This window comes from Azorhizobium sp. AG788, from assembly GCF_943371865.1.
Lineage (GTDB): Bacteria > Pseudomonadota > Alphaproteobacteria > Rhizobiales > Xanthobacteraceae > Azorhizobium.
The window spans coordinates 57,672-114,761 of the sequence record NZ_CALRWL010000005.1 but is presented as its reverse complement, the minus strand read 5'-3'; the positions used below and the strand labels follow the sequence as shown (position 1 = coordinate 114,761).

53 protein-coding genes (1 of these 53 cut by a window edge) are annotated in these 57,090 nt (G+C 66.6%); 42 read left to right on the top strand and 11 right to left on the bottom strand.

The genetic code is table 11. From position 1 onward, the window contains the following. From lipA to AAG816_RS05215, 3 genes are all read left to right on the top strand, one after another. Positions 1–479, top strand: partial view of a lipoyl synthase gene (gene lipA, locus AAG816_RS05225; RefSeq protein WP_341988478.1) — the 3' portion only. It extends 475 nt beyond the left edge of the window; only the last 479 of its 954 coding nucleotides appear in the window; the start codon falls outside the window, past its left edge; its stop codon occupies positions 477–479. A 4-nt stretch (positions 480–483) separates the two neighbouring features. Continuing rightward, entirely contained in the window at positions 484–942 is a 459-nt protein-coding gene (locus tag AAG816_RS05220; RefSeq protein ID WP_341988477.1) for a type II toxin-antitoxin system RatA family toxin, read from the top strand. Between the two features lie 97 nt (positions 943–1,039). Continuing rightward, a complete protein-coding gene (locus tag AAG816_RS05215) occupies positions 1,040–1,618 on the top strand; it encodes a hypothetical protein (protein ID WP_341988476.1) in 579 nt (192 codons plus the stop codon). A 34-nt stretch (positions 1,619–1,652) separates the two neighbouring features. Here the strand turns inward: AAG816_RS05215 and AAG816_RS05210 are convergent, their stop codons facing one another. Both AAG816_RS05210 and AAG816_RS05205 read right to left on the bottom strand, forming a co-directional pair. Then, on the bottom strand, positions 1,653–2,147 hold the full coding sequence (locus AAG816_RS05210) for a CinA family protein (protein WP_341988475.1): 495 nt from the start codon (positions 2,145–2,147) through the stop codon (positions 1,653–1,655). Continuing rightward, positions 2,144–3,322 (bottom strand): bifunctional 2-C-methyl-D-erythritol 4-phosphate cytidylyltransferase/2-C-methyl-D-erythritol 2,4-cyclodiphosphate synthase, encoded by a 1,179-nt coding sequence (locus tag AAG816_RS05205; protein WP_341988474.1) that lies wholly within the window; start codon positions 3,320–3,322, stop codon positions 2,144–2,146. The genes AAG816_RS05210 and AAG816_RS05205 overlap by 4 nt, the downstream gene beginning before the upstream one ends. 209 nt (positions 3,323–3,531) lie before the next feature. On the opposite strand from AAG816_RS05205, the gene dusB reads away from it, so the two are divergent. From dusB to AAG816_RS05145, 12 genes are all read left to right on the top strand, one after another. After that, the gene (dusB, locus tag AAG816_RS05200; protein WP_341988473.1) at positions 3,532–4,566 is read left to right on the top strand and encodes a tRNA dihydrouridine synthase DusB; all 1,035 of its coding nucleotides are present in this window, start codon (positions 3,532–3,534) and stop codon (positions 4,564–4,566) included. Further along, positions 4,563–5,690, top strand: a complete 1,128-nt coding sequence (locus AAG816_RS05195) for a nitrogen regulation protein NR(II) (RefSeq protein WP_341988472.1) — start codon at positions 4,563–4,565, stop codon at positions 5,688–5,690. The genes dusB and AAG816_RS05195 overlap by 4 nt, the downstream gene beginning before the upstream one ends. A 7-nt stretch (positions 5,691–5,697) precedes the next feature. Next, a complete protein-coding gene (gene ntrC, locus AAG816_RS05190; protein ID WP_341988471.1) occupies positions 5,698–7,140 on the top strand; it encodes a nitrogen regulation protein NR(I) in 1,443 nt (480 codons plus the stop codon). 169 nt (positions 7,141–7,309) lie between these two features. After that, on the top strand, positions 7,310–9,547 hold the full coding sequence (locus AAG816_RS05185) for an EAL domain-containing protein (RefSeq protein ID WP_341988470.1): 2,238 nt from the start codon (positions 7,310–7,312) through the stop codon (positions 9,545–9,547). A 209-nt stretch (positions 9,548–9,756) separates the two neighbouring features. After that, positions 9,757–11,988 carry a PAS domain-containing sensor histidine kinase gene (locus AAG816_RS05180; RefSeq protein ID WP_341988469.1) on the top strand — a complete coding sequence of 744 codons (2,232 nt, stop codon included), beginning with the start codon at positions 9,757–9,759 and terminating at the stop codon, positions 11,986–11,988. Between the two features lie 3 nt (positions 11,989–11,991). After that, entirely contained in the window at positions 11,992–13,356 is a 1,365-nt protein-coding gene (locus AAG816_RS05175; protein ID WP_341988468.1) for a sigma-54 dependent transcriptional regulator, read from the top strand. Positions 13,357–13,515: 159 nt separating this feature from the next. Beyond that, complete coding sequence (gene trkA, locus AAG816_RS05170; protein ID WP_341988467.1) at positions 13,516–14,892, top strand: Trk system potassium transporter TrkA; 1,377 nt, start codon at positions 13,516–13,518, stop codon at positions 14,890–14,892. A 17-nt stretch (positions 14,893–14,909) separates the two neighbouring features. Continuing rightward, the gene (locus AAG816_RS05165; RefSeq protein WP_341988466.1) at positions 14,910–16,328 is read left to right on the top strand and encodes a TrkH family potassium uptake protein; all 1,419 of its coding nucleotides are present in this window, start codon (positions 14,910–14,912) and stop codon (positions 16,326–16,328) included. 126 nt (positions 16,329–16,454) lie between these two features. Further along, a complete protein-coding gene (locus AAG816_RS05160) occupies positions 16,455–17,315 on the top strand; it encodes a D-amino-acid transaminase (RefSeq protein ID WP_341988465.1) in 861 nt (286 codons plus the stop codon). Between the two features lie 171 nt (positions 17,316–17,486). Next, a complete protein-coding gene (gene hfq / locus AAG816_RS05155) occupies positions 17,487–17,744 on the top strand; it encodes an RNA chaperone Hfq (RefSeq protein WP_341988540.1) in 258 nt (85 codons plus the stop codon). An 84-nt stretch (positions 17,745–17,828) separates the two neighbouring features. Beyond that, positions 17,829–19,154, top strand: a complete 1,326-nt coding sequence (gene hflX, locus AAG816_RS05150; protein ID WP_341988464.1) for a GTPase HflX — start codon at positions 17,829–17,831, stop codon at positions 19,152–19,154. A 757-nt stretch (positions 19,155–19,911) separates the two neighbouring features. Beyond that, on the top strand, positions 19,912–20,652 hold the full coding sequence (locus tag AAG816_RS05145) for a hypothetical protein (protein WP_341988463.1): 741 nt from the start codon (positions 19,912–19,914) through the stop codon (positions 20,650–20,652). A 117-nt stretch (positions 20,653–20,769) separates the two neighbouring features. On the opposite strand, the gene AAG816_RS05140 is transcribed toward AAG816_RS05145, so the two are convergent. The 3 genes from AAG816_RS05140 to mazG all read right to left on the bottom strand — a co-directional run bounded on the left by AAG816_RS05140 (position 20,770) and on the right by mazG (position 22,459). Next, the gene (locus AAG816_RS05140; RefSeq protein ID WP_341988462.1) at positions 20,770–20,931 is read right to left on the bottom strand and encodes a hypothetical protein; all 162 of its coding nucleotides are present in this window, start codon (positions 20,929–20,931) and stop codon (positions 20,770–20,772) included. 132 nt (positions 20,932–21,063) lie between these two features. Next, on the bottom strand, positions 21,064–21,348 hold the full coding sequence (locus tag AAG816_RS05135) for a helix-turn-helix domain-containing protein (protein WP_341988461.1): 285 nt from the start codon (positions 21,346–21,348) through the stop codon (positions 21,064–21,066). A gap of 277 nt (positions 21,349–21,625) precedes the next feature. Continuing rightward, positions 21,626–22,459 (bottom strand): nucleoside triphosphate pyrophosphohydrolase, encoded by an 834-nt coding sequence (gene mazG, locus AAG816_RS05130; protein ID WP_341988460.1) that lies wholly within the window; start codon positions 22,457–22,459, stop codon positions 21,626–21,628. Positions 22,460–22,588: 129 nt separating this feature from the next. Between mazG and AAG816_RS05125 the strand changes: the two genes are divergently transcribed. Both AAG816_RS05125 and AAG816_RS05120 read left to right on the top strand, forming a co-directional pair. Next, a complete protein-coding gene (locus AAG816_RS05125; RefSeq protein WP_341988459.1) occupies positions 22,589–23,104 on the top strand; it encodes a TrmO family methyltransferase in 516 nt (171 codons plus the stop codon). Further along, positions 23,101–23,742 (top strand): hypothetical protein, encoded by a 642-nt coding sequence (locus tag AAG816_RS05120; protein ID WP_341988458.1) that lies wholly within the window; start codon positions 23,101–23,103, stop codon positions 23,740–23,742. The genes AAG816_RS05125 and AAG816_RS05120 overlap by 4 nt, the downstream gene beginning before the upstream one ends. On the opposite strand, the gene AAG816_RS05115 is transcribed toward AAG816_RS05120, so the two are convergent. The 5 genes from AAG816_RS05115 to AAG816_RS05095 all read right to left on the bottom strand — a co-directional run bounded on the left by AAG816_RS05115 (position 23,700) and on the right by AAG816_RS05095 (position 28,548). Then, positions 23,700–24,734 carry a TIGR01620 family protein gene (locus AAG816_RS05115; protein ID WP_341988539.1) on the bottom strand — a complete coding sequence of 345 codons (1,035 nt, stop codon included), beginning with the start codon at positions 24,732–24,734 and terminating at the stop codon, positions 23,700–23,702. The genes AAG816_RS05120 and AAG816_RS05115 overlap by 43 nt on opposite strands. A gap of 39 nt (positions 24,735–24,773) precedes the next feature. Next, entirely contained in the window at positions 24,774–26,231 is a 1,458-nt protein-coding gene (locus AAG816_RS05110; protein ID WP_341988457.1) for a YcjX family protein, read from the bottom strand. Positions 26,232–26,233: 2 nt separating this feature from the next. Beyond that, on the bottom strand, positions 26,234–26,758 hold the full coding sequence (locus tag AAG816_RS05105; RefSeq protein WP_341988456.1) for a histidine phosphatase family protein: 525 nt from the start codon (positions 26,756–26,758) through the stop codon (positions 26,234–26,236). A 201-nt stretch (positions 26,759–26,959) separates the two neighbouring features. Beyond that, the gene (locus AAG816_RS05100) at positions 26,960–27,628 is read right to left on the bottom strand and encodes a class I SAM-dependent methyltransferase (protein ID WP_341988455.1); all 669 of its coding nucleotides are present in this window, start codon (positions 27,626–27,628) and stop codon (positions 26,960–26,962) included. Continuing rightward, positions 27,625–28,548 (bottom strand): NAD(P)/FAD-dependent oxidoreductase, encoded by a 924-nt coding sequence (locus AAG816_RS05095; RefSeq protein WP_341988454.1) that lies wholly within the window; start codon positions 28,546–28,548, stop codon positions 27,625–27,627. The genes AAG816_RS05100 and AAG816_RS05095 overlap by 4 nt, the downstream gene beginning before the upstream one ends. Before the next feature lie 98 nt (positions 28,549–28,646). On the opposite strand from AAG816_RS05095, the gene AAG816_RS05090 reads away from it, so the two are divergent. The 4 genes from AAG816_RS05090 to dksA all read left to right on the top strand — a co-directional run bounded on the left by AAG816_RS05090 (position 28,647) and on the right by dksA (position 32,456). Then, positions 28,647–29,069, top strand: a complete 423-nt coding sequence (locus AAG816_RS05090) for an Rrf2 family transcriptional regulator (protein ID WP_341988453.1) — start codon at positions 28,647–28,649, stop codon at positions 29,067–29,069. Between the two features lie 287 nt (positions 29,070–29,356). Beyond that, a complete protein-coding gene (locus AAG816_RS05085; RefSeq protein ID WP_341988452.1) occupies positions 29,357–30,850 on the top strand; it encodes an FAD-dependent oxidoreductase in 1,494 nt (497 codons plus the stop codon). A 105-nt stretch (positions 30,851–30,955) separates the two neighbouring features. Continuing rightward, the gene (locus tag AAG816_RS05080) at positions 30,956–31,813 is read left to right on the top strand and encodes a MipA/OmpV family protein (protein WP_341988451.1); all 858 of its coding nucleotides are present in this window, start codon (positions 30,956–30,958) and stop codon (positions 31,811–31,813) included. A 226-nt stretch (positions 31,814–32,039) separates the two neighbouring features. Continuing rightward, positions 32,040–32,456, top strand: coding sequence for an RNA polymerase-binding protein DksA (gene dksA / locus AAG816_RS05075; RefSeq protein ID WP_341988450.1), 417 nt, complete (start codon positions 32,040–32,042; stop codon positions 32,454–32,456). Between the two features lie 157 nt (positions 32,457–32,613). Here the strand turns inward: dksA and AAG816_RS05070 are convergent, their stop codons facing one another. Then, on the bottom strand, positions 32,614–34,620 hold the full coding sequence (locus AAG816_RS05070; protein ID WP_341988449.1) for a flagellar biosynthetic protein FliO: 2,007 nt from the start codon (positions 34,618–34,620) through the stop codon (positions 32,614–32,616). Between the two features lie 306 nt (positions 34,621–34,926). Between AAG816_RS05070 and AAG816_RS05065 the strand changes: the two genes are divergently transcribed. The 21 genes from AAG816_RS05065 to AAG816_RS04965 all read left to right on the top strand — a co-directional run bounded on the left by AAG816_RS05065 (position 34,927) and on the right by AAG816_RS04965 (position 56,602). Next, entirely contained in the window at positions 34,927–37,470 is a 2,544-nt protein-coding gene (locus AAG816_RS05065) for a response regulator (RefSeq protein WP_341988448.1), read from the top strand. A gap of 326 nt (positions 37,471–37,796) precedes the next feature. Beyond that, positions 37,797–38,162, top strand: coding sequence for an NADH-quinone oxidoreductase subunit A (locus tag AAG816_RS05060; RefSeq protein ID WP_341988447.1), 366 nt, complete (start codon positions 37,797–37,799; stop codon positions 38,160–38,162). Beyond that, a complete protein-coding gene (locus AAG816_RS05055; protein ID WP_341988446.1) occupies positions 38,153–38,737 on the top strand; it encodes an NADH-quinone oxidoreductase subunit B family protein in 585 nt (194 codons plus the stop codon). The genes AAG816_RS05060 and AAG816_RS05055 overlap by 10 nt, the downstream gene beginning before the upstream one ends. A gap of 32 nt (positions 38,738–38,769) precedes the next feature. Beyond that, positions 38,770–39,408: an NADH-quinone oxidoreductase subunit C gene (locus AAG816_RS05050; RefSeq protein WP_341988445.1), complete on the top strand. Its 639-nt coding sequence runs from the start codon at positions 38,770–38,772 to the stop codon at positions 39,406–39,408. 11 nt (positions 39,409–39,419) lie between these two features. Continuing rightward, a complete protein-coding gene (locus AAG816_RS05045) occupies positions 39,420–40,628 on the top strand; it encodes an NADH-quinone oxidoreductase subunit D (RefSeq protein WP_341988444.1) in 1,209 nt (402 codons plus the stop codon). Continuing rightward, a complete protein-coding gene (locus AAG816_RS05040; protein ID WP_341988443.1) occupies positions 40,625–40,984 on the top strand; it encodes a hypothetical protein in 360 nt (119 codons plus the stop codon). Before AAG816_RS05045 ends, AAG816_RS05040 begins: the two co-directional genes overlap by 4 nt. After that, entirely contained in the window at positions 40,984–41,853 is an 870-nt protein-coding gene (gene nuoE / locus AAG816_RS05035) for an NADH-quinone oxidoreductase subunit NuoE (RefSeq protein ID WP_341988442.1), read from the top strand. The genes AAG816_RS05040 and nuoE overlap by 1 nt, the downstream gene beginning before the upstream one ends. 3 nt (positions 41,854–41,856) lie before the next feature. Beyond that, complete coding sequence (nuoF, locus tag AAG816_RS05030) at positions 41,857–43,158, top strand: NADH-quinone oxidoreductase subunit NuoF (protein ID WP_341988441.1); 1,302 nt, start codon at positions 41,857–41,859, stop codon at positions 43,156–43,158. Positions 43,159–43,162: 4 nt separating this feature from the next. Next, entirely contained in the window at positions 43,163–43,516 is a 354-nt protein-coding gene (locus tag AAG816_RS05025) for a pentapeptide repeat-containing protein (RefSeq protein WP_341988440.1), read from the top strand. Then, positions 43,513–45,591, top strand: a complete 2,079-nt coding sequence (gene nuoG, locus AAG816_RS05020; protein ID WP_341988439.1) for an NADH-quinone oxidoreductase subunit NuoG — start codon at positions 43,513–43,515, stop codon at positions 45,589–45,591. The genes AAG816_RS05025 and nuoG overlap by 4 nt, the downstream gene beginning before the upstream one ends. 91 nt (positions 45,592–45,682) lie before the next feature. Next, positions 45,683–46,702: an NADH-quinone oxidoreductase subunit NuoH gene (gene nuoH / locus AAG816_RS05015; protein ID WP_341988438.1), complete on the top strand. Its 1,020-nt coding sequence runs from the start codon at positions 45,683–45,685 to the stop codon at positions 46,700–46,702. A gap of 64 nt (positions 46,703–46,766) precedes the next feature. Then, positions 46,767–47,255, top strand: a complete 489-nt coding sequence (nuoI, locus tag AAG816_RS05010; protein ID WP_341988437.1) for an NADH-quinone oxidoreductase subunit NuoI — start codon at positions 46,767–46,769, stop codon at positions 47,253–47,255. A gap of 237 nt (positions 47,256–47,492) precedes the next feature. Continuing rightward, entirely contained in the window at positions 47,493–48,104 is a 612-nt protein-coding gene (locus AAG816_RS05005) for an NADH-quinone oxidoreductase subunit J (RefSeq protein WP_341988436.1), read from the top strand. A gap of 12 nt (positions 48,105–48,116) precedes the next feature. Continuing rightward, complete coding sequence (gene nuoK / locus AAG816_RS05000) at positions 48,117–48,425, top strand: NADH-quinone oxidoreductase subunit NuoK (protein WP_029005218.1); 309 nt, start codon at positions 48,117–48,119, stop codon at positions 48,423–48,425. A gap of 4 nt (positions 48,426–48,429) precedes the next feature. Beyond that, complete coding sequence (gene nuoL / locus AAG816_RS04995; protein WP_341988435.1) at positions 48,430–50,355, top strand: NADH-quinone oxidoreductase subunit L; 1,926 nt, start codon at positions 48,430–48,432, stop codon at positions 50,353–50,355. A gap of 2 nt (positions 50,356–50,357) precedes the next feature. Further along, complete coding sequence (locus AAG816_RS04990) at positions 50,358–51,872, top strand: NADH-quinone oxidoreductase subunit M (RefSeq protein WP_341988434.1); 1,515 nt, start codon at positions 50,358–50,360, stop codon at positions 51,870–51,872. Positions 51,873–51,886: 14 nt separating this feature from the next. Beyond that, the gene (nuoN, locus tag AAG816_RS04985) at positions 51,887–53,317 is read left to right on the top strand and encodes an NADH-quinone oxidoreductase subunit NuoN (protein ID WP_341988433.1); all 1,431 of its coding nucleotides are present in this window, start codon (positions 51,887–51,889) and stop codon (positions 53,315–53,317) included. A gap of 3 nt (positions 53,318–53,320) precedes the next feature. Then, entirely contained in the window at positions 53,321–54,091 is a 771-nt protein-coding gene (locus AAG816_RS04980) for a biotin--[acetyl-CoA-carboxylase] ligase (protein WP_341988432.1), read from the top strand. An 8-nt stretch (positions 54,092–54,099) separates the two neighbouring features. Further along, the gene (locus AAG816_RS04975) at positions 54,100–55,767 is read left to right on the top strand and encodes a ribonuclease J (protein WP_341988431.1); all 1,668 of its coding nucleotides are present in this window, start codon (positions 54,100–54,102) and stop codon (positions 55,765–55,767) included. Between the two features lie 144 nt (positions 55,768–55,911). After that, complete coding sequence (mce, locus tag AAG816_RS04970) at positions 55,912–56,316, top strand: methylmalonyl-CoA epimerase (RefSeq protein WP_341988430.1); 405 nt, start codon at positions 55,912–55,914, stop codon at positions 56,314–56,316. Positions 56,317–56,326: 10 nt separating this feature from the next. After that, positions 56,327–56,602, top strand: coding sequence for a DUF1467 family protein (locus tag AAG816_RS04965; RefSeq protein WP_341988429.1), 276 nt, complete (start codon positions 56,327–56,329; stop codon positions 56,600–56,602). Positions 56,603–57,090: the final 488 nt, after the last annotated feature.

Sequence of the window (57,090 nt, the reverse complement as noted above, 5' to 3'; positions counted from 1 at the left end):
CCGATTTCCTGCGCAAGCCAGGCGCCATCGAAGTGGTGGTCGCGGCCCGGCCGGATGTGTTCAACCACAATCTGGAAACCGTGCCCGGCAATTACCTGACCGTGCGTCCGGGCGCGCGTTATTTCCATTCGCTGCGGCTGTTGCAGCAGGTGAAGGAACTGGACCCCACCATCTTCACCAAGTCCGGCATCATGGTCGGCCTGGGCGAGGAGCGGAACGAAGTGCTCCAGCTGATGGACGATCTGCGCTCGGCTGAAGTGGACTTCATGACCATCGGCCAGTATCTCCAGCCCACCCGCAAGCACCACAAGGTGGAGCGCTTCGTGACCCCGGATGAGTTCAAGGCGTTCGAGACGGTGGCCTATGCCAAGGGCTTCCTGATGGTGTCGTCGAGCCCGCTGACCCGCTCCTCGCATCACGCGGGAGATGATTTCGCCCGGCTGCGCGCCGTGCGCGAGGCCAAGCTCGGTCGGAGCTGAGTTCGTGCCCTCCTTCTCCAGCCAGCGGGTGGTGCGCCACTCCGCCATGAACATGTTCGATCTTGTGGCGGACGTGGAGCACTATCCCGAGTTCGTGCCGCTGTGCCAGGCCCTGCGCGTGCGCCGCCGCTCTGAGAGCGGGGAGGGGGTAGAGATCCTGGTGGCGGACATGACGGTCGCCTACAAGCTGATCCGCGAGACCTTCACCTCCCGCGTTAGCCTCGACCGGCCGCGCCGGGTGATCCATGTGGAATATCTGGACGGGCCGTTCAGCCGCCTGGACAACCGCTGGGAATTCATCGCAACCGGCGACACCCAGTGCGAGGTCCGCTTCTCGATTTCCTACGAGTTCCGCTCCCGGACCTTGGGCTTGCTGATGGGGGCGATGTTCGATGCCGCCTTCCGCCGCTTTGCCGATGCGTTTGAGAAGCGTGCCGACGAGGTCTATGGCAAGACAAGCTGACATATGGCAACCTGAAGCAGTGGTCTTTGGGATGCTACACGCAAGCTCCGGTGGCTAGCCTCCATTGTTCCTGTTACAGGGACCCGCAGGGGGAAACATGAACACAGTCGCACGCAAGATAGCCGTCGTTCCGCGAGGCCGCGTGCCCTACGCGCCAATCCCTGCTGTCAGCCCGCGCAAGCCATACTTCTTTCGCCGCTTCGCTGTCCTTTTGGCGTTCATCGCGGTGGGAGGGTTCTTCTACGCCCTGACCCAAGTTCGAACCGTCGCCGATGACCGGCGGTTGGCGAATGCCCATACCGCCGATGAGATCGTGAGGATCATCCTTGGCGACTCCGCCCGCCTTGCGGTGGTCAATGACACGCGCAGCATCTCGATCCACTACGATCTCAGCCCCTGGTCGATCACTCGGTCCTCGCTGCGCTCGTCTTACATCGGCAATGTGATGCGCTTGGTGCCGATCCTGTTTGAGCGTGTCCCGGAATCGGCGCAGGTGGAAGTCGTTGCGGACAACATCTTCGCGACTATTCAAGGCCGTGAGGTGCGCCAGCCCGCCTTCAGCCTGTTGTTCACCCGCGCCACCGCCGCAAAAGTCGACTGGGCGAAGGTGAGCCCGTTCGAAGTCATCCGCGGCGCCGATCGGGCATGGGCCACCCCATCCATGGGCTGGCAGTAACCGCCGTTCCTGACCCCTCTCCCTGTCGCGCGGGTTAGAACCGCGCCAGCGTTTCCAGAAGGTCCAGCGCCACCAGCACCGAGCGACGGCGGATTTCGCCGCGCCCGATGTCGCCGAAGCGCTCTTCGCGGTGGAGGACCGGCCCGCCCTTCTTGGCGGCGGCGAAATGCACCAGGCCCGCCGGCTTCTCCGCTGATCCGCCCCCCGGTCCCGCAACACCGGTGATGGCCACCGACAGTCCCGTCCCCGCCGCTGCCAGCGCGCCCCGCGCCATGGCCCCCGCGGTCTGCTCGCTGACCGCCCCATAGGTGGCGAGCATGGCCTCCGGAACCCCCAGCATCTGCTGCTTGGCGAGGTTGGAATAAGTCACGAAGCCCCGGTCCACCACGTCGGAAGACCCGGCGACGGCGGTCAGCGCGCCGGCCACCAGTCCGCCGGTGCAGGATTCGGCGGTGGCGATGGTGAGGCCGGCGGCGCGGCAGGTCTCCAGCACCTGGGCCGCGCGCGCTTCGATCTGCGGGTCGATCATGGCAATTCCTCCAGGGGCAGGCGCACAGTCGCCGAGGCCATGGCCGCGATGCCTTCCCGACGCCCGGTGAAGCCGAGGCGCTCGGTGGTGGTGGCCTTGATGCTGATCCGACCCACCGGCACGCCGGTGATGGCCGCGATGATGGCCCGGATGGCATCGCGATGCGGCCCCACCTTCGGCGCTTCGCAGATCAAGGTGAGGTCCAGATGGGCGATCAGCCCGCCGCGCTGGCGGACCCTTTCCACCGCAAATGCCAGGAAGCGGTCGGAGGTCGCGCCCTTCCACTGCGGATCGGAGGGGGGGAAGTGGGCGCCGATATCGCCATCCGCCAATGCCCCCAGAACGGCGTCGGTCAGGGCATGGAGGCCCACGTCCGCGTCGGAGTGGCCATCGAGGCCCTTGTCGAAGGGGATGGCAAGGCCGCCCAGCATCACATGGTCGCCCGGCCCGAAGGCATGAACGTCGAAGCCGGTGCCGGTGCGCACGTCCGGCCGGTCGGCGAATGCGATGGCCGTGGCGCGGGCGAGATCATCTGGACCTGTCAGCTTCACGTTTTCCGCCTCTCCGGGGAAGGTTGCGACCGCATGCCCGGCCCATTCCATGACGGCGGCATCGTCGGTCAGATTGTCGATATCCGCGGCGGCAGCGGCGCGATGCGCGGCCAGCAGGGCCTGGAAGCCGAACGCCTGGGGTGTCTGGACTGCCCGCAGGCTGGCGCGATCGGGGGTGGCGCAGACGCGGCCATCGGCGTCCACCTGCTTGATGGTGTCGGTGACCGGGAGGACGGGGATTGCGGCGGCGTGCGTGGTGGCGGCGGCAATGGCGCGGGTGACCAGGGCATCCGAGGCAAAGGGGCGGGCGCCATCGTGCACCAGCACGATATCAGGAGCGGTCGCTGCCAACGCTTCCAGCCCGGCATGCACCGATTGCTGGCGACTCGCACCCCCGAGGGTGGGAGGCCGAATCTTGGGAAGGTGCGCGGCGGACCGACCATAGGGCTCCGCGTCGTCGGGGTGGATGACCACCTGAAGCTGATGCACATCCGGATGGTGCGCGAACAGTCGCAGGGTGCGCCGCAGCACGGTTTCGCCGCCGAGGCTATGATATTGCTTCGGCACCGAGCCGCCGGCCCGCGTGCCGCGCCCCGCAGCAACCACAATAACAGCGCATGCCATGGACTTGAGGATCTCGCTTCAGACTGTTCCCTGTCCTTGAACCGCGCCCACAGCGGCGGCGCAAGGGATATCCCGCAGGCAGTGGCGAGCCGATCCCGAAGGCATTCCGCGCGTCGTGCAGGCAGACCTAGGGGAATTCTCCCGGTGTGCACTTGCACAAATGCTTTGAATGTCTAGAATGTAGGCAACCACTGGATGGCCTAATTTCTGTGCAAGATCCTCTTTTTCCATCGCTTTCGCCGTTGGCGATCGGGCCCCACCGGGTCACTGCGCCGGTCATTCTCGCGCCTATGGCGGGAATCACCGATGCGCCGCTGCGGCGGATGGCCCTGCGCTACGGCGTCGGACTGGCGGTGTCCGAGATGGTGGCGAGCGAAGCGCTGATGTCCGGCCATGCGGAAATGACCTTGCGAGCCGACGGTGCCGGCGTTGAAGTGCACGCGGTGCAACTGGCCGGCAACGAACCCCATTGGATGGCGGAGGCGGCCCGGCTGGCGGAAGCTTCGGGCGCTGCGATCATCGACATCAACATGGGCTGCCCCGCCAAGCGGGTGACCACCGGCGCCGCGGGCGCGGCCCTGCTGCGGGATCTGCCGCTGGCCACCCGTATTCTGGAAGCGGTCCGTGCCGCCGTCAGCATTCCGGTGACGCTGAAGACGCGTCTCGGTTGGGACGGCGATGCCGTGGTCGCGCCGCACCTGGCGGCGCGCGCCGAGGCGGTGGGGATCGCCATGATCACCATCCATGGCCGCACCCGGTGCCAATTCTATACCGGCACCGCCGATTGGGCGGCGATCCGTGCGGTCAAGGATGCGGTGTCCATCCCGGTCGTGGCCAATGGCGACCTCACCCGGCTCGACCATGTCGTCCCGATGTTGGCGGCCTCCGGCGCCGACGGGGTGATGATCGGGCGCGGTGCGCAGGGGCGGCCCTGGTTCCCCGGCGCCGTGGCGCATTATCTGAAGACCGGTCGGGCGCCCGGCGCCATTAGTCTGGACGAGCAGCGCGATGTGCTGCTGGAACTTTATGACGGCTGGCTGTCGCTCTACGGCATCCCGCTCGGCATCCGTCAGGCCCGCAAGCATGTGGGCTGGGCCTTGGAGGCCGCGGCGGACACCGCCGGGGTCGGCGCCGAATGGGCCAAGGCCTGGCGTGGCCGCATTCTCACATCGGAGGAGCCCGCCGTGGTGACGGCGGAGATCCGCTCCGCATTCGACCAACTCGCCTGGAGGGCGGCTGCATGAAGGCGGACCTGAAACGCCGGCCAGACGTGGAGGCGAGCCTGACGCGGGCCATCCTCGACGCCGTGCCCCATCCGGTGGTGACCATTTCCGACGATGGCAAAATCGTCGATGCCAATGTGGCCGCCGAAGCCTTCTTCCAGGTCAGCGTGCCGCTGCTGCGCCGCCGGCCGTTCTCGGAATTCGTGCCCTTCGGCACGCCGCTGCTGAGCCTGATCGATCAGGTGCGCACCCGCGGCGCGCCGGTGAACGAATATCGCGTCGATCTCGGCACGCCGCGCAATGGTGGCGAACGGGTGGTGGACATCCATGTGGCCCCCATGTCGGAGCAAGCCGGCCATGTGGTGGTGATGCTTCAGGAGCGCACCATCGCCGAGAAGATGGATCGCCAACTCACCCATCGCGGCGCCGCCCGCTCCGTGAGCGCGCTGGCCTCCATGCTGGCCCATGAGATCAAGAACCCGCTGTCCGGCATCCGCGGCGCCGCGCAATTGCTGGAGCAGTCCGCCGGCGACGAGGACCGGGCGCTGACCCGCCTGATCTGCGACGAGGCCGACCGCATCGTGAAACTGGTGGACCGCATGGAGGTGTTCTCAGACGAGCGCCCCATCGAGTGCGAGCCGGTCAACATCCATGCGGTGCTTGAACATGTGCGGACCCTGGCTTCATCCGGCTTTGCCCGCCATATCCGCTTCATCGAGGAATACGACCCCTCGCTTCCGCCGGTGTTCGCCAATCGGGACCAGTTGGTCCAGGTGTTCCTGAACCTGGTGAAGAATGCCGCTGAGGCGATCGAGAGCGACCAGGATGGCGAGATCCATCTGACCACCGCGTTCCGTCCCGGCGTCCGCCTCACGGTGCCCGGCGCGTCCAGCAAGGTCAGCCTGCCGCTGGAATTCTGCGTCCGCGACAATGGCAAGGGTGTGCCGGAGGATCTGGCGCAGCACCTGTTCGACCCGTTCGTGACCACCAAGCCCACCGGAAGTGGCCTTGGCCTTGCATTGGTTGCGAAGATCATCGGCGATCATGGCGGCATCGTTGAATGCGATAGCCAGCCCCGCCGCACCACCTTCCGCGTGCTGTTGCCCATGTATCGCGGCAACCGCGCCTCATCCGAGGACAACTGAGGTGTCTATGCCCACGGGAAGCATCCTGGTCGCCGACGACGATGCCGCGATCCGCACGGTCCTCAATCAGGCCCTGTCGCGGGCCGGATATGAGGTGCGCTCATGCGGGAATGCGGCCACCCTGTGGCGCTGGGTGAGCCAGGGCGATGGCGATCTCGTCATCACCGACGTGGTGATGCCGGACGAGAACGCCTTCGATCTGCTGCCGCGCATCAAGAAGGCGCGCCCGGATCTGCCGGTCATCGTCATGAGCGCGCAGAACACCTTCATGACCGCCATCCGCGCCTCTGAGCGCGGGGCCTATGAATATCTGCCCAAGCCCTTCGACCTGAAAGAGCTGATCTCGATCGTTGGCCGCGCACTGGCGGAGCCGAAGAAGGCCGAGAAACTGGCCATCGGGCCCGATGACCAGGAGAACATCCCGCTGGTGGGCCGCTCGCCCGCCATGCAGGAAATCTACCGCCTCCTGGCGCGGCTGATGCAGACCGACCTGACGGTGATGATTGCCGGCGAATCGGGCACCGGCAAGGAACTGGTGGCCCGCGCCCTGCACGACTATGGCAAGCGCCGTAGCGGTCCGTTCGTAGCCATCAACATGGCCGCCATTCCCCGCGACCTGATCGAATCCGAGTTGTTCGGGCACGAGAAGGGCTCGTTCACCGGCGCCACCACCCGCAATCCCGGCCGCTTCGAGCAGGCGGAAGGTGGAACGCTGTTCCTGGACGAGATCGGCGACATGCCCATGGAGGCGCAGACCCGTCTCCTGCGCGTGCTCCAGCAGGGGGAGTATACGACGGTCGGCGGGCGCACGCCCATCAAGACCGACGTGCGCATCGTGGCGGCGACCAACAAGGATCTGCGCACGCTGATCCAGCAGGGCCTGTTCCGCGAGGATCTGTATTTCCGCCTCAACGTGGTGCCGCTGCGCCTGCCGCCGCTGCGGGAGCGCTCCGAGGACGTGCCGGACCTCGTGCGCCACTTCTTCCTCCAGGCCGAGCGCGAAGGCTTGCCCGCCAAGCAGGTGGATGTGGCGGCCCTCGACCGGCTGAAGCGCTATCGCTGGCCGGGCAATGTGCGCGAGCTGGAAAATCTGGTGCGGCGCCTTGCGGCTCTGTATCCGCAGGAAATCATCAGCACGGGCATCATCGAGGCCGAACTGTCCGAGCCGGTGCCCACCACCATGTCGGAAGACGGCCCGGTGGATGCGACGCTCGGGGCCTCGGTGGAACGGCACCTCACCACCTATTTCTCCGGCTTCGGCGAAGACCTGCCGCCGCCGGGGCTCTATCACCGCATCTTGCGGGACGTCGAATACCCGCTGCTGTCGGCGGCCCTCGCTGCGACACGGGGCAACCAGATCAAGGCCGCCGAACTGCTCGGGCTTAACCGCAACACGTTGCGCAAGAAGATCCGCGACCTGGACATTCAGGTGATCCGCACCAGTCGCTGAAGGCCGCCCGCCATGGCGGGCGGACTGGATAGCGTGCGGACAATATGCTGAAATCTCTCGGTTTCTGGTCTTTCCGGGAGGTATGAGTTGCGGCCGCGCGCGAGACCTGTAACGTACCCGAGGGGCGGTTGAGGGAGCGCAAGTTTCCCATCTGAGGTGGAGTCGGCCGGTGGGCGGCTGCGTCTACGATCCCGCGATCTGGGGGCGTCGTATGGCGGGTGGGCAGCCAGAGAAACTCGCGGATGTCTTCACCGAGATCATCTCTGCGGCCAATGGCAAGGGCGATCTGTCTTGCCTCAGCCCCGAGTTGCTGAGGCGTCTGGCGCAGGTGTGCGACCTCCAGCGGATTTCGCTGTTCCAGGTCCATGAGGCGCCGGGAATGGGGATTTCGTCCACCTGCCGGGTGGATTGGACGGTGCCCGGCCTTCCTTCCATGGTCCGTGGCACACACCCGCCCCTTACAGTCGCCGGTGGTGATGAGGTGTTGCAGGACTGGGCCGGGCGGCGGCGGCGCGGCGAGATCGTCTTGGGACTCACACGGGATCTCAACGGCTACGTCCGCGCCTTTTTCGAACACCATGGCATCGTGAACTTCCTGACGGTTCCGGTCATGGTTCATGGCCGGTGGTGGGGGCATTTCTGCGTCGATGCCGCAGATGCGGATCGCGTGTGGACGCCCGCTGAACAGATGACCTTCCACAGTATTGCGGAGGTGGTGGCGGGCACGGTGTCCCGCTCCGACGCCGAACGGACGGTCAGTGAGGCCAGCCGACAGGTGATGCTGGATACGGCGATCGATGCGGTGGTCATTGCCGATGAGGCCGGGGCCATCATCGAGTTCAATCGCGCAGCCGAACAGGTGTTCGGCTATGCCCGCTCCGATGTGCTGGGTCGCCTGATGACCGAAACCATCGTGCCTGCCCACTACTGTCAACGTCACAAGGATGGGTTTGCGCGCTACCTCTCCTGCGGCGAAAGCCGCATCCTGCAACGTCTCGTGGAAGTGGAGGCGCTCCGCGCCGATGGCACGCTGATTCCGGTCGAGTTGACCATCAGCGAAATCCGCACCGATGGCGGACGGATATTCGCGGCCTACCTGCGGGACATTTCCGAGCGCCGCAAGGCGCAGATGGAATTGGAGCGTCTGGCCTATTTCGATAGCACCACCGGCCTGCCGAACCGGGCCGGCCTGTTGCGCCTGTGTGCGCGCAAGGCCCCCCTGGCCACGGGGGCCGTGGTGGTTCAGTTGCGGGACCTGGCAGTTCTTGCCGCCAGCCTCGGCGACGACTGGGCGGAGCCAATGGTGGTGGAGACCGCTCGCATCCTGGGCGATCTGCTGCCGGATGAGGCGGCTCTTGCCCGTACCGGGGAAAGCGAATTCGCCGTCGTGCTCTGGAACCCCGGGATGGCGGCGGATGTGGGCAAACGCCTGCAGGATCGCCTGCGCACAGCGGTCGCAGTCACCGGGCGCCGATTCTATTTGCGCGCCGATATTGGCGTGACGGAGCGGCAAGGCGCGGTCGCTGACCTGCTTCGGGATGCGCAGATGGCGTCTCGCGATCGCCCGGACGGCGCCGTGCGGCTGTTCGAGGAGGCCATCCGGGTGGATCATCACCGGCGTCTGGAACTGGAGACGGCGCTGCGGGATGCGGTGCAGCATCGTCAGTCCGAACTGTCGTTGAACTACCAGCCGATCGTTGAGCTCCACAGCGGGAGGATCGCCGGGTTCGAGGCCCTGGTGCGATGGCACCCTCCTGGCCGGGCCGCCGTCTCGCCGTGCCTTTTCGTCCCTTTGGCAGAGGCCTCCGGCCTTGCCCACAGCCTGGGCGAATGGGTGTTGGACACCGCCTTGGGCGATTGCGCGGGCTGGTCCCGGCGGCGCGACATGGCCGGCTCCGGGTCGCGGCACGTGGCGATCAATCTGTCGGCCGCCCAAATGGCCGCGCCGGACTTGGCGGAACGGATCATGGCAGGCCTTACGCGCTGGCATCTGGATGGAGGCCTGGTCCGCTTCGAACTGACCGAGACCTCCATTCTCAGCCAGCCGGATCAGGCGATCGCGACCTTGGGGCGTCTGAAAGGGCTCGGCTGCTCCACCGCCATCGACGACTTCGGAACCGGCTATTCCAGCTTCAGCTATCTCCAGCGACTGCCGGTAGACACGCTGAAGATTGATCGCAGCTTCATTCAGCATCTGGTGACGGACAAGCGCACGCAGGAGATCGTTCGCGTCATGGTGGTTTTGGCCCATGGTCTGGGGATGAGCGTGGTGGCGGAAGGCATCGAAGCGCTCGAGACCCACCATGCGCTCGTGGACCTGGGATGCGACTTTGGGCAGGGCTATTTGCTCGGGCGCCCCATGCCGCTGGCCATCGCGCAGGCTTTGCCGGATCGTCTCCGACTCTGAAACAGGGGTTGCTGACGGGAAATGGTGGGTGGCGCTGGCGGCTGTCACATTTTTGCACCAGTGTCGTTCCACTGCATCAGTGTTGCCCGACTCACACGGGTGGCAGGGACGCGGCGTGGGTCAACCGACCCCGCGGTCGTCTGGGAAGGTAATCGCGCGTTGCGTTCCGGCGGTCCGCCGGCGTCTCGTGCCCAGGAGTGGCGTGGCTTATGACCCCATCGGCGGTGGACGAGACGCCTGGCAGCGGCCCGATTACGCCCCCGAGCGTCGCTTCCGGCCTGTTTGCGCCCGCCGTGGTGGCGCTGGCGCTGATTTCCGCGCTGGCCACCTTCCTGATCCTCATGGGGCTGACCCCGGTGGTGCCGACCCATCAGGTGGTCATCAGCGTCCTGGCGGTGAATGCCGCCGCGGTGTTCGTGTTGAGCACCATGGTGGGACGCGAGGTCTGGCGCATCGCCAAGGCGCGCGCCCGGGGCCGCGCGGCGGCACGACTGCATGTGCGCATCGTCAGTCTGTTCGCGGTGGTCTCGGTGGTGCCGGCGATCCTGGTGGCTGTGGTGGCCAGCCTGACCCTGGATCGCGGGCTAGATCGCTGGTTTTCCATGCGCACCCAGGAAATCGTCGCCAGCGCCGTCTCCGTGGCCCAGACCTATGTGCGCGAGCATGCCCTGAATATTCGCGGCGATCTGGTGGCCATGAGCGCCGACATGACCCGCATGAAGCAATTGTTCGATACCGATCGCGCCCGCTTCACCCAGATCTTCACCGCCCAGGCCGCGTTGCGGAACCTGCCAGGCGCCATGCTGATCCGCCGCGACCTGTCCGTCGTCGTGCGGGCGGATGTGAATATCGGTCGCGAGTTCCTGGTGCCGAGCAATATCGCCATCGGCGAGGCCACCGCCGAGCAGCCGGTAATCTATTTGCCCTCGGACGCGGATTTCGTCGGCGCGGTGATGCCTCTGCGTGACTATGAGGATCTTTTTCTCTATGTGGCGCGCCCCATCGACCCGCGCGTCATCGGCTATCTCAAGGCAACCCAGGAGACGCTGGCCGATTACCAGAGCCTGGAGGAGCGCCGCTTCGGCGTGCAGGTCGCGTTCGCGCTGATGTACATGGTCATCACGCTGATCGTGCTGCTCTCCGCGGTGTGGCTCGGGATCAATTTCTCCAAATGGCTGGTGGCCCCCATCCGTCGGCTGATGTCCGCCGCCGACCATGTGGCGGCGGGAAATCTGGATGTGCAGGTGCCGATCTATCGGGCCGAAGGCGATCTTGCCACCCTGGGCGAGACCTTCAACAAGATGACCCAGGAATTGCGCAGCCAGCGCGAGGCGCTCATTGGCGCCCGCGACCAGATCGACAGCCGCCGACGCTTCACCGAGGCGGTGCTTTCGGGCGTCGGGGCCGGGGTCATCGGCCTGGATTCCGACGAGCGCGTGACCATCCTGAACCGCTCCGCCGAGCGGCTGCTGGGCGTGACCGAGGTCGAGGCACTGAACCGCCCCCTGGTGGATGTGGTCCCCGAGATCGCCGGTTTGCTGGCGGAGGCGGAAGTGGCGCGTCAGCGCATCGTCCAGGGCAATGTCACCATCAATCGCGAAGGCCGGGACCGCACGTTCGCGGTGCGGGTGACCACGGAGCAGTCCTCCGAGGCCGAGCATGGCTGGGTGGTGACGCTCGATGACATCACCGAGCTGATTTCCGCGCAGCGCACGTCCGCCTGGGCGGACGTGGCCCGGCGCATCGCCCATGAGATCAAGAACCCGCTCACCCCGATCCAGCTGTCCGCGGAGCGGCTGAAGCGCAAGTTCGGCCGGCATGTGACGCAGGATCGCGACGTGTTCGACCAATGCACCGATACCATCATCCGCCAGGTGGGCGACATCGGCCGCATGGTGGACGAATTCTCCTCCTTCGCCCGCATGCCCAAGCCGGTGGTGGACAGCCAGGATCTGGCGGAGATCACGCGCCAGACCGTGTTCCTGATGCGGGTCGGCCATCCGGAAGTCGCATTCGAGGCGGAAATCCCCCCCTCTCTCCCGGCGCGCTTCGATCGGCGCCTGATTTCGCAAGCCTTGACCAACATCCTCAAGAATGCCGCCGAGGCCATTGATGCCGTGCCGGCGGACGACCGGGGCCAGGGACGGATCCGGATCAAGACGGAACGCGTCGGAGACGATTTGGTGATCGACATCATCGATAACGGAACCGGGTTGCCGCAGGAGAGCCGCAACCGGCTCTTGGAGCCTTATGTGACCACCCGGGAAAAAGGCACCGGCCTTGGCTTGGCCATCGTCGGCAAGATCATGGAAGAGCACGGCGGCGGCATTGAGCTGTACGACGCTCCCGAAGGGCGCGGCGCCTGGATTCGCCTGCGCATCAGCGCGGACGGGCCCAAGCCCGAGGTGCCCACGCGCGCCGCCATCATTGGAAGGAACTGAGCCATGGCCCATGACATCCTGATCGTCGACGACGAGCCGGACATCAGCGGCCTGGTGGCCGGCATTCTGGAAGACGAGGGCTATTCGGCCCGTACCGCCCGCGACGCCGACAGCGCGCTGGCGGAGGTGGCCTCGCGCCGGCCGAACCTGATCTTTCTCGACATCTGGCTCCAGGGCAGCCGGCTGGACGGCCTGGAATTGCTGGACGTCATCAAGCGCGAGCACCCGGAAGTGCCGGTGGTGATGATTTCCGGCCATGGCAACATCGAGACCGCGGTCGTCGCCATCAAGCGTGGCGCCTACGATTTCATCGAGAAGCCGTTCAATGCTGACCGGCTGGTGGTGGTTACCGAGCGGGCGCTGGAGACCCTGCGCCTGCGCCGCGAGGTCCGCGAGCTGAAGCAATTGACCCAGCCGCACACCATGGTCGGCCGCTCCAGCGTCATCCAGCAGTTGCGGGCCACCGTGGACCGGGTCGGCCCCACCAACAGCCGTATTCTGATCATCGGCCCGTCGGGCTCGGGCAAGGAGTTGACGGCGCGCCTGGTGCATGCGGCATCCGCCCGCGCCCAGGGGCCGTTTGTGGTGATCAACGCTGCCGCCATCACACCGGAGCGGCTGGAGTTCGAACTGTTTGGCGTGGAGGAAGGCGAGGGGCGCGAACGGCACCGCGGGGCGCTGGAAGAAGCCCACGGCGGGACGCTGTTCCTCGACGAGATCGCCGACATGCCGCGCGAGACCCAGAATCGGGTGTTGCGGGTGCTGGTGGAGCAGACCTTCACCCGCATGGGCGGCACCGAAAAGGTGCGCGTGGACGTGCGGATTATCTCCTCCACCGGGCGCGACCTGGAGGCGGAGATTGCCGCGGCGCGGTTCCGCGAGGATCTCTATCACCGCCTCAGCGTGGTGCCGATCCGTGTGCCGCCTTTGGCCGAGCGCCGCGAGGACATCCCGGATCTGGTGGATTTCTTCATCGAGCTGATTTCCCAGACCACCGGCCTTCAACGCCGCAAGGTGGGCGAGGACGCCATGGCGGTGCTTCAATCCCACGATTGGCCGGGAAATGTGCGCCAACTGCGCAACAATGTGGAGCGCCTGCTGATTCTCGCCGGCGGCGATCCGGATGCGGAAGTCACCGCGTCCATGCTGCCGCCGGACGTGGGAGCGCTGGTGCCCAGCCTGCCCAATGGGAATGGCGGCGAGCATCTTATGGGGCTGCCGCTGCGCGAGGCTCGCGAAGTGTTCGAACGGGAGTATCTTGCGGCGCAAATTAACCGCTTTGGCGGCAACATCTCGCGGACCGCGGAATTTGTCGGCATGGAGCGCTCGGCTCTGCATCGAAAGCTCAAGGCTCTCGGCGTAGGCTGAGAGCCGGGGAACGGGTAAGGTTCAAACTTCGGGGCCGGGTGGGCAAGCACGGGCAGCAGAGTCGCCCACGCCATCGGGCTCCGACCTATGGGGAAAGACCGGTTCACCCTTGAGATGGCATCCGTCTCAAGCGTGAAGCGGCCTTTGGGGGAAAAGCCAATGAAGGTCGTGATCTGCGGGGCGGGGCAGGTGGGGTTCGGCATCGCCGAGCGCCTCGCTGGCGAGCAGAACGACGTGTCCATCATCGATGCCGATCCGCGCCGTATCCAGATTGCCACCGAGCAACTGGATGTCCGCGGCGTGGTGGGGCACGGCTCGCATCCCGATGCGCTGGCCCGGGCCGGCATCGAGCAGGCGGACATGCTCATCGCCGTGACCCTGCATGATGAAGTCAACATGGTGGCCTGCCAGGTGGGCCATTCGCTGTTCAACGTGCCGACCAAAGTGGCCCGCATCCGCGCGCAGACCTATCTGCAGCCGGAATGGCGCGCCATGCTCTCGCGCGACCATCTTCCCATCGACGTGGTGATCTCGCCCGAGATCGAGGTGGGCGAGATGGTGCTGCGGCGGCTGTCGCTGCCCGGGGCCATCGATACCGTGACCTTCGCCGACGGGTCGGTGGTAGTGGCTGGAGTCCATTGCGGCGACGACTGCCCGGTGGTGGATACGCCGCTGAGCCAATTGACCCAGTTGTTCCCAGATCTGGCGGCGACCATCGTCGCCATCAACCGCGGCGGCAAGGTCCAGGTGGCCCGCTCCAGCGATCATCTGCTGACCGGGGATATCGCCTATTTCGTCGCCCAGGCGGATCAGGTGAGCCGCACCCTGTCCATTTTCGGCCATGACGAGATCCCGGCCAAGCGGATCATCATCGGCGGCGGCGGCAATATCGGGCTCTATGTCGCCCAGGAACTGGAGAAGCGCAATTCTGCGGCCAAGATCAAGGTGATCGAGCATTCCCGCGCCCGCGCGCAGGAGATTGCCGAGACCTTGTCGCGCTCGGTGGTGCTGAATGGCGATACCCTTGCCCGCGAGATCCTGGACGAGGCCGGCGTGTCCGATGCCGACACCATGATCGCGCTGACCAATGACGACCGCATCAACATCCTCTCGTGCCTGTTGGCCAAGCAATTGGGCGCGCGGCGCATTCTCGCGCTGCTGAATGAGCAGGGCTACGCCACCTTTGCCCGCGGCCTGGGCATCGATGCCCATGTGAACCCGCGCCAGATCACCGTGTCCAAGGTGCTCCAGCATGTGCGCCGTGGCCGGATCCGCGGTGTCCATTCGCTCCTGGACGGTGCTGGCGAGATGATCGAGGCCGAAGCCCTGGAGACCTCGCCGCTGGTGGGGCGCCCCTTGCGCGACATCGATCTGCTCGACGGCTTGCGCATCGGCGCCATCGTCCGCAATGGCGTGGTGATGCTGCCCAAGGGCGATACGGTGGTACGGGCGCAGGACCGGGTGGTGCTGTTTTCCGTGGCCGAGCGCATCAAGCGCGTGGAACAGCTGTTCCGCGTCAGCCTCGAATTCTTCTGAGAGCTGCGATCCCGTCCATGGCCTCCGCCATCCGCCTGTTTGCCTTGGTGCTCGCGCTGGTCGCGGCGGCGGCGCTCGTGCCGGTGGCGGTTTCGCTGTTTGCGCATGAGGCGGTCGCCGCCAGCTTCCTGGCCACCACCATCGCCTGCACCTTTCTGGCCGGGGCGGTCTATTTCTCGGTTCAAGGGCAGGCCTCCCGCATGCGGCGGCTGCATCTGTTCGGGGCGGTGGCGGCGCTCTGGGTTCTGGTGCCCTTGGCCTGCGCCCCGGCCATCGCCTTTGCCGGCCAGATGAGCTTTCGCGCCGCCCTGCTGGAGGCGGTGTCCGCCTTCACCACCACCGGCGTGTCCTCGGTCGCCGACGGGCCGGCCAGCCTGTTTCTCTGGTTTGCCCTGCTGCAATGGGCGGGCGGCCTGCTGACCATCATCGCCGGCATCGCCGTGCTGGCGCCGGCGGGCGCGGGCGGCCTGCCGGATCGGGCGGTGTCCATCGGCGAGGCGCACGAGGCCATCGACCTCATGGATGCCCTGCGTATCGTCGGACCCATCTATGCCGGCGCCACTGTGCTGGCGTTTCTGGCCATGCTGGCCACCGGCCAGTCTCTCTATGCCGCCTTGTGCCTGGCCAGCGCCGTCACCTCCACCGGCGCCCACCTGCCGCCCGAGGCCCATGAGGCCGTCTTCGCCGGCACGGCGGTGAAATGGGTGCTGCTGCCGTTCCTGTTGTGGTCCGCCACCAGCGTGCGCTGGCACAAGGCCCTGGTGTCGCGGCGGATCAATGCCGCCCCCGAGCAGGGCGAGAGCTTGATTCTGCTGGCCTATTTCCTGGTTCTGGGCATCGTCTTCGCCGCCTTCTTCTTTCGCGGTTTGGCGGGGCGCCCGGTGTCGGAGGCGGTGCCGGACGGGCTGTTCATGGCCGCCTCCCTGATCTCCACCACCGGCCTTGCGCCCTATGCCGGGGCCTATGCCCATGTGCCCGCCGGCCTGGTGCTGCTGGTGGCGCTGGTGGGGGGCGGGGCGCTGTCGGTGGCGGGCGGGCTCAAGATCCTGCGGGTGCGGGCTATGTTGTTGCGGGCGCGGGGAGATTTGCTGCGGCTGGTCTATCCCAATCTGGTGCAGCCCTCGCGCACCGGGGAGGGGGGCGTGGGCTCGGCCATGCGCGGGGTCTGGGTGGGGGCGATGGCCCTGCTGATGACCTTCGGCGCGGTGCTGATCCTTATGGCCACAGGGTTTGTGAGCTTCGATGCGGCGCTCACCGGGGCGGTGGCGGTCATCAGCAATGTCGGGCCGATCTATGATCAGGCCGGGCAGGGGTGGCCGGGGTTCGATGGGCTGAACCCGCTGGCGGCGCTGGCGGCAGGTGTCGGCATGATCGCCGGACGGCTGGAGACGGTGGGGCTGTTTGTCGTCATCCATCTGATATTCTGGCGGAATTAGGCGCGCGGCGATGAATGGCGCGGTCCGCCCCCTCGATTTCCGGCCCCGGCCTTGCCGGCGCCGGCAGTTACACATGTGACGTCTGTCGCATCACAAGTTCCCCGAAATTCACCACGGAACAGTCCCATGTCACGCATCGCTTACGTCAACGGACAATATGTCATTCACGCCGATGCCAGCGTGCATGTGGAAGATCGCGGCTATCAGTTCGCCGACGGCGTCTATGAGGTCTGCGAGATCCGCGACGGCCATCTGGTGGACGAGCGCCGCCATCTCGACCGCCTCGACCGCTCCCTGCGCGAACTGCGCATCGACCCGCCCATGGATCGCGGCCCCCTCGGCGTGGTGCTGCGGGAGGTGGTGGCGCGCAACCGGGTGCGCAACGGCCTCGTCTATCTCCAGGTGACCCGCGGCGTCGCCCGCCGCGACCATGCCTTCCCCGCCGCCGGCACCCCGGCCAGCCTGGTGGTGACCGCCCGTTCGGTGAACTTCGCCGCTTCGGACAAGGGCGCCGAAGTGGGCATCAAGGTCATCACCGTGCCGGACAATCGCTGGGAGCGGGTGGACATCAAGACCGTGGGCCTGTTGCCCAACGTGCTGGCCAAGCAGGCGGCCAAGGAGGCCGGCGCCAAGGAAGCCTGGTTCGTGGATGCCTCCGGCCATGTGACCGAGGGCTCCTCCACCAATGCCTGGATCGTCACCGCCGACGGCAAGCTGGTGACCCGCTCGGCTGAGAGCGGCATTCTGCGTGGCATCACCCGCACGGTGCTGTTCGATCTGGCGGAGAAGGAGCAGCTGCGCATCGAGGAGCGGGCCTTCACCCGCGAGGAGGCGATGGGCGCCCGCGAGGCCTTCATCTCGTCCGCCACCAATCTGGTGATGCCGGTGGTGATGATCGACGGCCAGGCCATCGGCGAGGGCACCCCCGGCCCCATGTCCCGCCGGCTGCGGGAGCGCTATCACGCTTATGCCGAATTTTCCGTGTGAGAAGCCCCTGACCCCATCATGTTGCACGGCAAAATGATGTTGCACTGGCGTCCTGTTGTGCGATGCTAGTGTGCTTATTCCCGCCCCCGCATGGCAGCGACGCCCGGCCCCCAGCTCGGCGCCGCGCTCTGGGGAAAGGGCGGGGCAACGCCGAAAGAAACGGACATCAAAATGGCGGCGGAACGTACACAAAATCTGCAAGACACCTTTCTCAATCACGTGCGCAAGAACAAGGTTCCGCTCACCATCTTCCTGGTGAATGGCGTGAAGCTTCAAGGCGTGGTAACGTGGTTCGACAACTTCTGCGTCTTGCTGCGGCGCGATGGCCACTCTCAGCTGGTCTACAAGCACGCCATCTCGACCATCATGCCCGGCCATCCGGTGCAGCTGTTCGATCCGACGGACGAAGTCGCCGCGGAGAAAGCGTGACAGTCGGAGAAAGCGTGACAGAAAGCGTGATCCTGAGTGGAGTCTAAAGCAGAGCGGGGCGCAAGCGCGGGTGGGGCCAAGGGCGTGGATCGCCGCGCCCCCCCGACCCGTTGCGCCGTCATCACCCCCTTCCTCAACAAGAAGTCCGCCAAAGGCCATGTGGACCGCCGCAGCCCGGAGGCCCGCCTGGCGGAAGCCGTGGGGCTGGCGGCGGCCATTGATCTGGATGTGGTCTATGCGGGCCTCATCTCCCTGTCGGAGGTGAAGCCCGCCACCTATCTGGGCTCCGGCAAGGTGGAGGAGATCCACGACATCGTGCACGACCAGGAGGTCGGGCTGGTGTTCGTGGATGCGGCGCTCTCCCCGGTGCAGCAGCGCAATCTGGAGAAGGCGTTCGAGGCCAAGGTGGTGGATCGCACCGCCTTGATCCTGGAGATCTTTGGCAGCCGCGCCCGCACCAAGGAGGGCACGCTGCAGGTGGAGCTGGCCCATCTGAACTATCAGCGCTCGCGCCTGGTGCGCTCCTGGACCCATCTGGAGCGCCAGCGCGGCGGCTTCGGCTTCTTGGGCGGCCCCGGCGAGACCCAGATCGAGGCCGATCGTCGGCAGATCGGCGAACGCATCCTGCGCATCGAGCGCGATCTGGAGCAGGTCAAGCGCACCCGTGCGCTGCACCGCACCAGCCGCAAGCGCGTGCCTTATCCGGTGGTGGCGCTGGTGGGCTACACCAATGCCGGCAAGTCGACTTTGTTCAACCGCCTGACCAAGGCGGAGGTGATGGCGCAGGACCTCTTGTTCGCCACCCTCGACCCCACCTTGCGGGCGGTGGACCTGCCCCATGGCACCCGCATCATCCTGTCCGACACCGTGGGCTTCATTTCCGAACTGCCCACCCAATTGGTCGCCGCCTTCCGCGCCACCCTGGAAGAGGTGATCGAGGCCGACGTGATCCTGCATGTGCGCGATGTCTCCCATCCCGACACCGACGCCCAGGCGGCGGACGTGCGCGATGTGCTGACCGAGCTCGGCATCGATCTGGAGACCGGCCGGGTCATCGACGTGTGGAACAAGGTGGATCTGCTCACCCCCGAGGACCACGAGCGCCTCACCAACACTGCGGTGCGCACCGACGCCACTGAGCGCCCGGTGCTGGTCTCAGCCCTGACGGGGGAGGGGGCGGAGGCCCTCTTGTCCATCGTCGAAGGCCGCATCACCGCCGGACGGGTGACGCTGAAGGTGACCATCCCCGCCGAGGATGGCGAGGGCCTGGGCTGGCTCTATCGCCACGGCGAGGTGCTGGCCCGCGAGACTGACGAGGACGGCGTGCTGCGCGTCTCCCTGCGCATCCTCCCCGAGCGGGCGGCGCTGGTGAAGCGGCGGTTCGGGGCGGCGAGTGTAAGGCCGGGGTGAGCCCCTCGATTGTCCTCGCGTCTCAGGTTTGGCTGTCCTCGCGGCAGCTTGCCGAAAATGGCATTTGCGCTGAGTGCGGGGAGAGGCAGTTCTTGCGTCGATGGCGTCTTTCCTGCCGAGTTCCCTTGTCTGCGGCTATGTGCATTTCGACACCACATGGCACCAGTGTTTCTGCGCCACCCTGTGGCTGGGCCTGCCCGACCCACGACCGGCCTGGGCATTCACGTCCATCTGCGCAACCACTTTTGTGACCTGCCTACTACGAGCCACCCTCGCACCCGCGGGGGCGCAAGCATGTCAAGCTCAAATTCGAGGTATACATCGTCATCTCCGCCTTGCCGGTGATCCGCAAGGGGTGATGTTGGTACTAGCCGAGGCGAGCAGCTGGAGCAGGCGGCGCTGGTGGAAGCTGCGGTTCAGAGCGGCGAGTGTCGGGCCCTGGTGCGGTTTTGACCCATCGACGAAACAGAAGGTTCCGCTTCCGGGTATGTTTAACGCCACATTCCAAGCGACTGATGTTAGGCTGTTTGCGGACCGTCCACCAATGGTCTCGTAGAATATGGCAACATACTTATTCGCAAAGTTCTAACGGCCGCAATTGCCTCGAAGCGATAAATATTACCTAATCAGTAGTGTCGCACAGCAGTAAGAACCGCGCGGATAACTGCATTTATTTCTATATTAATTAAGCGATTTGATGTATTTTAGTGATGAGTTTATTAGGTGTTCTCCTTTGGGTTGATTGTAGGGGGCGGCATTGAATCCTGTGGACTGGGCTCAGATCATAAGTGCGATTGCCACCACGGTGGCGGCGGGGGCGGCTGCCTACACAACCCGTCTGGCTCTTAAGCAGCAGCGCTTCCAATTTAGTCCCCATTTGCAGATCGCAGGCGAATCTTTTCAAGTCCGAATGTGTCAGGAATCATTTAAGCGCGTATTTTGGGAAGAGCCCACTAAAGAGGCTTCGTATTTGAATGGCGGAACTGTTGATTATCGATTCCGTCTGACAAATACGGGTTCCGGTTCTGCGCAGGACATACGCATATTTGCTCAATTCGATCTTGAGTCAGCTTATCAGGATGTTTCTCGGAAACTAGCGCGATGCGCTCCGGGCATTGAAATACTGCAGGAAGAGTGGGGTGCTGGAGTGTTTGTTGATGGAAAACATATTGGTGGATTTAAAAATCCAGATCAAGCTTTTGGTTTTATTGATTATATTCGGCCATGCAGAGAGGATCGCGTAGAAGAGTTTTTTTTGATTGACCCTACGCTAAGCTTCTTTTCTCTTGTGTATGGGTATTATATTATGTGGGAGCTGATGAATAGCAATATGCGGCTGCCTGAACAGGTGATATATGTAGATTTTATTGTAAAATTTACTGATTCAGGTGGTCAAGAATGCGAGCAGCGGCACGCGCGGCAATTAGTCATTTCCGGGGGGCGCTGTAACAGTGATATGTCGGATGGAGTAATTGTTGTGAGTTTGCGTTCGCGCTAATTTGCGTCCAAGCAGATGAGAACTAGTGTAGTGGATGAATCTATGCATTGATTGACATAACTGGAGATTATCGCTTGCGCGGGCTGCGAGAACGCGTGGCAGCGACGATGTTGGATTTCAGGAAGGTGTGTCTTCGCCATTTATTACTGATAGGGCGCGTAAAGCCGAAGCTTCCCTCAGCCCGCCCAACCCCGCCAGCGCTCCCGGCACCTGATCGAGCCCGGTCAGCCCCAGCAGGGCCAGCGTGACGTCCAGTTCGGCGCGCAGGATCTCAAGCACTCACACGGTGCCCGCCGTGTCGTCCGCCGCCAGACCATAGAGCGGCCCATCAGGCCGCCGTCGGGGCCCAGCGCCAGATATTTGCCCACGTCGCGGCTCTCCGCGATGACAATCACCATGCCCCGCCGCCCCCTACGCCACCGCCTTCGCCACCATCTCCGGATGCAGGCCGATGACGCGCACATAAGCGATGGCGAAATCCGGGGCGGTGGCGCGGGCTTGCTCCCAATCGCGCAGCGTGCCCACCGGAACCCGGAAGCGGGTGGCGAACTCCGCTTGCGACAGGCCAAGCCCGGTGCGGGTCTTGCGGATCAGGCGCGCCCGCTGGCCGCGATCCAACGCCTCGGCGGTCACAGTGAAATCTTCGCTGTCGGCGGGGTCAGCCGGCAGCGGCATAGGCTCGTTCTTCACCGGCATGGCTCCTGCGCACCGGCATGAAGCGGGGCACATCTCCCCGCCAGACGATAGGCATCAAGAGTATACGGGATTTCCGTAGGCGCGAGCAAAGCGCAGAGCGGCACTCACCATCCCTTACGTCGTCATGCCCGGCCTTGTGCCGGGCATCCACGCCGCGCCGTTCGCGATGACGGGTTGAAGCCCATCCCAGCGGCGCCGCGTGGATGGCCGGGACAAGCCCGGCCATGACGGGGAGAGGTCCGGTCAGGAGCATCCGGCCGAACGCATCCGCCAAGCCTCAGCCCGCGTCCCGCTCCCCCCGCTTCGCCTCGCCCCACAGCGCCTCCATCTCGTCGAGGGTCGCCTCCTGCGGGCGTTTGCCCTGGGCGGCGAGGGCGGCTTCCACATAGCCGAAGCGGCGGGTGAACTTGTCATTGGTGCCGCGCAGCGCCGCTTCCGGGTCCACCCCCGCATGGCGGGCGAGATTGACCGCCGCGAACAACAGATCCCCCACCTCGTCCTGAATGGCGGCAATGCCCCCCTGAGCCAGCGCCTCGGAGACTTCGGCGGTTTCCTCGCGGATCTTGTCCAGCACCGCGCCGGCATCGTTCCAGTCGAACCCGACCCGGCCGGCCTTCTCCTGCAATTTCAGCGCCCGGGTCATGGCCGGGAGCACCACCGGCACCCCATCCAGCACCCCGCCGCCATCCTCCGGCGGCAGGCCGGCGGCCATGCGGCGGGCGGCGCGTTCGGCTTTCTCGGCGGCCTTGATCTCGCTCCAGGCGCGCTTGACCGCGTCCGGGGAGAGGTCGCGCGTGTCGCCGAACACATGGGGATGGCGGCGGATCAGCTTGGAGGTGATGGCCTCCACCACGTCGCCCAGTTCGAACGCGCCCTGCTCCTGCGCCAGGCGGGCATGGAACACCACTTGCAGCAGCAGGTCGCCCAGTTCGTCTTTCAGATCATCCAGATCGCCGCGGGCGATGGCGTCCACCACCTCATAGGCTTCCTCGATGGTGTAGGGGGCGACGGAGGAAAAATCCTGCTCCAGATCCCACGGGCAGCCGGTCTGCGGCGTGCGCAGCGCGGCCATGATCTCCACCAGGCGGGCAAGGTCGCGGGAGGGCTGCATGGGGATCTCCGGAAAAAGGTTGCCGTCCTTATGCCGGGGGCGGGGCAGGGGGGAAAGAGGCGAGATGACCTCCCCCTGGCCCTCCCCTTGCCGGCGCGAGCGGCTATGATGGGCGCAAGGAGAGAATTCATGTCCGCATCCGTTTCCGCCGTGCCGCCCCCTCCCGCCCGCAGCGACGGCATCCGGCCGGGGGAAGTCATGGTGGACTTGCCGCCCGCTTATGACGCCGGCCTGTTCTTCATCGGCGCCATCCGCACCCCGTTCGCCGATCGCGCCGCCTGTCCCAAGCGGGCCGAGCCGGACGGGCCGGTGTGTACCCTGGAGATCGATCCGCGCTGGCGCGAGGCCTTGAGCGGCATCGTCCCCGGCGGGCGGCTGCAGGTGCTCTATTGGATGGATCAGGCCCGGCGCGATCTGGTGCGCCAGAGCCCCCGCCGCGACGGCACCACCACCGGCACCTTCTCGGTGCGCTCGCCGGTGCGGCCCAATCCCATCGCCTCGTCGGTGGTCACCGTGGTGGCGGTGGATGGTCTGTCCATCCAGGTGCGCAGCCTGGATTGCGTGGACGGCACGCCCTTGGTGGATCTCAAGCCCGATTTCTGCGACCACGGCGCCGCCAAGGCCGACGCGGCGTCCGCCCCATGAGCGCCCAAACCGCCACTGGCCAAGACCCCAATGCCGGCGCCGTCGGCCTCTCCGGCGACGCGCCGTTTCTCACCTATGCCTATCGCCCCCGCATGGCCGGCGCCGCCACCCGCCTGACCCTGGACACCGGCGCCGCCGAGGGGGGGCTGGAATGGACGGTGGGGCCGCGCACCGGCCGGCTGCCGGTCAAGGACATCACCGGCCTCACCTTGCGCTATGAGCCGGGGCAATTGGGCTCGGCCAATTATGCCTTGCTGATCGCCACCCGCGCCGGCCCGTCGCTGCGCATCGGCTCGGTGTCGCGCACCGGGTTGACCGGGGTGACCGATCATCGCGCCGGCTTCGTCAGCTTCGTCACCGCACTGCACGGCGCGTTGGCGGCGGCGGGCGCGAGCGTGCGCTATGACGCCGGCCTGCCGCTGTGGCGCTGGCGGATCATGGTGGTGGTGGCGCTGCTGGTGGCCGCTCTGCTGGCCTGGATGGCGGTGAGCGCGGTGATCGCCGGCCTGCCCATCGAGGCGGCGATCATGGTGGTGCTGGCTTCTGTGCTGGCGTACCCGCTGGCGGAAACCCTGTGGCGCAATGTGCCGGGGCCTTATGTGCCCTCGGCGCCGCCGGCCCGTCTCTTCCCCGGCTGAGGCTCGCCGGCCTCGTCCGCCGCCTTGCGGATCAGGCCGGCGGCCACGTCGGAGAGGCGCGGCGCCGGCAGCGCCGCGAACGGCATCGGCCGGGTGACGGCGATGGCCGCCAGTCCCAGCCGGGCGGTCAGCAGGCCGTTCACCACCCCCTCGCCCAGGCGGGCGGAGAGGCGGGCGGCGATGCCATGGCCGAGGATCTGCTGCACCAGGCTGTCGCCCGCCGCCATGCCGCCGGTGACCGCCAGATGGGCGAGCACATGGCGGGTGAGCCGCACCATGCCGAGAAAGCCCGGCCGCCCGCCATAGAGTTCACACAAGCGGCGGGTGAGGGTGACGGCGGTATAGAGCACAAAGATCAGGTCCACTGCCGCCCGCGGCGACACGGCGGTGACCACCGAGACCCTTTTCGCGGCATCCGAGACCATGGCGCGGGCCTGGGCATCCAGCGGCCCCATCAAGGTGCGCTCGGTGACGCGGATCAGATCGGCGCCGTCAATGATGGCGCCCAGATGCGTGGAGAGTTCGCCGCGCGCCCGCGCCAGCTGCGGCGTCTCCTTGGCCAAGGCGAGCAAGGCTCGCGCCACCGCTTCGGCGTCCGGGCGATCATCGCGGGCGAGGGCATCGGCGGATTGTTGGCGCAAGCTGTCCAGCGACGACAGGCGCGCCAGCCCCATGGCCTCGCGGGTGAGGATCGCCACCAGCGCCACCGCCAGCAGGGCGGCAAAGCCGAGGCCCGCATACCCCAGCCATTCGGCGCGGGCGAACAGGTCTTCAATCAGCCGGGAGATGGCAAGGCCGGTGCCGAGACTGACCAGCCCGCCCAGCGCGGTCCAGAACAGCCCGCCCAAAGAGATGCCGAATCTGCTGCGCGCCGGAGGCGGCGCGGCAACCGGCAGGGCACGTTCGTCCACCACCGGCTCCAGAGGCGCGAGCGTCAGGCCGCCGTCGTCCAATTGGAAGATTTCGGGCCGGCGGCCCCGTTGTTCCACCATCCGCTCACTCAACTCCTGTGCCGGGACCATGGATGCCGGTCATGCCAGGCGATCGCCCAGCAGAAACTGGAGCGCCCGGTCCAGACGGATATGGGGAAGGGCGGCGCCGGCGCCAATGCCGCCCGGCGGGCGGAAGCGCAGGAAGCGGAAATCGCTGTCGGCGTCGTCGCCGCTGGCGAGGCCGATGAAGCCGCCGTCGGCGGCGAACAGCGCGTCGGGACTGGCGGGCAGTTCGCCGGGGAACACCCCCACTTCGGCGAGGCCGTCGAACCTCTGTCCGCCCGCGGATTGGCCCGCCTCTGGCGTGCCGACGATGGCCGGGATCAGCGTGCCGCCCCGGTTCACCGAAGCCTCCCGCGTCGCCCGCACGGCGGCGAGCGCCGCCACGTCGAACAGCGCGCCTTCCGCCTTGGCCCGCAGCAGGGCGCGATCCACCAGCCGCTGGAGGATGGCTTCCAGCCGGTCGTGGCTGGTCTGGTGCAGATGGTCGGCCTTGGTGGCGGCGAACAGCACCCGCTCGATGCGCGGCCGGAACAGCGCGCTGGCGATGTTGTTCCGCCCCAGCCGGAAGGCGGTGAGGATGCTGTCCAGCGCCCGTTCCAGATCGGCCAATGCCGCCGGTCCCGCATTCAGCGCGGACAGCGCGTCCACCAGCACGATCTGCCGGTCGAGGCGGGCGAAATGCTCGCGGAAGAACGGCCGCACCACGGCGTTCTTATAGGCCTCGAACCGGCGCGCCATCATGGCGCCCAGCGAACCGGCCTTGGGCGCGGTTTCGCCAGAGAGATCCAAGGGGGCGAAGGTGAGGGCGGGGGAGCCTTCCAGATCGCCGGGCATGAGGAAGCGGCCCGGCGGCAGCAGGCTCATGGCCACCCGCTCGCCCCGGCAGGCGGCGAGATACGCGGTGAAACGGGCGGCCAAGGCACGGGCCTGGGTCTCGTTTTCCGCCGAGGCCGGATCGGTTGCGGCGAGCGCCGCCAGGAACGGCGCCGACATGGCGGCGCGGGCGGGATCGCGGGCCAGATCCAGGCTGTTGCGGGAGAAGTCCGCAAAGCTCATGTCCAGCAACGGCAGGTCCAGCAGCCATTCGCCGGGATAATCCACCAGATCCAGGGTCAGGGTGCGCATGCCGCCCCGGCGCGGGGCATAGCGGATGGCGAGGCGCAACTCGCTGATGCGGGTGGTGGAGGCCGGCCATTGGCGCTGCGTGATGATCTGCGCCAGATGGTCCTCATAGGCAAAGCGCGGCACCGCATCGTCCGGCTGCGGCTTGAGGTCTGCGCCGGCGATGCGGCCGCTGTTGGCGGGCTCGAACACCGGCAAGCGCCCGCCGCGGATCAGCGCATGCACCAAAGCGGTGGTGAACACGGTCTTGCCGGCGCGGGACAGGCCGGTGACGCCCAGCCGCACCGTGGGGGCGGCGATGTCCTCCACCCGGTCCAGCAGCGAGCGCAGGCCGATGCGGGCCTCGTCGAGCAGCGTGATGCGTGCGGCCACCGTCAGTCGTCCGCGATCGCCAGTCCGCGTGGGGTGACGAAGCGATCCAGGCGCCCGCTCTCCGGGCTCACATCGGCCCAGTCGTCGATGGGCAGGTCGATCACCGCCAAGGCGCCGGTGGGAAATTTCTCGTGCATGGTGTCGCGCGCCCCATCGGGGCCGCCGCCCACCAAGGTGGCGGCGAGATCCTCGGTGCCGGGATTGTGGCCCACCAGCATCAAGGCATGCGCGGCGGCGGGCTGCTCCCGCAGCACCGCCAGGAGACGGGCGGCGCTGGCCTCATAGAGCCGCGGCTCGCTCAGCACTTCGGGAATGCCCAGAAGATGCGGCGCCACCAATTCCCAGGTCTCGCGGGTGCGGCGCGCCGGGGAGACCAGCACCCGGTCCGGCATCAGCGCCTCCTGTGCCAGATACTGGCCGATGCGGGGGGCGGCGAGGCGGCCACGGGGGGCGAGGGGGCGCTCGCGGTCGGAGATGCCCACCGGCCAATCGGATTTGGCGTGTCGAAGCAGGATGAGACGGCGCATGGAGCTGAAAGTCACCTCACGGGCGGGAACTCATCCTAGCATGCTTCCCGTGGCCGTCCCGTGGCGGTCAGGTGGTTGTTCACCGGGGCGACACTTGTGGGCGCTGGCGGTCTGAAGGACGGCGTGCGGGCGGCGCGTCGATGACGCATCTCGACCCAAGACGGACGCCCGAAAGGTCCGCTTCGGGCGGGAAAAAAGGCTTCAAGCGCGAGCGACCCAGCCGCGAAAGGTCAGCGCGGCATAGAATAGCTGGGGATCGGTGAAACCGGCCGCGCGGAGACTATCCACCTCCTCCTCCGGAGACAGGATGGGCAAACGCTCACCGACAACGCGCGCGCCTCCGGTCCGAGCGTCAAAAGCCACGCCATTGCCCGCGGCGAACGCGCCGAAGCGATCGAACCACAGGTCCCGCGCCGGCCCGGCCGGCACGCTGTGATGCGCGACCACGAACGGCGCGCCCGGCTTCAGCCTGCGTCGGATTTCCGTCAGGGTGGACAGCCGGTCCTCCAGCGGGACGAAATGCAACGTCAGAAGGCAGCACGCCGCATCGAATGGTCCTGTCGGCGCCGAAACAATATAGCCTTCGTGCAGGTCTGCCCGATCCGCGAAGGGTCCAAGCGTGTGGGTTGCCAGCTTCAGCATCTCGGCGGATGGATCGATGCCGACGAAACGCCAGCCGGGTTGCGCCTCGGCGAACACCCGCAGCTCAAGCCCCCCGCCGGCGCCGACCACGAGGATACGACCATCGGCCGGTGCCGTTTCCGCCATGAGCAGCCGCGTCATACGCTGCAGGTCGCCAAAGCCCGGCACAAGGCGCGGCGGGTTTTCGGCGTAGCGCGCGACGGCCGCCGCATCGTCCAAACCGGTCATGGCCGATCCCGCCCGCCGTGCGCCGACTCCAGAACCAGAGCCCGGTGCGCGGCGACGCCGGCCATGACGCCAGCGGCCGACGCCAGCGTGGCGTTATACATCTCAGTTGCCGCATCGCCGGCGGCGAACACCCCCGGCACGCTGGTCTGCTGCATCGGATCGACCTTGATGTAGGGGCCGGTCATGCCGTCCGCCAAAGCGCACCCCAGCTGCTCGGCCAGCGGGCTGGCCATTTGCGTGCGCGGTGCGGTGAAAACGGCCTCGGCCGGGACCGCGCGGCCATCGGCCAAGACCAGGCTGGAAATGTTGGCCCCCTCTCCGACAAGCTCGACCACCGGGGTGCGTTCGATCTCGACGCCACGCGCGCCGAGCAGTGCCGCTTCCTCTGCGGTCGGTTCGAACATCCCCTGCGTATAGAAGGTCGTGGGCCCCCAATCGGGCAGGATCATCGCCTGGTGCACCGCGCCCGCGGCGTTGGCGATGGCGGCGAGGCGACGGCCCCGCACTTCGTAGCCGTGGCAATACGGGCAATGCAGAACGCTCACGCCCCAACGGCCGATCATTGACGGCAGCGGCAGCGTGTCCTGCACCCCGGTGGCCAGGATGAGCTTGCGGCCCTCCACCTGCGCGCCCTCAGATAGGGCCAGGGTCAACCCATCGTCATGGACCGCGGCGGCCAGGGCCTCGGCCTGGCGGAACGCGACGGTCGGGTATCGCGCCAGTTGCGTGAGCCCCTGGTGCAGGATCTGCGCCGGTGCGACGCCATCCTGTCCGAGGAAGCCGTGGGAGGCCGCCGCGAAGCGGTTTCTGGGGCGCCCCGCGTCCACCAGCAGCACGCTGCGCTGCGCCCGGGCCAGCTGCATCGCGGCGGACAGGCCGGCGAAACTGCCCCCGACCACAATGACATCGTATCGATCCATGGCTCACACTCGCAACTTTCAATGTTGCGTGAAACGTACAGAATGGATCCGCACATGCAACTTATATTGTTACGAGTGATTTTGCTCTAGGATCGCGCATGCCTGCCGACACCCGCCTGTCCCGAATGCTGCACGTCCTGATCCACATGGATCATATCGGCGGCCCAGTGACCTCCGAGGTCATCAGCAGAATGCTCGACACCAACCCGGTCGTGGTGCGGCGAACCATGGGATGCCTGCGGACGGCGGGTTACCTGACCTCCGTCAAAGGTCACGGCGGCGGCTGGGCGCTGGCGCGGCCGCTCGACACGGTCACCCTGCGCGACATCCACGAGGCGCTGGGCAGCCCCAAGGTGCTGGCGATCGGCCTCGCCGACGACAATCCCAAGTGTCTGATCGAACGGGCCGTCAACGACGCCCTGAAGGACGCTATGGCGGAGGCCGAGCACCTGTTGCTCACGCGCTTTGGCGAGGTGACGCTTGGGGCCTTGTCGCGGACCATCGCCCTGCCTCTCAGCTGAAGGGGTGGCCGGAGACGCGGGCCGACGACGCGCAGATGGCGGGGTGTGTCGCGTTCAGCTCGCGAGGTGCTTGGCGGTGCTGGCGGCGGACGTTTGGCGTCGGCGCCTCCGTCGTCATCCTTGGGCGGGAGGTGTGGCGCACCACTGAGTCTGCGACACTTTGGCGCGGTCTGGCGTCCAAGGGAGGAAATCCCCAAGCCGTGATACCCTGCAAAGCTGTTGATATGTCTCCCGCAGCCTGGGGTGGTAGCCTGTGGCGGTGCTTGGCGGGGGCGGAAAGGAACCGCATGCCGGTGGGCACGCCGCCTGATCTGAATGCCGATGTTTGCGTGGTGGGCGGCACGACGGCCGGCTTGTGGACCGCATTGCGGCTGGCCCGGCGGGGCGTCGAGGTGGTGCTGCTGGAGCAGGGCACCCTGGCGCCCGTGCACCGGGCCGGGCTGCTCTCGCCGGGCCTGACCTTGTGGCAGAGCACCGTCTGCGGCCAGGCGTCGAAGGAGACCGCACGGGCCACCTTCGACCTCTCCTTGGAAGCGGTGGCGGATGCGGTGGCGGAATTCGAGGCGCTTGGCATCGGTCGGACCGGGCGCGGCCTGCTGCGGGTCGGCGCCGGTCACGAGACCGCCGCGCTCGATGCGGAGGCCGCCGGGCGCGACCTGCTGGGCCTGTCGCAGTTGCGGCGCTGGGGACGGATGGAGATCGCCGCCACCATCGCCAGCAATCGCTATGCGGGCGCCACCTATGATCCCCATGCGGTGATCTTCGACACCGCGGACCTCACCTTCATCCTGGCCGCCGCGGCGCGGGCGGCGGGCGTGCGCATCCTGGAGCGCACCCCGGCTCTGGGCGCCGACCTGGAGGGCGTGCGCAAATATGTCCACACCCCCGCCGGTCGGGTGCGCGCGGACCATGTGGTGCTGTGTGCCGGACGGGGCGCCGCCGCCATCGCGCCCTGGCTGGCGCGGGCGCTGGAGCCCGAGCCCTGGGTGGGCGGCGGCTTTGCGGTGTACACCGCGCGGCCCGATTTCTCCGGCCTGGTGGTGGAGGCCGGCCCGCTGGGGGCGCGCTTCATGCCGCACGAGGGCGAACTGTCGTTCGAAGCCCCCACCGCCAGCCGGGTGCGCGGGGAGGTGGGCGCCGCCGTCACGCTGCGGCGACGGGCGCGGGCGGTCTATCCGGAACTGGGCCGGGGGCTGGCGGAGCGGGCGGCGGGCTTCAGCCTGTCGCGCACTCCGAGCGGGCTGCCGCTGATCGGCGAACGCCGGCCCGGCGTGTGGTATGCGGCGGGGCTGGGCGGCAATCCCCTGGCCAATGCGGCGCTGGCAGCGGATGCCATCACCGCCGCTTTGGTGGATCGCAATCACAAGATCGCCGACCTGTCCGCCTTCCAGCCGCGCTACGCCTTCGGACTGGCGGGGCGGGCGGCATCCGCTGCCAGCTTCTGGTGGCTGCGCCTGCGCGAGGGCACCGCCGAACAGATGGCGGCGCGGGCCGCACGCCGGGCTGCGGCCGAGGCGGCATCACCGCCGATCCTGCCGGTGGCGGCCCCCGTCAATCGCGGCCGGCTGCACGGCCGGCTCAAGCGCAGCGACCCGCGGCACGGCGGTGCCGGGCAGGGCCATCATGCCCCCGCCGGCGTCCCGGTCGCGCACCTCGTGCCCGACCATGGCCCCGGAGCGGTGGCGGGCGGGATGCCCGGGTCCGCCCTGCTGCACGCCGCCCATGCGGAGGCCGAGGCCGCCGCGGACGGTAGCCGCGTGCACCTGCACGCCGTGACATGAATCCTTAACTCTAACTTGGCGCAAATGGTTGCCGTTACGTGACATTTCTGCAACCAAACCGGGCCTGCGCCCGGTTAGGTTTGGCGAAATGCTGAGGTACCCTCCATGCCCGTGTCCCGTCTTTCGCTGCTCCGCTCCGCCGTCTCCGCGGCCGTTGTCCTGATCGGGGCACAGGGGGTTGCGCGCGCCGCCGATTATCCCACCGGGCCGGTGGCCTCGGCGCCCCTGGGCAAGATTGAAGACTGGTATCTGACCATCGGCGGCGCCGCGCGGGCCGTGCCGGAATATCCCGGCAGCAGCGACTACACCTTCAGCCCCAAGCTGATCCTCGGCCTGTCCAAGGCCAGCAGCCTCAATTCCTTCCGCAGCGTGGACGACAATCCCTCCATCGCCTTGTTCGATACCGGCCGATTCCGCATCGGCGCCGTGGGCAAGCTGGACTGGGGCCGCGACGAGGATGATTCCAGCCGCCTCAACGGCATGGGCAATGTGGACACCTCGTTCGAAGCAGGTGCCTTCACCGAATGGTACCCCATGGACTGGCTGCGCCTGCGCGGCGAACTGCGCTACGGCATGGGCGGGTTCTCGGGCCTCATGGGCGATCTGGCGGCGGACGTGATCATTCCCTACCAGTCCTGGCGCCTCGCCGTCGGGCCGCGCCTCAGCTTTGCCGGTTCGGGTTATATGGAGGCCTATTACGGCGTGACGCCGATGCAGTCGCTGTCGTCGCGCCTGGTGGGCGCCTCGCTGCCGGTCTACCAGGCCGGCGGCGGCATCGATTCGTATGGCGCCACGGCGCAGCTCACCAAGAATTTCGGCAACGGCTTCGAGGCGGGGGTGTTCGGCACCTACGCCCGGCTGGTGGGGGATGCGGCGGATTCGCCGGTGACCCAGAACGCCAATCAGTTCATTGGCGGCGTCTCGCTCAGCTACACCTTCAACATCGGCAAGTCCTGGTGGTGACCGGGTAGGCGCCTTCGCGCCTGCCGTGTCCCGGGGCCGCGTCTTGATGTCGCCACTGCTGCTGCAACCAGTGGCGGTGCGCCTTTGTGCATGCACGGAGACGTATGCGGGGCGCCGCGGTCTTCCATCATCCATCCGCGCGATGGCGGTTGTCGGAAGGCGAGGTGCTGGATATAAGCGCGGCGACCCGACGGGGATCGTCGTAGCGGTATCGAGGACTTTGCGGATGTCGATCAGCATCGATCAGGACTATCGCCCCCGCGAGGACGAGCCTTTCATGAGCGATCGGCAGCGTGAGTATTTTCGGCTCAAGCTGTTGAATTGGAAGGAAGACATTCTGCGGGAAGCGCGTGAGACGCTCCAGCACCTCCAGGACGAGAATCAGAACCATCCGGATCTGGCGGATCGGGCCTCCTCGGAGACCGACCGGTCCATCGAACTGCGGGCGCGGGACCGGCAGCGCAAGTTGATCGCCAAGATCGACTCGGCGCTGCAGCGGATCGAAGACGGGAGCTATGGCTTTTGCGAGGATACGGGCGAGCCCATCTCGTTGAAGCGGCTGGAAGCCCGGCCCATCGCCACATTGTCGGTGGAAGCCCAGGAGCGGCACGAGCGCCGTGAGCGGGTCTACCGGGACGATTGAGGCCGGCGCCACGCCCCGGTGCTCCCGCAAGGAGCCGCGGGGCGATGGCAGGGCGGACGCCGGTGAGCGTCCGCGTGATCTGACATCTGGGATCTCGCGTGCGGGATCTGACTGAATGCGATGCCGGGCCGCCAGAGCGGACCCGGCATTTTTTTGGTCAGCCCTTCTGGCCGCTGGTGCGGCCGAGCAAATTGGCCATCTCCGCTTCCAGGTCGTCGAACGGATCGCTCCCGGCGGGCGCGGCGGCCGGCGCAGGCTCCACCGCCGGCACGGGCGGCACCGGCGCATCGGCGCCAGCCACCGGGGCTGCGGGCGCCGGCTGCGCATGGCTCGCCTCGGCGGCGTCCGCCTCGGCTGCGGCGAGTTCCGACATGCGGAACTCCAGCTCCTCGATGGTGACGACGGCCGCTGCGCTCGGCGGCGCCGGCTCCGGGATCACCGCGGGTTCGGTGGCGGCGGCCACCACCTCCGGCGGGGCCGGATGCGGTACCGCGTGGGCCACCTCTGCGACCGGCTCGGGCTGGGGCGCCACGATGGTTGCTTCGCTCACCACCGGGGCCGGGTGCGGCACCACCGGCTCGGGCGCTACCGGCTCCGGCGCGGCGGCATGCGCCACCGGTTCGGCGGCCACGGGCTCCGGCGCGACCGTTGCGGGCATCTCCGGCGCGGTGACGACGACCGGCGGGATGTCCGTCACCGCGATCGGTTCGGGCGCCGGTACCACCGGCTCCGGTGCACTGCGCAGCGGCTGCTCGAGGGTGATCGCCGGCGCGGCGGGGGGCGGGGTGTCCGAGGGCGCCTTGACCTCGGGGGCGGCGGAGATGGGACCGCCCAGCAGGTCTTCCACCGTCAGCGCCGGAATGATCTGTGCCGGCGGGGTCAGCGAGCGGCCCAGCGAGGTTTCCAGGCGTTGCGCCATGTCCCCCAGCTTGGGCTCTTCGCGGCGCGGCGCGCCGATGCGGTCCGCAAACAGCGACCCGCGCCGGGCGAGGGGGGGCGCGGCGGTGGTGGTCTCAGGGGCATCGGCCTTGGGCGACAGCGGGCGGATGTCCGCCAGCAGCGGCGCCTTGGGGGCGAGCGGCTTCAGCGGCGGCGCCAGCGGGGCGGCAGGCTTGATCTCGGCCGCGGCGGCGCCGGGCACGGTCTGATCGCGCGGGGCGGGGTCGGCGGATTGGGTACGATCACGCAACGCGCGAATGCCGAAACCGTCCTGCTCCGCCCGCGGCGCGGGACGACGGGACAGGAACGAGCGCCGGGGCGGCTCGGCACCGGCCTCAGGGGCACCCTCCACGGCCATCCCGACGGAGGGCATGGCTGGCGTCGCCTCAGGGACCGGCGGGGCCGCAGCGGGCTCCGGGACGGGATGCGGCGCGGGCGCCTCGGCCTTCACTTCGACGGGCGCGGCCTCGGGCAGCTTGGGCTCAGCGGGCGCGGCGTCCACGGGCTGGGCTTCAGCGGGCTTCACGTCGCTGGATTTGCTGTCGGACGCCTTGGGCGCAACCGGCTCCGGCTCGCTGGCCTTGGGGGCGGCGAAGCGGGACTCCGAGGTGCGGCGTTCGAGCGGGCGAGGCTCGGCGGGGCGTGTCTCGGTCTGACGCGGCTCGGGACCACGGACCTCGGCGGACGGCTCCGGCGCGACGGCCGGGGCCACCGGCTCGGCCGTGGCGTCGGCGGGAGCGACACCGGCCCCGGTCAAAGCGGACGGCGGGGCAAAGCGGCGCTGCGGGAGGGGCTGGCGCATGCGGCTGGGCAGGGCTTCGGCGGCCTCGCGTCCGGGCAGCGCCTCGCGGGGCTCCCGTGGCGGCAAGGCCTCGCGGGGTGGCAGCGGCTCCCGATGGGGCAGAGCTTCGCGCGGCGGAGCGGCCTCGCGGGCCGCGGGACGTCCGATACCGGACTCCACCACCACATCGGCGGTGCCGCCGACCAGAAGCAGATGCTCCACCTCGTCGCGCCGCACCAGAACCAGGCGACGGCGCTGGTCCACGGCCACGCTGTCGAGCACGGCGAGCCGATGCCGCGAGCGGGTCATCCCGCCACGGCCACCACCGCCACCGAGCCGGCGCACCAGAAACATGGTGAGGCCGAGCAGCGCTGCGATTACCACCAGGGCGATCGCCACTCGAGCCGGAAGCTCGAGCTGCGCGCCGAATAGATCCTGCAACATCAACCCTCCTCATCGCTGCACGCGGTGCAATAGCACGATCCGATACCGGACGCGCGAGCGGACGCCTAATTTGTGACCCAGCCGAAATGGCTAAGAAATTGTTGACGATCTCGCCAGGATTTCAACCAATGCCGCAACTTTGCGTTAATTTCCGGGAATCAACGTGGCGACGGGGCGTATCTTCCCACGCTAAAAACAAGGCGTGACTCAGGCGCCCATAAGGATGATTTGATGATTGGCGGAGCAGGAGCTGCGGATCGCGATCCGGCCGCTGGCCCGACCGCGGGACCGCCCATAGGCCGGCCGATGGGCACTCCTGCCGCCTTTCAACGCCTCATTCTGGCGGCATCGGGCTTTGCCGGGGCGTTCATCGCCATCCTGCTCCAGGGCAATGGGGTGTCGTGGCTTCTGCCGATCCTGGCGGCATTCGCCTGCATTGGCGTGTTTGCCCTGGTCACCGCCGTGGTTCGGTTCGGGGTGACGCGCGACAAATTTGGTGAAGAGCTGTCCCGGACCCTGGTGGCGGCCACCACGGATGCGGTTGCCGTCGTCGAGGATGGCGAGCGGATCGTGACCGCGAACCCGGCCTATCTGCGCCTCACCCGCAGCCGGGAGACCCAATCGCCGATCCCCGAGCGGTTCCTCAACCGCATTCCCGGCGGACAGGAGCCGGTGGCAGACCTGTTGCGCGCGGTGGCGGAGGGCGGCTCTGCCACCCGCACCTTCCCGTTCGATGCCCATGCGGACGGTCGCCGGCTCAATGTCTCGGTGCACACCATCGGCGGGCGGCGGCGCATCCTGTGGCTGATGTCCCTTGGCACGACGCAAGTGGGCGCGGGGCAGGGCGCGGAGACGCCGGCCCGGTCCGGTCCCATGGCCGAGGTCGCCGCAGCGGGGCTTCTGGAGGTTGAGGATCCCGGTACGCTCCTGTCGCTATGGGAGACGGCCCCGGTGGGCCTCTGCCTGCTCTCCCCAGATGGCGCGCGGTTCGCCAACGGCACCCTGGCGCGCTGGCTGGGCTATGATCTGGCGGAGATTGGCGAAGGCCGGCTGGCGTTTGAGGAATTGATCGCCCCCGCATCCGGTCCGGCCATGATGGCGGCGGTGAGGCGCGGTGCGTCCGATCCCGAAGGCCTGGACATCGAGGTCGTCCGCAAGGACGGCTCGGGAGTGGCGGTGCGGGCCTTCGTCGGCGGTCCGGTGATGGGCGAATGCGCCCTGGCGCTGATTCCCCGCCCGCGCGGGTCGGGGCTCGGCGGGGCGTCGAGCGCGTCTGCCGCCAGCGCTTCCGCTTTCGGTTCGTCGTCGTTCGCCGCTGCGACGTCCGGCCTCGCCGCGCCGCTGCGGCCCGGTGAGGATGCGGCCTTCTTCTCCCGCTCCCCTCTGGCCATGGCCACCATTGACGGCCGTGGCCGCATCGCCGAGGCCAATGGCAGCTTCGCCCGGCTGTTTGCCGGTGGTGCGGCGCTTTCCGGCACCGGCCTGCAACGGCTGGTGTCCGACCGCGACCGCGCCGGGGTGGAGCAACTGCTCCAGGAGGCGTTGGCGGAGGGGGGCACCGCGGCGCCGGTGGACGTGGCCATCGCCGCCGACGGCAGCCATTCCGCCCGCCTCTATGCCGCAGCCCTGGGCGGTGCCGGCGCCGGCGTGGCCATCTATGCGGTGGACACCACGGCGCAGCGGGCGCTGGAGGCCCAGTTCGCCCAATCGCAGAAAATGCAGGCCATCGGCCAGCTGGCGGGCGGGGTGGCGCATGATTTCAACAATGTGCTGACCGCCATCATCGGCTATTGCGACCTGCTGCTGGCCAATCACCGGCCCAGCGATCCGTCCTTCCCCGACATCATGCAGATCAAGCAGAATGCCAACCGGGCCGCGGGCCTGGTGCGGCAGCTGCTGGCCTTCTCCCGTCGCCAGACCTTACGGCCGCAGATCATCCAACTCACCGACGTGATCTCGGACCTGTCCATGCTGCTGCGCCGCCTCATCGGCGAGACCATCACCCTGGAGGTGTCGCACGGCCGCGACCTGTGGCCGGTGAAGGTGGACGTCAACCAGTTCGAGCAGGTGATCGTCAACCTGGCGGTGAATGCCCGCGACGCCATGGCCAGCGGCGGCGTGCTGACCCTGCGCACCAGCAACATTTTCGCCGCCGACTGCGCCGCCTATGCGGACGCCGCTCTGGTGCCCGGCGACTATGTGCTGATCGAGGTCGCCGACACCGGCACCGGCATTCCGCCTGACATCATGGACAAGATCTTCGAGCCGTTCTTCTCCACCAAGGACGTGGGCAAGGGCACCGGGCTCGGCCTGTCCACCGTCTATGGCATCGTCCAGCAGACCGGCGGCACCATCCTCGCCGCCAGCGTGGCCGGGCAGGGGAGCACCTTCCGCGTGTTCCTGCCGCGCCATGCCGCTGTGGAAGCGGAGGAGGCCGAGCCGCGCCCGGTGGAGGTGGACACTCGCCCCGCCGACCTCACCGGCCAGGGCTCGATCCTGCTGGTGGAAGACGAGGACGCGGTGCGGGCCTTCGCCACCCGCGCCCTCACCGCCCGCGGCTACAATGTGGTCGCTGCCGCCGGCGGGGTGGAAGCCCTGGAGCTGATGGACGCGGCCGCGCACCGGTTTGACCTGGTGGTGTCCGACGTGGTGATGCCGGAAATGGACGGCCCCACCTTGCTGCGCCAGTTGCGGGCCCGGGATCCGGGGCTGAAGGTGATCTTCATTTCGGGCTATGCGGAAGAGGCCTTCGCGCGCAATCTGCCGGCGACCGAGAGCTTCTCCTTCCTGGCAAAACCCTTCTCGCTGAAGCAACTGGTGGCCGCCGTTAAGGAAGCCATCCACGCCTGATCCTGAGCCGGGCAAACTGTCGCACGGACGCCATCCCCCCGGGGTGCCCGGGCGATCATCCACAGGCCATGGGGGCGTGGCGTGGCCCCGCCTGGCTGGCCTGGGGCTGGCGCCGCGCCTTCTGCGCCATTGCCCGCAGACGGCGCAGATCCTACAGATGCCGCAGTGCACGCGGCACATGGATCTTTTTGCCGTGCGGGGGAACCACCTCGCACTTGCCACCTATCTGGCGCTGCGATAAGCCTCGCTCGTTTCGAACTCCTCCAACCGAGGCCGGCGCGGTTACGCTTCAAGCGCATCGCCCCACGCGCCCCGAGGTGCGGATCATGAACGCCTTGCTCCTGGATTATCTGCCGGTCGTCATCTTCATCGGCGTGTCCCTCGTGATCGGGCTCGCCCTTCTGGTCGCGCCGTTCATCGTCGCCTATTCCAACCCGGACCCGGAGAAACTGTCGGCCTACGAATGCGGCTTCAACGCCTTCGACGATGCCCGCATGACCTTCGACGTCCGCTTCTATCTGGTGGCGATTCTCTTCATCATCTTCGACCTCGAAGTGGCCTTCCTGTTCCCCTGGGCGGTGACGTTCGGGGGCCTGGGCGATCTGGGCTTCTGGTCGATGATGCTCTTCCTCGGCGTGCTGACCGTCGGGTTCATCTATGAATGGCGCAAGGGAGCACTCGAATGGGATTGACCCCCGCCGCATCCAAGCCGCTGGTCGCGAGCGCCGCCACCGGCGTGCTGGATCCGAACACCGGCCGTCCGATTCTCTCCGATGATCCCTTCTACAAAGAGATCAATGCGGAACTGGCGGACAAGGGCTTCCTGCTGACCACCGCGGACGACCTCGTCACCTGGGCCCGCACCGGCTCGCTGATGTGGATGACCTTCGGCCTCGCCTGCTGCGCGGTCGAGATGATGCAGGCCTCCATGCCGCGCTATGACGTGGAGCGCTTCGGCTTTGCGCCGCGCGCCTCACCGCGGCAGTCGGACGTGATGATCGTGGCCGGCACGCTCACCAACAAAATGGCCCCGGCTTTGCGCAAGGTCTACGACCAGATGCCGGAGCCGCGCTACGTCATCTCCATGGGCTCCTGTGCCAATGGCGGCGGCTACTACCATTATTCCTACGCGGTGGTGCGCGGTTGCGACCGCGTGGTGCCGGTGGACATCTATGTGCCGGGTTGCCCGCCCAGTGCCGAAGCGCTGCTCTATGGCGTGCTTCTGCTGCAGCGCAAAATCCGCCGCACCGGCACCATCGAACGCTGAAGGCGCCTCTCGCAGGCGACGGGAACAGGCTGATGGACGAGACCTTGAAGGATCTGGCGGCGCATGTGGCGGGCGCAATGCCCGCGGCAGTCACGGGGTGGACGATCGCGTTCGGCGATCTGACCCTGGAGACCACGCCGGCCCATATCGTGAAGCTGACGACGTTCCTGCGCGACGATCCCGCATGCCTGTTCGCGTGCATGGTGGACGTGTGCGGTGTGGACTATCCCGCCCGCCCGCTGCGCTTCGACGTGGTCTATCACCTGCTGTCGCTGAAGCAGAACATCCGGGTGCGGGTGAAGCTGGCCACCGACGAGACCACCCCGGTCCCGTCCATCACCGGCGTCTATCCCGGCGCCAACTGGTTCGAGCGCGAAGCCTACGACATGTACGGCATCCTGTTCACCGGCCATCCCGAGCTGCGCCGGCTGCTGACCGACTACGGCTTCGACGGCCATCCGTTGCGCAAGGACTTCCCGCTGACCGGCTTCGTGGAAGTGCGCTACGACGACGAAGTGAAGCGGGTGATCTACGAGCCCGTGCGCCTGGCGCAGGAATTCCGCAATTTCGATTTCCTCTCGCCCTGGGAAGGCGTGGAATACGTCCTGCCCGGTGATGAGAAAGCCTCCTCCCAGCCCGGCGCGCCGAAAGACGCGCCGAAGGCGAGCTGAAGGATCGCGTCATGGCCTATACGCTCGATCCTCCCAAGACCGAAAACCCGGTCCGCAACTTCCAGATCAATTTCGGCCCGCAGCATCCCGCGGCCCACGGCGTGCTGCGCCTGGTGCTGGAGCTGAACGGCGAAGTGGTGGAGCGCGTCGATCCCCATATCGGCCTGCTGCATCGCGGCACCGAGAAGCTGATCGAGGCCAAGACCTATCTCCAGGCGGTGCCCTATTTCGACCGGCTCGACTATTGCGCGCCGATGAACCAGGAGCACGCCTTCTGCCTGGCGGTGGAAAAGCTGATCGGCCTGGAAGTGCCCAAGCGCGGCCAGTTGATCCGCGTGCTCTATTCCGAGATCGGCCGCCTGCTGTCGCATCTGCTCAATGTCACCACGTTCGCCATGGACGTGGGCGCGCTCACCCCGCCGTTGTGGGGCTTCGAGCAGCGCGAAAAGCTGATGATGTTCTATGAGCGGGCCTCCGGCAGCCGCATGCACGCGGCCTATTTCCGGCCCGGCGGCGTGCATCAGGACCTGCCCACCCAGCTGGTGGAAGACATCGGCACTTTCTGCGATCCGTGCCTGAAGCTGCTGGACGATCTGGACGGCCTGGTCACCGAGAACCGCATCTTCAAGCAGCGCACCGTCGATATCGGCGTGGTGACGCTCGAAGACGCTTTGGCCTGGGGCTTCTCCGGCGTCATGGTGCGCGGCTCGGGCGCGGCCTGGGATCTGCGGCGCTCGCAGCCTTATGAGTGCTATTCGGAGCTGGATTTCGACATTCCGGTGGGCAAGCACGGCGATTGCTATGATCGCTACGTGGTCCGCATGGAAGAGATGCGCCAGTCGATCAAGATCATGAAGCAGTGCGTGGCGCGCCTGCTGAAGGAGACCGGCCCGGTCGCCTCCACGGACCACAAGGTCACCCCGCCCAAGCGGGGCGAGATGAAGCGCTCCATGGAAGCGCTTATTCACCACTTCAAGCTATACACCGAAGGCTTCCACGTGCCGGAAGGTGAAGTCTATGCGGCCGTGGAAGCGCCGAAGGGGGAATTCGGCGTGTATCTGGTGGCGGACGGCTCCAACAAGCCCTACCGCTGCAAGATCCGCGCTCCCGGCTTCGCGCATCTCCAAGCCATGGACTTCCTGTGTCGCGGGTACATGCTCGCCGACGTTTCGGCGGTGCTGGGCTCCCTCGACATCGTGTTCGGGGAGGTTGACCGGTGAAGACTTTCGCACTGACCGCTTTCGCTCTGGTGATGGCCGCCGGCTCCGCCGTGGCCGCCGATTATCCCACAAAGGTGCCGAGCATCGAGATCGTGGCGCCTGCCACCCCCACCGCCCCGCCGCTTGCGGTGGTGGCCGAGAAGCTGACGGTCTACGGGCTGCTCAGCGACGGCTGGCAGCCGATCAAGGCCGCGCTGGTTCCGGTGTCGGGCGTTCCGGGCACCAACGGGCAACTGGCCCATGCCGATGCCCAGGTGCTGATGCTCTACAAGGACGGCGCCACCGTCTACTGCGCTTTGGCGCAGGCCGGCGGCACCTACAACAATTGCCACGTAGCCGGGCCGGGAACTCGCTGATGTCCGTCCGCCGTCTTGCCGCCGAGCAGCCCGCCAGCTTCGCCTTCACACCGGAGAACGAAGCCTGGGCTGACCGTCAGATCGCCAAGTATCCCGAAGGCCGTCAGGCCAGTGCCGTCATCCCGCTGTTGTGGAAGGCGCAGGAGCAGGCCGGGGGCTGGACCCCCGAGCCGGCCATCCGCGCCGTCGCCGAAAAGCTGGACATGGCCTTCATCCGGGTGCTGGAGATCGCCACCTTCTACACCATGTTCAACCTTCAGCCGGTGGGGCGCCATTTCGTGCAGCTCTGCGGCACCACGCCGTGCGCGCTGCGCGGTGCCAATGAGCTGAAGGAAGTGTGCCATCGCAAGATCGGCCCCGAGCGGCATGTGACCGACGACGGCGCCTTGTCGTGGCTCGAAGTGGAGTGCCTCGGCGCCTGCGCCAATGCCCCCATGGTTCAAGTGAACTACGACTATTTCGAGGATCTCACCCCTGAGAGCCTGGAGAAGCTGCTGGATGATCTCCAGGCCGGTCGCCCGGTGAAGACCGGCTCCCAGATCGGCCGCCAGAGCTCGGCGCCCATCGGACCCGAGATCACCTTGACCGATCCGGCGCTCTATAACCGCCAGCCGGCGGTTGCGGCTGCGGGCGGCGGCACCGAGACCCCGGACCTTCTGTCGGCCGGTCGGCCCTCGACCGCCACGGAAACCCCGGGCGATCCCCTGGGCGCCAAGTCGGCGGCGCAGGAAAAGGCCGCCGACGGCCAGGACACCCGCGACAAGCGCGAGGCGGTCGCGACGGCCGCCCAGCAGAGCAGCCCGTCTGTCACGGGTTCCAAGCGCGAGGCGCCGAAGACCGGCACCGGCGTGCGCGATCCGGAGGCTTGAGCCATGCTCCAGGACAAGGACCGCATCTTCACCAATATCTACGGTCGCCACGACTGGGGCCTCCAGGGCGCGCTCAAGCGCGGCAACTGGGATGGCACCAAGGGCATCCTGGAAAAGGGCCGCGACTGGATCATCAATGAGATGAAGGCGTCCGGCCTGCGTGGTCGCGGCGGCGCCGGCTTCTCCACCGGCATGAAGTGGTCCTTCATGCCCAAGCAGTCCGATGGGCGCCCGCACTATCTCGTGGTCAATGCCGACGAGTCCGAGCCGGGCACCTGCAAGGACCGCGAGATCATGCGCAATGATCCGCACACCCTGATCGAAGGCTGCCTGATCGCCTCATTCGCCATGGGGGCGCACGCGGCCTATATCTATGTGCGCGGCGAATATGTCCGCGAGCGCGAGCAACTGGAAGCGGCCATCGACCAGGCCTATGAGGCGCGCCTCATCGGCAAGGACAACATCCACGGCTACCCGTTCGACCTCTATGTGCACCACGGTGCCGGCGCCTATATCTGCGGCGAAGAGACGGCGCTGCTGGAGAGCCTGGAAGGCAAGAAGGGCATGCCGCGGCTGAAGCCGCCGTTCCCGGCCAACATGGGCCTCTATGGCTGCCCGACCACGGTGAACAACGTGGAATCCATCGCCGTGGCGCCGGAAATCCTGCGCCGCGGGGCCGCGTGGTTCTCCGCCATCGGCCGGCCCAACAATGTGGGCACCAAGCTGTTCGGCATTCTCGGCCATGTGGCCACGCCGTGCGTGGTGGAAGATGCCATGGGCATCACCTTCCGCGAGCTGGTGGAAAAGCATGGCGGCGGCATCCGCGGCGGCTGGGACAATCTGCTGGCGATTATCCCCGGCGGCGCCTCTTGCCCGGTGGTGCCGGCGGCGGCCTGCGAAGACCTGATCCTGGACTTCGACGGCCTGCGCGCGGCGAAATCCTCGTTCGGCACCGCCGGCGTGCTGGTGATGGACAAATCCACCGACATCATCCGCGCCATCGCCCGCATCTCCTACTTCTTCAAGCATGAGAGCTGCGGCCAGTGCACCCCGTGCCGCGAAGGCACCGGCTGGATGTGGCGGGTGCTCAACCGCATGGCCGAAGGCCGCGCCCAGAAGCGCGAGATCGACCAGCTGCTGGAAGTCACCACCCAGATCGAAGGCCACACCATCTGCGCGCTCGGCGATGCCGCCGCGTGGCCGGTGCAGGGCCTGATCCGCAACTTCCGTCATGTGATCGAAGAGCGGATCGACCAGTATTCCGCCAACCCGCATTCCGACCCCGTCCCCGTGGCGGCCGAGTGAGGGGATGATGAAGATCCATCAGGAAAAGCATCGGCTGTCGGCCACAGTCAGCGATTTGTCGGGCTCCATGTTCGACGACGTGAACCTGTCCGGCTGTACCTTTGAAAATGTGAACCTGTCTGGCGGCAAGTATCACAACGTCAATCTGAGTGGCTGCGGCTTTGACGATCTGAACATGTCCGGCTGGACGGTTCAGAATGTGAACCTGGCGGGTCTGCGCATCACCAACGCCAATCTGGCGGGCGCATCCATTATCGGTAGCCGTCTTGAGGGCATGACCATCGACGGCGTCGAAGTATCCGAGCTCCAGGCCGCGTGGAACGAGCGGCAGGTCGGCCGCGAGGCGAAAGAATCATGAGCAAGATCATCGTCGACGGCACCGAGGTCGATGTCCCCGCCGAATACACGCTGCTCCAGGCGTGCGAAGTCGCGGGCGTCGAGATCCCGCGCTTCTGCTTCCATGAGCGCCTGTCCATCGCCGGCAATTGCCGCATGTGCCTGGTGGAAGTGAAGGGCGGTCCGCCCAAGCCCACGGCCTCGTGCGCCATGGCGGTGAAGGATCTGCGTCCCGGCCCCAATGGCGAGCCGCCGGTGGTGCTCACCAAGAGCCCCATGGTGAAGAAGGCCCGCGAAGGGGTGATGGAGTTCCTGCTCATCAACCACCCGCTGGATTGCCCGATCTGCGATCAGGGCGGCGAGTGCGATCTGCAGGACCAGGCCATGGCCTACGGCGTGGATAGCTCCCGCTTCGCCGAGAACAAGCGCGCGGTGGAAGACAAGTACATTGGCCCGCTGGTGCGGACCTCCATGAACCGCTGCATCCATTGCACCCGGTGCGTGCGCTTCTCCACGGAAGTGGCCGGCGTGCCGGACCTCGGCGCCATCGGGCGCGGCGAGGACATGGAGATCACCACCTATCTCGAGCACGCCATGCGCTCGGAGCTGCAGGGCAATGTGGCGGACCTGTGCCCGGTGGGCGCGCTGACCCACAAGCCCTACGCCTTCCATGCCCGGCCGTGGGAGCTGACCAAGACCGAATCCATCGACGTCATGGACGCCGTGGGCTCCAACATCCGCATCGACACCCGTGGCCGCGAAGTGATGCGCATTCTGCCGCGCGTCAATGAAGCGGTGAACGAGGAATGGATCACCGACAAGACCCGCTATGTGTGGGATGGCCTGAAGACCCAGCGTCTTGACCGCCCCTATGTGCGCAAGAACGGTCGCCTTGCCCCCGCCACCTGGCAGGAAGCCTTCGACACCATCGCCGCCAAGGTGAAGGCCACCACGCCCGCGCGCATCGGCGCCCTGGCCGGTGATCTGGCCAGCGTGGAAGAGGTGTTCGCGCTGAAGCAGCTGCTGGGCAAGCTCGGCGCGGTCAACATGGACGCGCGTCAGGACGGCGCGGCGCTCGATCCCGCGCTGGGGCGCGCCGCGTACATCTTCAATGCCGGCATCGCCGCCATCGAGGATGCGGACGCGATCCTGCTGGTGGGCACCGATCCCCGGCATGAGGCCTCCATCCTCAATGCCCGCATCCGCAAGCGCTGGCGCGCCGGTGGCCTGAAGGTGGCGCTGGTCGGTCCCCATGTGGACCTGACCTATCCCTATGAATATCTGGGCGCAGGCCCGGAGACCCTTGCCGATTTGACCGGCAGCGGCACCTTCGCCGATGTGCTGAAAGCTGCCGAGCGTCCGCTGGTGATCGTGGGGCAGGGCGCGCTCGCCCGCGCCGACGGCGCGGCGGTGCTCTCCCTGGCGGCGCGCGTGGCCGTGGCCTGCGGCGCCATCAAGGACGACTGGAACGGCTTTGCGGTGCTGCACACGGCGGCCAGCCGCGTGGGTGCGCTGGACGTGGGCTTCGTGCCCGGCGAAGGCGGTCTCGATACGGCCGGCATCGTTGCCGCCGGGGCGCAGGACGTGGTGTTCCTGCTGGGTGCCGATGAAGTGGACGTGGCGCCGGGGGCCTTCGTGGTCTATCTGGGCACCCATGGGGATCGCGGCGCCCATCGCGCCGACGTGATTCTGCCGGGCGCGGCCTATTCCGAGAAGTCCGGCATCTATGTGAATACGGAAGGCCGGCCGCAGCTGGCCAACCGCGCGGCCTTCCCGCCGGGCGAGGCGCGTGAGGATTGGGCGGTGCTGCGGGCCTTGTCCGAAGTGCTCGGCCACAAGCTGCCGTTCGATACGCTGTTCGCTTTGCGCGCGGCGCTGGTGTCGGCGCATCCCCATCTCGGCCGCCTCGACGAGGTGGAACCCGCCGATGCGGCTGCCGTGGCCGCCTTGGCGGGCGTGGGCGGGACGCCGGACAAGGCGCCGTTCGCTCCGGCGATCCGTGACTTTTACCTGACCAACCCCATCGCACGGGCCTCCGCCGTGCTGGCGGAATGCTCGGCCTTGCGGCTGGGCAGCGCCGCTGTCGCCGCGGAGTAGGGCGCATGTGTTTCCAGGGCCGGGATCAATCTGACAGCCGTTGCCGGGCCTTTGCCTCGGCCGGCTGGAGCGCGAGGGGCGAGAAGAACCCATGAGTTGGCAGGACACCCTGATCCATGTGCTGATCATTCTGGGCCAAAGTCTTGCCCTGCTGGTCGCGCTCCTCGTCGTCATCGCCTTCCTGCTGCTGGCGGATCGCAAGATCTGGGCGGCGGTGCAAATGCGTCGCGGCCCCAATGTGGTGGGACCGTTCGGCCTGTTCCAGTCGTTCGCCGACCTGCTGAAGTTCGTGGTCAAGGAGCCGGTGATCCCCTCCGGCTCCAACAAGGTGGTGTTCCTGCTGGCGCCGCTGGTGACCTGCGTGCTGGCGCTCGCCGCCTGGGCGGTGGTGCCCATCGCCGACGGCTGGGTGATCGCCAACCTCAATCTCGGCACGCTCTACATTTTCGCCATCTCGTCCCTGGGCGTCTATGGCGTGATCATGGGCGGCTGGGCCTCGAACTCGAAGTATCCCTTCCTGGCGGCACTGCGCTCGGCGGCGCAGATGGTGTCCTACGAAGTCTCCATCGGCTTCGTGATGGTGACCGTGCTGATGTGCGCCGGCTCGCTGGACCTCAGCAAGGTGGTGCTGGCGCAGGATACTAAGCTGGGCATGCTCGGCTGGTACTGGCTGCCGCTGCTGCCCATGTTCGTCATCTTCTTCATCTCCGCGCTGGCCGAGACCAACCGCCCCCCCTTCGATCTGGTGGAAGCGGAGTCGGAGCTGGTGGCGGGCTTCATGACCGAATATGGCTCCACGCCCTACCTGCTGTTCATGCTGGGCGAGTATGTGGCCATCGTGACCATGTGCGCCCTGAGCACCATCCTGTTCCTGGGGGGCTGGCTGTCGCCGATCCCGTTCGCGCCCTTCACCTGGGTGCCGGGCATCGTGTGGTTCATGCTGAAGCTCTGCTTCATGTTCTTCATGTTCGCCATGGCCAAGGCCATGGTGCCGCGCTATCGCTACGATCAGCTCATGCGCCTTGGCTGGAAGGTGTTCCTGCCGATCTCGCTGGTGGCCGTGGTGGTTGTCGCCTCCGTGCTGCACTTCACCGGGCTGGCGCCGCGATGATCGCCCCAACCCGATCCTTCGCCCCCCATCTGTCTGATCGCCTTCGGGCGGCGGGAGAGAGGCCATGAAACTTGACCAGGCCGCACGCGCCATTTTCCTGACCGAGCTGGTGTCGGGCTTCTTCCTGGCCATGCGCTATTTCTTCGCGCCCAAGGCCACCATCAACTATCCGTTCGAGAAGAACCCGATCTCGCCGCGGTTCCGCGGCGAGCATGCGCTGCGCCGCTATCCCAACGGCGAAGAGCGCTGCATCGCGTGCAAACTGTGCGAAGCCATCTGCCCGGCGCAGGCCATCACCATCGAGGCCGGCCCGCGCCGCAACGACGGCACCCGCCGCACCACCCGTTATGACATCGACATGGTGAAGTGCATCTATTGCGGCTTCTGCCAGGAAGCCTGCCCGGTGGATGCCATCGTCGAGGGACCGAACTTCGAGTTCGCCACCGAGACCCGGGAAGAGCTGTATTACGACAAGGACAAGCTGCTGGCGAACGGCGACCGCTGGGAGCGCGAGATCGCGCGTTCCATCGCGTTGGACGCGCCGTACCGCTGAGCGGCTGAGACCGCCGGCTGCCGCAGCCGGCGAACATGAGGGACGGGCGCGCCGCTCGGTGCGCCAAGGGGAAGCTCCCGCTTTCGGCGGGAGCGGGGCAATTATCACGGGGCCGGCGTTCTGCGGGCCCCACGGACAGTGGACTTGGGCGATGGGTACGGGCTATCGACGGGCCGGCAGCGACGCGCGGCCGGAAATGATCGGCGCCACCGCGTCGCGGAGAGGGGAGCTCGGCGCATGAGTTTCGCGGCAGCGTTTTTCTATCTCTTCGCGTTCATCCTGGTGGCGTCCGCCTTCATGGTGATCTCGTCGCGTAACCCCGTGCACTCGGTTCTGTTCCTCATCCTCGCGTTCGTGAACGCGGCGGGGCTGTTCATCCTGATCGGGGCCGAGTTCCTGGCCCTCATCCTGGTGGTGGTCTATGTGGGCGCGGTGGCGGTGCTGTTCCTGTTCGTGGTGATGATGCTGGACGTGGACTTCGTCGAGCTGCGCCAGGGCTTCCTGCAATATCTGCCGGTGGGCCTGCTGATCGGGCTGATCTTCCTGGCCGAACTGGTGCTGGTGGTGGGCAGCTGGGCCATGGGGCCGGGCATCAGCACGCTGGCGCAGAATGCGGTGATGACCTATCCGCGCGGCAACACCTACGCGCTCGGGCAGGTGCTCTACACCGACTATATCTACTACTTCCAGATCGCCGGCTTCGTGCTGCTGGTGGCGATGATCGGGGCCATCGTCCTGACGCTGCGCCACAAGCCCAACGTGAAGCGCCAAAATATCTCCGCCCAGGTCGCCCGCACCGCCAAGTCCGCCGTCGAGGTGGTCAAGGTGCGTCCGGGCCAGGGCATCTGAGGAGCGGGGAAGATGGAAATCGGACTTTCCCATTATCTGACGCTGGCCGCGATCCTGTTCACGCTGGGAACGCTGGGCATCTTCCTCAATCGGAAGAACGTCATCGTCATCTTGATGTCGGTGGAGCTGATCCTGCTCGCCGTGAACATCAACCTCGTCGCCTTCTCCGCCTTCCAGGGCAATCTGGTGGGTCAGGTGTTCGCGCTCCTGGTGCTGACCGTCGCGGCCGCCGAGGCGGCCATCGGCCTCGCCATCCTCGTGGTGTTCTTCCGCAATCGCGGATCGATCGCCGTCGAGGACATCAACGCCATGAAGGGCTGAGGGCATGTATCAGGCCATCGTCTTCCTCCCGCTCATCGGCTTTCTGATCGCCGGCCTGTTCGGGCGCATCCTGGGGCCGCGTCCGTCCGAGCTCGTGACGACCGCGCTGCTGTTCATCGCCTGCCTGCTGTCCTGGATCGCATTCGTGCGCGTGGGCTTCGGCGGCGCCGATACCCGCGTCCAGCTCATGCAGTGGATCTATGTGGGCGATCTGAAGATCGACTGGGCGCTGCGCATCGACACCATGACGGTCATCATGCTGATCGTGGTGACGACCGTGTCGTCGCTCGTGCATCTCTATTCCATCGGCTACATGCACGAGGATCCGAGCCGCCAGCGCTTCTTCGCCTATCTGTCGCTGTTCACCTTCGCCATGCTGATGCTGGTGACCGCCGACAATCTGGTGCAGCTGTTCTTCGGCTGGGAAGGCGTGGGTCTGGCCTCCTATCTGCTGATCGGCTTCTGGTATGAGAAGCCATCGGCCAACGCCGCCGCCATGAAGGCATTCGTGGTCAACCGCGTCGGCGACTTCGGCTTCATGCTGGGCATCTTCGCCGTGTTCGTGATGACCGGCGCGGTGAATTTCGACACAGTGTTCGCCCAGGCCCCGAGCCTGGCCGGCAAGACCATCAACTTCCTTGGCCACCATTGGGATGCGCCGACGGTGATCGCGCTGCTGCTGTTCATCGGCGCCATGGGCAAGTCGGCGCAGTTCCTGCTGCACACCTGGCTGCCGGACGCCATGGAAGGCCCGACCCCGGTGTCGGCCCTGATCCATGCGGCCACCATGGTGACCGCCGGCGTGTTCATGGTGGCGCGTATGTCGCCGCTGTTCGAACTGTCGCCCACCGCTCTCGACGTGGTGACCATCGTCGGTGCCACCACCGCCATGTTCGCGGCGACCATCGCCTTGGTGCAGAACGACATCAAGAAGGTGATCGCTTATTCCACCTGCTCGCAACTGGGCTACATGTTCGTGGCCATGGGCTCGGGCGCCTATTCCATCGGCATGTTCCATCTGCTGACGCACGCCTTCTTCAAGGCGCTGCTGTTCCTCGGCGCCGGCTCGGTCATCCATGCGATGCACCACGAGCAGGACATGCGGCACATGGGCGGGCTCTATAAGAAGATCCCCTTCACCTATGGCGCCATGATGATCGGCACCCTGGCCATCACCGGCTTCCCCTTCCTGGCGGGCTATTATTCCAAGGATGCGATCATCGAGGCGGCCTATGCCAGCCACTCGCACTTCTCGGTCTATGCCTATTGGATGACCGTGCTGGCGGCGGGCCTGACCTCCTTCTACAGCTGGCGTCTGGTGTTCCTGACCTTCCATGGCCATGCCCATGACCACCACCACTATGAGGCGGCGCATGAATCGCCGCTGGTGATGACCATTCCCCTGGCGGTGCTCAGCTTCGGCGCGGTGTTCGCGGGCATGGCCTTCTACGGCATCTTCGTCGGCCACGGGGTTGAGGAGTTCTTCCGCCACTCCATCTTCATGGGCAAGGAGAACCACATTCTCCACGCCATGCATGAGATCCCCGGCTGGGCGGCCTATGCGGCCACCGGCATGATGGCGCTGGGGTTCCTGGTGGCCTACTGGTTCTACGTGGTGGACCGCACCGTGCCGGTGCGCCTCGCCCAGAGCCAGGATGCGCTGTACCAGTTCCTGCTCAACAAGTGGTACTTCGACGAAATCTACAACTTCCTGTTCGTGCGCCCCGCTCTGTGGGTGGGCCGCACGCTGTGGAAGAAGGGTGACGGCATGCTCATCGACGGCTTCGGCCCCGACGGCGTCTCCGCCCGCGTGCTGGACGTGACGGGACAGGTCGTCCGTCTGCAGACCGGCTACCTCTATCATTATGCCTTCGTGATGCTGGTGGGCGTTGCCGCCTTCATCACTTGGTTCATGTTCGCCGGAGTGTGACGATGTCCGACTGGCCGATCCTCTCCGTCGTCACCTTCCTGCCCCTGGTGGGGGCGCTCTTCATCTTCGTCGTGCGCGGCGAGGATGAAGTGGCGGCGCGCAATGCCCGCTGGGTGGCGTTGTGGACCACGCTCGTCACCTTCGTGGTGTCGCTGCTGCTGCTGCCGGGCTTTGATGCCGCGGCGCCGGGCTTCCAGTTCGTGGAAAAGAAGCCCTGGCTGGGCGAGATTGCCGCCTACCACATGGGCGTCGACGGCATCTCGCTGCCGTTCGTGATCCTGACCACCTTCCTCATGCCCTTCTGCATCCTGGCCAGCTGGGAGAGCGTGAAGAAGCGGGTGAAGGAGTACATGATCTGCTTCCTGGTGCTTGAGACCCTGATGGTCGGCACCTTCTGCGCGCTCGATCTGGTGCTGTTCTACTTCTTCTTCGAAGCGGCCCTGATCCCGATGTTCCTGATCATCGGCGTGTGGGGTGGGGCGCGGCGCATCTATGCCTCGTTCAAATTCTTCCTCTACACCCTGCTGGGTTCGGTGCTGATGATGCTGGCCATCATGGCCATGTACTGGCAGGCCGGCACCACCGATGTGCCCACGCTGATGTCGCACGGCTTCCCGGCCGGCATGCAGACCTGGCTGTGGCTCGCCTTCTTCGCTTCGTTCGCGGTGAAGATGCCCATGTGGCCGGTGCACACCTGGTTGCCGGACGCCCACGTGGAAGCGCCCACCGCCGGCTCGGTGATCCTGGCGGGCATCCTGTTGAAGATGGGCGGCTACGGCTTCCTGCGCTACTCGCTGCCCATGTTCCCCGACGCCTCGCATCTGTTCGCGCCCATGGTGCTCACCATGTCCGTGGTGGCCATCATCTACACCTCACTGGTGGCGCTGGTGCAGCAGGACATCAAGAAGCTGATCGCCTATTCGTCCATCGCCCACATGGGCTTCGTGACCATGGGCATCTTCAGCTTCAACGAGGCTGGCCTCCAGGGCGCCATGTTCCTGATGGTCTCCCACGGCTTCGTCTCCGGCGCGCTGTTCCTCTGCGTCGGCGTGATCTACGACCGCATGCACACCCGCGAGATCTCCGCTTACGGCGGCCTCGTGAAGCGCATGCCGCTCTACGCCACGGCGCTGATGATCTTCACCATGGCCAATGTGGGCCTGCCCGGCACCTCCGGCTTCGTGGGCGAGTTCCTCACCATGCTGGCGGCGTTCGAGCGCAACACCTGGGTGGCCTTCTTCGCCGCCACCGGCGTGATCCTCTCGGCGGCCTATGCTTTGTGGCTCTACTGGCGGGTGATCTTCGGCCCGCTGGAGAAGGAAAACCTGTCCAAGATGCTCGATCTGTCCCCGCGGGAGATCGGCATCATGGTTCCGCTCGTGGTGCTCACCATCCTGTTCGGCTTCTGGCCGGCGCCGGTGCTGGACATGACGTCCCACGCGGTGAACTTCGTCGTCGCCCGTACCGAGACAGCCGCTAGCGCCGCGAAGACCGCTGCGCTGCTGCTCAGCCACTGATCCGAGGTCGTCCGATGCCCTCCGTCCTGCCGCCGCTCGGCGCGGTCCTTCCGGAACTGCTGCTCGCGCTTTCCGCCATCGTGCTGATCCTGATCGGCGCGTTCCAAGGCGAGAAGTCCGCCAATCTGGTGAATGGCCTTGCCATCGCCGCTCTGGTGGCCGCGGGCGTTCTCGTGCTGCTGCAGCCGGGGGTGACGATTTCCGGCTTCCACGGCTCGATGCTGATCGATCCGTTCTCGCGCTTCATGAAGTCGGTGGCGCTGCTGGGTGCCGCGGTCTCGCTGATCATGTCCGTGGACTGGCTGAACCGGGCGCAGCAGGCGCGGTTCGAATATGCGGTGCTGGTGGTGCTGGCCTCGCTGGGCATCTGCATCCTGATTTCCGCCGGCGATCTGATCGCGCTCTACCTCGGCCTCGAACTGATGAGCCTGGCGCTCTATGTGGTGGCGGCCATCAACCGGGATTCGGTGCGCTCCACCGAGGCGGGCCTGAAGTATTTCGTGCTGGGCGCGCTCTCCTCCGGCATGCTGCTCTATGGCGCCTCGCTGATCTATGGCTTCACCGGCTCGGTGAATTTCTTCGAAATCGCCAAGGTGGCCACGGCGCCCAGCCTCGGGCTGGTGTTCGGCATCGTGTTCCTGTTTGCCGGCCTGTGCTTCAAGGTCTCTGCCGTGCCGTTCCACATGTGGACGCCGGATGTGTATGAGGGCGCCCCGACCCCGGTCACGGCCTTCTTCGCCACTGCCCCCAAGGTGGCAGCCATGGCAGTGTTCATCCGCGTCGCCATCGAGGCGCTGCCGCACGTGACCCATGCCTGGCAGCAGATCGTCACCTTCGTCGCCATCGCCTCCATGGTGCTGGGTGCGTTCGCCGCCATCGGCCAGCGCAACATCAAGCGCATGCTGGCCTATTCCTCCATCGGCCACATGGGCTTCGCGCTGGTGGGCCTGGCGGCGGCGACCCCCCAGGGCGTGCGTGGCGTGCTTTTGTACATGGCCATCTATGTGGTGATGACGCTGGGCTCCTTCACCTGCGTGCTCGCCATGCGCCGGGACGGCCGGGCTGTGGAAACCGTGGACGATCTGGCGGGTCTCGCCCGCACCAAGCCGTTGATGGCGCTGATGCTGGCGGGCCTGATGTTCTCGCTGGCGGGCATTCCGCCGCTGGCGGGCTTCCTGGCGAAGTACTATGTGTTCCTCGCAGCCATCCAGGCCGGCCTCTATTGGCTGGCGGTGATCGGGGTGGTCGCGTCCGTGGTCGGCGCGTATTACTATCTGCGCGTGGTCAAGATCATGTACTTTGACGAACCGGCCGAGGCGTTCGATGCCATGCCCGGCGAACTGAAGGCGGTGCTGGGCGTCTCGGGCCTGTTCACCATCTTCTTCTTCATCTATCCGGCTCCTCTTATCGAGGCAGCGGGCGCTGCGGCGCGCGCGCTTTTCTGAACGATGGCGGCACCCAGGTTTCAAAGTTCGACCATACCCATCATCCGCTTCACGGAGATCGGTTCCACCAATGCGGAGGGACTGGCTCGCCTCGGACGAGGCGAAGCCATGCCCGCTTGGCTGGTGGCGGATATCCAGACCGCAGGCCGCGGCCGCCGCGGCCGGCCCTGGACCAGCGAACTGGGAAACCTGTTTGCCACCCTGGTACTGCCCAATCCGGCGCCGGTGGCCAATCTGGCGCAATTGTGCTTCGTCGCCGGGCTGGCCCTGCGCGATGCGGTGGTGGCGGCGGCTCCCCTGCTTTCCGTCGACGGCCTGCGCCTGAAATGGCCCAATGACCTGATGCTGGATGGCGGCAAGCTGGCGGGCATCCTGGTGGAGGGCTCCAGCGATGCCTCCGGCCGCTCCGCGGCGGTGATCGGCTTCGGCGTGAATTGCCTGCACCATCCCGAAGATCTGCCCTACCGCGCCACCAGCCTGGAGGAGGCCGGCGCCCCCACCGCGCCGGATCGGCTGCTGGAGGCGCTGGATCTGGCCATGGCGGTGCGGCTGAACCAATGGAACGGCGGCAACGGTTTTGCGTCCGTGCGCACCGACTGGATGCGCCATGCGCTGGCCATTGGTGATACGGTCAGCGTGAAGATCGGCGACCGCGAGGTCACCGGACGATTTGAAAGCATCGATAACCGTGGCGCCATGATGCTGCGCCGCCGCGACGGAGTCGCGGAGATCGTGACAGCGGGCGATGTATCGCTCCAAACGAAAGTGGATTGAAAGATATAATGGCTGATACCAGCGAGCTCGTCTTCGCACCCCTCGGAGGGGTGGGCGAGATCGGCATGAATCTCGGCCTCTACGGCATTGGTTCCCGCCGCCAGCGCACCTGGCTCATGGTCGATCTCGGCATGAGCTTCGCAGGAGATGAGGCGCCCGGCGTCGATCTCGTGCTCCCCGACATCCGCTTCCTGGAAAGCGTCAAGGACAAGATCGCCGGTCTGATCCTCACCCATGGTCATGAAGACCATGTGGGGGCGCTGCTGGACCTGTGGCCCAAGCTGAAGTGCCCGATCTACACCACGCGCTTCACCGCCGCGCTGCTGGAGGCCAAGCGCCTGCAGGAGCCCGGCGCGCCGAAGATCCCGATCACCGTGGTGAAGTCCCTGACGCAGGTGGACATCGGGCCGTTCCAGGTGGAATTCATCCCCGTCGCCCATTCCATTCCCGACAGCCATGCCATCGCCATCCGCACCTCCGCGGGCCTGGTGCTGCATACCGGCGACTGGAAGCTGGATCCGACACCGGTGGTCGGCCACGTCACCGATGAGGCCCGCTTGCGCGCCCTCGGCGACGAGGGCGTGCGGGCGATGATCTGCGATTCCACCAATGCCATTCGCGACGGCGTCTCGCCCTCCGAAGCGGACGTGGCGGAGACGCTCAAGGACGTGGTGGCCAAGGCGCGCCATCGCATCGCCTTCACCACGTTCTCGTCCAACGTGGCGCGGGTGCGCTCCATCGCCGAAGCCGCCTATGCCAATGGCCGCGAAGTGGTGGTGGTGGGCCGGGCCATGGACCGCGTCATCGGCGTCGCCCGCGAGCAGGGCCTGCTAGACGGCCTGCCGCCGTTCCGCGGCTCCGAGGCGTTCGGCTTCCTGCCGCGCGAAAAGGTGGTGGCCATCGTCACCGGCAGCCAGGGCGAGCCGCGCGCCGCGCTGCGCCGCATCGCCGAGGACGACCATCCCGAGATCGCTTTGTCCAGCGGCGACATGGTGGTGTTCTCCTCCCGCACCATTCCCGGCAATGAGCGGGTGGTGGGGCAGGTGATCAACGGCCTGGTGAAGCGCGGCATCAAGGTGATGACCGATCGCGACGCTCTGGTGCACGTCTCCGGCCATCCGCGCCGGGGCGAATTGCAGCAGATGTACAGCTGGGTGCGCCCGCAGGTCTCGGTGCCGGTGCATGGCGAAGCCCTGCATCTGTTCGAGCACGCCGCTTTGGCGCGTGGCATGGGCGTACCGGAAATCGTGAACTGCTTCGACGGCCACGTCATCCGACTGGCGCCCGGTCCGGCGGAGCGGGTGGACGATATTCCGTTCGGCCGCCTCTATAAGGACGGCCGCCTGCTGATCCCCGATACCGCCCGGACCATTCCCGAGCGCAAGCGGCTCGGCTTTGTCGGCGTGGTGTCGGTGGCGCTGGCCGTGGATCGCGGCGGCAATCTGGTGGGCGATCCGTCGGTGGAGATCACCGGCGTTCCCGAGCGGGGCGAGGGCGGGATCGACATGCTCGACCAGGTGCTCGATACCGTGGTGACCACCATGGAAAACCTGCCCAAGGCCCGCCGTCGTGATGCGGATGCGCTCTCCGACACGCTGGAGCGGGCGGTGCGCGGCACTGTGAACGCGGCCTGGGGCAAAAAGCCCGTTTGCCACGTCCATATTGTGGAAGTTTGATGGGTGCGGGGCGCCGCTGGTTTAGCGGCGCCGCGCACGCCTGAGCGGACCCTTTTGGTTTGCAGGAGGCGTCGCCGGTTCGGCGGCGCCGTTTCTGCATCTGGAGCGGGTTTGCAGCCAGGGCGTCTCTCGGGGAGGATCCAGATGATTGGACGGCTCAACCACGTCGCCATCGCGGTCAAGGACATTGCGGCGGCCACAGCGCTCTATCGCGATACCCTGGGGGCGGAGGTCTCCGAGGCCGTGCAGCAGGTGGCGCACGGCGTGACCACCGTGTTCATCATCCTGCCCAACACCAAGATCGAGCTGCTGGAGCCGTTGGGGGAGGGTTCTCCCATTGCCAAGTTCCTGGAGCGCAATCCGGACGGCGGCATCCACCACATCTGCTATGAGGTGGATGACATATTGGTGGCGCGCGATCGGCTGAAGGCGGCGGGCGCGCGGGTGTTGGGCGATGGCGAGCCGAAGATCGGCGCCCATGGCAAGCCGGTGCTCTTCCTGCATCCCAAGGACTTCACCGGAACCCTGGTGGAACTGGAACAAGCCTGAGGACGCCGCCGTGGGTATCGGTTCGATCGTAGCGATCTATTTCATCGTCTGGTGGCTGTGCCTGTTCGCGGTGCTGCCGTTCGGCGTCCGCTCGCCCGTGGAGGCGGGAAGCCACGACGATCCGGGCCTCGACCCCGGCGCGCCGGTCCGCCCCCGGCTGGTGCGCAAGATGCTGGTGACCACGGTGATCGCCATCTTCGTCACCGCCGGCGTGCTCTATATCAGCCGTAGCGGCATCATCCGGCTGGAAGACCTGCCCATGCCGTTCAAGACCAATTACGACTGACGGCTCCCAAGGACAGCGACGTGCCGAGACCTCCGGCCGCTCCAATGCCATTTGCAGGGCGGAGGAGGGAGTCTGAAACCGTGGTTTCAGGGACGGATGTCGCGGCATCGGGCCACGGTTGCGTTGCGAAGAGTTGGTCAGTGGATCTGACCTTCTTTTTTTAATTTCCAATCCAGAAAAAAAGAAAGGCGAGACCGGATGTCTCGCCTTTTTGAATTCGCACTGTTGTTGGACGCTCGCGGGTGCCGCCGCTTGTTCCTTTGTGCTGCCGTTCCCAATGTCTCGCGCCAGTGAGGCGGTCGCCGGTCGGCCTTTATGTTACGTGAGTCCTCCCGAGACCCGGACCCTCTTCCTATGCCTTATCGGCACGAGGACGGTCCCCTTTCTTGTGGCAAACGGACCGTAGAACAAGATTCGTACGTTTGTCATCCTTGCGCCGCAATAGTTTACGTGCTGCGACGCAACACATTGGCCCCTCTGAGACCCGT

Excerpts from the sequence above, each read along its gene's own strand:
- AAG816_RS05090 (WP_341988453.1), top strand. The coding sequence starts at position 28,647 with ATGCCTGCCGACACCCGCCTGTCCCGAATGCTGCACGTCCTGATCCAC.
- AAG816_RS05195 (WP_341988472.1), top strand. The coding sequence starts at position 4,563 with ATGAAGGCGGACCTGAAACGCCGGCCAGACGTGGAGGCGAGCCTGACG.
- AAG816_RS05100 (WP_341988455.1), bottom strand. The coding sequence starts at position 27,628 with ATGACCGGTTTGGACGATGCGGCGGCCGTCGCGCGCTACGCCGAAAAC.
- hfq (WP_341988540.1), top strand. The coding sequence starts at position 17,487 with ATGGCGGCGGAACGTACACAAAATCTGCAAGACACCTTTCTCAATCAC.
- AAG816_RS04990 (WP_341988434.1), top strand. The coding sequence starts at position 50,358 with ATGTCCGACTGGCCGATCCTCTCCGTCGTCACCTTCCTGCCCCTGGTG.
- ntrC (WP_341988471.1), top strand. The coding sequence starts at position 5,698 with ATGCCCACGGGAAGCATCCTGGTCGCCGACGACGATGCCGCGATCCGC.
- dksA (WP_341988450.1), top strand. The coding sequence starts at position 32,040 with ATGTCGATCAGCATCGATCAGGACTATCGCCCCCGCGAGGACGAGCCT.
- AAG816_RS04980 (WP_341988432.1), top strand. The coding sequence starts at position 53,321 with ATGGCGGCACCCAGGTTTCAAAGTTCGACCATACCCATCATCCGCTTC.
- AAG816_RS05160 (WP_341988465.1), top strand. The coding sequence starts at position 16,455 with ATGTCACGCATCGCTTACGTCAACGGACAATATGTCATTCACGCCGAT.
- AAG816_RS05060 (WP_341988447.1), top strand. The coding sequence starts at position 37,797 with ATGAACGCCTTGCTCCTGGATTATCTGCCGGTCGTCATCTTCATCGGC.
- nuoK (WP_029005218.1), top strand. The coding sequence starts at position 48,117 with ATGGAAATCGGACTTTCCCATTATCTGACGCTGGCCGCGATCCTGTTC.
- AAG816_RS05005 (WP_341988436.1), top strand. The coding sequence starts at position 47,493 with ATGAGTTTCGCGGCAGCGTTTTTCTATCTCTTCGCGTTCATCCTGGTG.
- mce (WP_341988430.1), top strand. The coding sequence starts at position 55,912 with ATGATTGGACGGCTCAACCACGTCGCCATCGCGGTCAAGGACATTGCG.
- AAG816_RS05025 (WP_341988440.1), top strand. The coding sequence starts at position 43,163 with ATGATGAAGATCCATCAGGAAAAGCATCGGCTGTCGGCCACAGTCAGC.
- nuoG (WP_341988439.1), top strand. The coding sequence starts at position 43,513 with ATGAGCAAGATCATCGTCGACGGCACCGAGGTCGATGTCCCCGCCGAA.
- AAG816_RS05085 (WP_341988452.1), top strand. The coding sequence starts at position 29,357 with ATGCCGGTGGGCACGCCGCCTGATCTGAATGCCGATGTTTGCGTGGTG.
- nuoF (WP_341988441.1), top strand. The coding sequence starts at position 41,857 with ATGCTCCAGGACAAGGACCGCATCTTCACCAATATCTACGGTCGCCAC.
- AAG816_RS05095 (WP_341988454.1), bottom strand. The coding sequence starts at position 28,548 with ATGGATCGATACGATGTCATTGTGGTCGGGGGCAGTTTCGCCGGCCTG.
- nuoE (WP_341988442.1), top strand. The coding sequence starts at position 40,984 with ATGTCCGTCCGCCGTCTTGCCGCCGAGCAGCCCGCCAGCTTCGCCTTC.
- mazG (WP_341988460.1), bottom strand. The coding sequence starts at position 22,459 with ATGCAGCCCTCCCGCGACCTTGCCCGCCTGGTGGAGATCATGGCCGCG.
- AAG816_RS05135 (WP_341988461.1), bottom strand. The coding sequence starts at position 21,348 with ATGCCGGTGAAGAACGAGCCTATGCCGCTGCCGGCTGACCCCGCCGAC.
- AAG816_RS05210 (WP_341988475.1), bottom strand. The coding sequence starts at position 2,147 with ATGATCGACCCGCAGATCGAAGCGCGCGCGGCCCAGGTGCTGGAGACC.
- AAG816_RS05120 (WP_341988458.1), top strand. The coding sequence starts at position 23,101 with ATGAGCGCCCAAACCGCCACTGGCCAAGACCCCAATGCCGGCGCCGTC.
- nuoL (WP_341988435.1), top strand. The coding sequence starts at position 48,430 with ATGTATCAGGCCATCGTCTTCCTCCCGCTCATCGGCTTTCTGATCGCC.
- AAG816_RS05080 (WP_341988451.1), top strand. The coding sequence starts at position 30,956 with ATGCCCGTGTCCCGTCTTTCGCTGCTCCGCTCCGCCGTCTCCGCGGCC.
- nuoH (WP_341988438.1), top strand. The coding sequence starts at position 45,683 with ATGAGTTGGCAGGACACCCTGATCCATGTGCTGATCATTCTGGGCCAA.
- nuoI (WP_341988437.1), top strand. The coding sequence starts at position 46,767 with ATGAAACTTGACCAGGCCGCACGCGCCATTTTCCTGACCGAGCTGGTG.
- AAG816_RS05065 (WP_341988448.1), top strand. The coding sequence starts at position 34,927 with ATGGGCACTCCTGCCGCCTTTCAACGCCTCATTCTGGCGGCATCGGGC.
- AAG816_RS04975 (WP_341988431.1), top strand. The coding sequence starts at position 54,100 with ATGGCTGATACCAGCGAGCTCGTCTTCGCACCCCTCGGAGGGGTGGGC.
- AAG816_RS05215 (WP_341988476.1), top strand. The coding sequence starts at position 1,040 with ATGAACACAGTCGCACGCAAGATAGCCGTCGTTCCGCGAGGCCGCGTG.
- nuoN (WP_341988433.1), top strand. The coding sequence starts at position 51,887 with ATGCCCTCCGTCCTGCCGCCGCTCGGCGCGGTCCTTCCGGAACTGCTG.
- AAG816_RS05105 (WP_341988456.1), bottom strand. The coding sequence starts at position 26,758 with ATGCGCCGTCTCATCCTGCTTCGACACGCCAAATCCGATTGGCCGGTG.
- AAG816_RS05175 (WP_341988468.1), top strand. The coding sequence starts at position 11,992 with ATGGCCCATGACATCCTGATCGTCGACGACGAGCCGGACATCAGCGGC.
- AAG816_RS05050 (WP_341988445.1), top strand. The coding sequence starts at position 38,770 with ATGGACGAGACCTTGAAGGATCTGGCGGCGCATGTGGCGGGCGCAATG.
- AAG816_RS05205 (WP_341988474.1), bottom strand. The coding sequence starts at position 3,322 with ATGGCATGCGCTGTTATTGTGGTTGCTGCGGGGCGCGGCACGCGGGCC.
- AAG816_RS05045 (WP_341988444.1), top strand. The coding sequence starts at position 39,420 with ATGGCCTATACGCTCGATCCTCCCAAGACCGAAAACCCGGTCCGCAAC.
- AAG816_RS05070 (WP_341988449.1), bottom strand. The coding sequence starts at position 34,620 with ATGTTGCAGGATCTATTCGGCGCGCAGCTCGAGCTTCCGGCTCGAGTG.
- trkA (WP_341988467.1), top strand. The coding sequence starts at position 13,516 with ATGAAGGTCGTGATCTGCGGGGCGGGGCAGGTGGGGTTCGGCATCGCC.
- AAG816_RS05165 (WP_341988466.1), top strand. The coding sequence starts at position 14,910 with ATGGCCTCCGCCATCCGCCTGTTTGCCTTGGTGCTCGCGCTGGTCGCG.
- AAG816_RS05180 (WP_341988469.1), top strand. The coding sequence starts at position 9,757 with ATGACCCCATCGGCGGTGGACGAGACGCCTGGCAGCGGCCCGATTACG.
- AAG816_RS05115 (WP_341988539.1), bottom strand. The coding sequence starts at position 24,734 with ATGGTGGAACAACGGGGCCGCCGGCCCGAAATCTTCCAATTGGACGAC.
- AAG816_RS05125 (WP_341988459.1), top strand. The coding sequence starts at position 22,589 with ATGTCCGCATCCGTTTCCGCCGTGCCGCCCCCTCCCGCCCGCAGCGAC.
- AAG816_RS05055 (WP_341988446.1), top strand. The coding sequence starts at position 38,153 with ATGGGATTGACCCCCGCCGCATCCAAGCCGCTGGTCGCGAGCGCCGCC.